A 55,580-nucleotide genomic window follows, 5' to 3' on the forward strand; every position below is an offset into this window, starting at 1 on the left:
GCCGTTCCGATGGCTGCATCTTCGGCCGCGGGCCTTTGCGTATTCGAGCTTCCATCTCGACGCCCAATTGGGGGGGGGTGTCGAATTATAGGATTTTGGCAACACCCTCTTTGCGCCAAAGAAAGTCACCCGCGCGCCAGCGCGGAAGCTCTGCTGTTCGCAATGGAATGATCCATGTCGCGGGCTGGAAACCGCCATTCCTCGCGTCCGGTGCGCGAACTCCCTTCGTGACCAGCACAAGAATCGGATAGCGCCCCCGCGGCGCCGGTCGTAGCCTTGCGGGCATGACGAAGACTGCCCGCCCCGACCCGCTCGACCAGGCCCGCGCACTGCTCGACGCCGGCGAACCCACGCTGCAGGCGCTGGCGGAGGCCGTCGGCCTGAGCGCGTCGCACCTCCAGCGCCGGTTCCGCGCGCGCTTCGGCCTGAGCCCCGCTGAATACCTCGCCCAGCGCAAGCTCGGTGCGCTGAAGTCGGCGCTGAAGGCCGGACGCGACGTTAGCGGCGCGCTGTACGACGCCGGCTACGGGTCGCCGTCGCGGGTGTACGAGACCGGCGCGGCGAAGCTGGGCATGACGCCCGCGACCTATCGCGCCGGCGGTGCCGGCGAGGACATCCGCTGGAGCGTGGTCGACACCGTGCTCGGGCCCGCGCTGGTGGCGGCGACGGTGCGCGGCGTCTGCATGATCGAGCTGGGCCTCGATGGCGATGCGCTGGAGCGGCGATTGCGCGACGAATTCCCGGGCGCGCGGTTGCAGCAGGTCGATGCCGGGCGCGACGAATTCCTCGCGCCGCGCGTGCGTGCGGTCGCCGAGGCATTGGCGGGGCGCCGTGCGGACGTGCCGGTGGATCTCGTCGGCACCGCGTTCCAGAAGCGCGTGTGGGATGCGCTGATGAAGATCCCGCCGGGCGAGACGCGCAGCTACGCCGAAGTGGCGGCTGCGCTGGATGCGCCGTCGGCGTCGCGCGCGGTCGCCGGCGCATGCGCGCGCAACCGCGTGGCGATCGTGGTGCCCTGCCATCGCGTGATCCGCGGCGATGGTTCGCCCGGCGGCTATCGCTGGGGCCTCGATCTGAAACGCCGCTTGCTGGATCGCGAACGCGCGGCATGACGCCGCCGCGGCGCGTGCATTGCGGCGTGCACGGAACGACGGCGTTCCACCGGGCACGGCAATCGCGGCGGCCGGCGCGCAGGTGCCGCGCGTAGAATGACGCTTCGCCCGCGCTGCGCGGCGATGCGCGTCTTCCCTCTCTCCCCGCTCGTCTTTCGCCCTCGAGGATTGCGATGGCTGCTCCCTCCGCGGCCGCCCCGCGCCCTGCTTCCGCCTTCGCCATCGGCCTCGCGCTGGCGGCGGTGTACGTCATCTGGGGCTCGACCTATCTCGGCATCCGCTTCGCGCTCGAAGGTGGCTGGCCGGCGCTGCTGGCCGTGTCCGGCGGACGCATGCTGGTCGCCGGCGGCCTGCTGTTCGCGGTGCTGCGGCTGCGCGGCGTGGCCGCGCCGACGCGCGCGCAGTGGGGCACGCTCGCCGCGATGGGCCTGCTGCTGATGCTGCTGGGCAACGGCATGGTGGTGCTGGCCGAGAAGGAGGTCTCTTCGGGCCTGGCCGCGATCGCGATCGCGTCGATGCCGCTGTGGATGGGCCTGTTCGGCCTGCTGTTCGGGCAGCGGCCGCGCCGCGCCGAATGGCTGGGCATTGGCATCGGCTTCCTCGGCGTGCTGTGGCTCAATGCCGGCAGCGCGCTGGCGTCGACGCCGCGCGGGCTGGCGCTGCTGCTGATCGCGCCGATCGCGTGGGCGTTCGGTTCGGTGTGGTCGCGCGGCCGCGACCTGCCGTCGCCGTTCATGGCCGCGGCGGGCCAGATGCTGTGCGGCGGCGTGATGCTGATCGTGCTGGGCCTCGCATTCGGCGAACGCCTGCCGGCGGCACCGACGCTGCAGGGCACGTCGGCGCTCGTGTACCTCGCGCTGGCCGGCTCCATCGGCGGCTTCGGCGCCTACATCTGGCTGCTGCACCACGTGCGGCCGGCGCTCGCGTCGAGCTACGCCTACGTCAACCCGCCGATCGCGGTGCTGCTGGGCGCGTGGCTGGGCGGCGAGCGCTTCACCCTGCACGACCTCGGCGCGATGGCGGTGATCCTCGCCGGCGTGGTGGTCATCACCCGTGCGAAGACGCGCGCGCCGGCGCTGCCCGCGGGGCCACGGGAATGATGGCCGAGGTGTCGCCGGCCGAGGCGCGGCGCGGGCTGTGGGTGGCGCTCGCGGCGTTCGTGGTCTGGGGCCTGATGCCGCTGTACTGGCATCTGCTGAAGGCGGTGCCGTCGCTGCAGATCGTGGCCCATCGCGTGGTCTGGAGCGCGCTGCTGGTCGCGGCGTGGCTGGGCTGGACGCAGGGCCGCGGCTGGTTCGCGAAGGTGCTGGCGCAGCCGCGGCTGGCGCGGCTGCTCGCGCTCAGCGGGCTGTGCATCGGCGTGAACTGGGGCCTCTACATCTGGGCGGTGAACGCCGGCCACGTGGTCGAGACCAGCCTGGGCTACTTCATCAATCCGCTGCTCAACGTGGTGATCGGCACGCTGTTTCTGCGCGAGCGCCTGCGGCCGGTGCAGTGGGTGTCGGTGGCGATCGCCGGTGCCGGCGTGCTGTGGCTGACGTTCAACTACGGCAGCTTCCCGTGGATCGCGCTGACGCTGGCGCTGTCGTTCGGTATCTACGGACTGATCCGCAAGCTTGCGGCGGTCGATCCCATCGTCGGCCTCGGCGTGGAGAACGCGGTGCTGCTGCTGCCGGCGCTGGGCTATGTCGCCTTCGCCGAAGCCACGGGGCAGGGCGGCTTCTTCGGCGACTGGGGCGCGGCGATCGACGCGCTGCTGCTGGTCGGCGGCGCGCTGACCGCGCTGCCGCTGATCGGCTTCGCGTTCGCGGTGCGGCGCGTGCCGCTGTCGACGATCGGGCTGATGCAGTACCTGGCCCCGACGATGCAGTTCCTGATCGGCGTGCTGCTGTTCCGCGAACCCTTCGACGTCGACCGCGCGATCGGCTTCGCGCTGATCTGGTCGGCGCTGGCGGTGTTCATGGCCGACAGCCTGCGCCGCGCACGCGCGGCGCGGGCAGCCTGAGGGCGCCGGCCTGCCCGGAAAGCGAACGCCCGGCCGGAGCCGGGCGTTCGTGCGCAGGACGCGAGGAGCAGGTGCGTCAGGCGGCGCGCAGCGCCGTGGTCACCGGCATCCGCGCGGCGCGGATCGACGGCAGCAGCCCGCCGATGAAGCCGACCGACACCGCGATCACCAGGCCCATGCCGACCAGCGCCGGGGTGACCTTGAACGCGAACACCACCTGGGTGAAGTTGGCGCCGAGCGTCGACACCGACACGTTGTTGAACAGCACGTAGGCGATGATCGCGCCGATCAGGCCGCCCAGCAGCGACAGCACCACCGCTTCCAGCATCACCGACACCAGCACCGGCAGCCCGCCGAAGCCCAGCGCGCGCAGGGTGGCGATTTCCTTCGAGCGGGTGGCGACCGCCGCGTACATCGTGTTGAGCGCGGCGAAGATGGCGCCGAGGGCCATGATCGCGGTCACCACCACCGCCAGCGTGCCGATGGTCTTGCGGAACTGCTCGGTCTGGGCGCTGAAGTACGCCTGCTGCGTGGTCACGTCGACGTTGAGGCGCGGATCGGCCTTGAGCGCCGATTCCAGCGTCTTGATCGACTTCGGGCTTTCCAGCCCGGCGAGGATCGAGCTGTAGCCGTTGCGGCCGAAGCTGGACTGCGCGACCTCGGCGTCCACCCACAGCTCGCTCTCGTGGGCGTCGCCGGATTCGAACACGCCGACCACCGTCCACTGCGAGCCGCGCATGCGGATCGTCTTGCCCACTTCGACGCCGTCGAACTGGCGGGTCACGCCGCGGCCGACCAGCATCTCGCGCAGGCCGGGCTTGAACATGCGGCCTTCGACGATGCGCAGGTTCGGGCGCAGCGGGAACGCCGCCGGCTCCACGCCGCGCACGGTGATGTTCGAGCCGTTCTGGGTCTCGCCCTTCTTGAACAGTTCGGCGATCACCAGGATCTCGCCCGACGCCAGCGGCCGGCCGTCGCTGCCCTTGCGGACGCCGGGGGCGAGCTTGATCAGGTTGGCCTCGTCGCGCGACAGGCCGGAGTTGAGTTCAGCCTGCGAGCCGCCGCGCATCACCAGCGCCACGTCGTCGCGGCCGGTGGCCGCGAGCGTGGAGCTGAAGCCCTCGCCCATGGCGAGCAGCGCGGTGAACACCGCGACCACGCCGGCCAGGCCGATGACGATGACCAGCGACGGGCCCCAGCGTTCGGGGATGCTTTTCAGGTTGACGCCGGTGATGGCGAAGATCTGCGAGAACATCATGCTTCTCCGAGTGTGCGGTCAGCGGCCGGCGAGGGCGTCGACGATCTTGAGCCGCTTCGCGCGCAGCGCCGGCGGCAGACCGACCACCAGGCTCAGCAGGATGATGGCGGCCAGGCCCGCGCTCCACACGCGCCAGTCCACGTTCAGCGGCAGCTGCGCGCCGATGGTCTTCTGCACCCCGATGCCGACCGCGGTGGCCAGCGCCAGGCCGAGCGCGCCGCCGATGGCGCACAGGGCCACCGTCTCGGCCATGACGAAGCCGAGCACGCTGGCGTCGGAGAAGCCCAGCGTCTTCAGCACCGCCATCTCCGGGATGCGCTCGCGCACGCTCTGCGCCATGGTGTTGCCGACCACGAGCAGCAGGGTGAAGAACACCGCGAACAGGATCCAGCGCACGATCAGGCCGATGTCGCCGATCTGCTTGGCGAAGCCGAGGTTCCAGTCCTTCTCGGTCTGGGTCTTGGTCTCGTCGGACGAGTTCTCGAACTTCGCGTCGATGATGCGCGACACCTTCTGCGCGTCGTCCGGATTCTTCAGCAGGACCAGGTAGATGCCCGCCGAACCCTGGCCGAACTGGTTCTCCTCGTCGAAGTAGGCGTGGTTGATCCAGACCTGGTTGGCCCGGCGCTTCCACTCGTCGTCCTTGCCGTCGACGATGCCCACGAGGTCGAACGTCCAGTCCTTGCTGCCGTTCTTCATCGGGAAGATGTTGGAGCTGATCGGGATCTTCTGCCCGACCTTCCAGCCGTACTGGTTGGCCAGCATGCGGCCGGCGACCATCGCGGTGCGGGTGTCGGCGAACTGCTTCCACTGCGCCTCGGGCATGTCCCATTCCGGGTAGACCTGGTGGAAGCGCAGCGGATCGACCGCCAGCGCGATCAACTGGTCCTTGCCCTGCCACACGCCGCCGAACCACTGCGACTGGGTGACCGCGGCGACGCCCGGCACGCGCTCGATCTCGGCGCGCATGCGCAGCGGCAGCGGCTGGGTGAACGAGACGCGGGCCTGGGTGATGACGCGGGTGGCGCCGAGGAAGTCGGCACCGGAGCTGAAGAGCACGTTGATCGACTGCAGCAGCCCGAACAGCAGGAAGGCCGTGACGATCGACAGCAGCGTCAGCCACGTCCGCAGTTTCTTGCGGAACAGGTTGGCGACGACGAATCCGGTCTTGGTCATATCCGTCTCCCGGCGATCAGGCCGCGTGCTCGGTCTGTTCGATCAGCAGGCCCTTGTCCAGGTGCAGCGTGTGCTTGGCGTAGCTGGCGGCGAGCGGGTCGTGGGTGACCATGACGATCGTCTTGCCGTGTTCGCGGTTGAGCGTCTGCAGCAGGGTCAGGATCTCGTCCGCGGTCTTGCGGTCGAGGTCGCCGGTGGGTTCGTCGCAGACCAGCAGCGAGGGGTCGGAGACGATGGCGCGGGCGATCGCCACACGCTGCTCCTGGCCACCCGACAGCTCGCGCGGCTTGTGCTTGCCGCGCTCGGCCAGGCCGACGACCTGCAGCGCGATCTCGGCGTTGCGCTTGCGCTGGGCGGCGTTGAGGCCGGTCAGCAGCAGCGGCAGCTCGACGTTGGCCTGCGCGGTGAGTACCGGCATCAGGTTGTAGAACTGGAACACGAAGCCGACGTTGGACGCGCGCCAGCGGGTCAGTTCGCCGGCGCCGAGGCTGTCGATGCGCTTGCCGTCGATGCTGATCTCGCCCTTCGTGGGCTGGTCGAGGCCGCCGATGAGGTTCAGCAGTGTGGTCTTGCCCGAGCCGGACGGCCCCATCAACGCCACGAAATCGCCCTTCGGGATCTCGAGGTTGATGCCGTGGAGGACTTCCACCTGCTGCTTGCCGCGGGTGTAGGTCTTGGTGACGTCGCGGATGGTGATCAGTGCGGACATGGCGTTCTCTCGTGCTGGCGCTTCGGTGGAATCGGGGGAGATCGTCGGAGGGGTGTCACTCACGGACGCGGGCGGCCGCGGTGGCCGCCGGCGGTCACTGCGCGGTCTTCTCGCGGACTTCGGCGCCGTCCTGCAGGTCGGCCGGCGGCGCCTGGACCACGCTGTCGCCCGGCGCCAGGCCGGTCTCGATCACGCGCTCGCTGCCGCGGGTCTCGCCGGGCTTCACCGGCGTCAGCACGGCCTTGCCCTGCTCGACGACGAACACCGCGTCGGTGTCCTTGCCGTCGATGGCGCGCTGCACCACGGCATCGGCCGGCACCAGCACGCCGACCGCCTTGGGGGCGGCGTTTGCGGCGGCGGCGTCCTGCGGCTTCTCCAGGAAGCTCACGCGCACGCCCATGTCGGGCACGATGCGCGGGTCCTTCTGCTTCAGCGCGATGCGCACCTTGACCGTGGCCTTGCTGCGGTCGGCGGTGGGGATGATGGCGATGACCTCGGCCGGGATCTTCCAGTCGGGGTAGGCGTTGAGCGTGGCTTCGACCGCCATCTGCGGCTGGACCTTGCCGATGTAGGCCTCGTTGACGTCGACCTCGATCTCCAGCGAGTCCATGTCGACGATGGTGCCGATGCCGGTGCGGGTGAAGCCGCCGCCGGCGGACAGCGGCGAGACGATCTCGCCCGGCTGCGCGGCCTTGGCGATGATCACGCCGGCGAATGGCGCGCGCACCACGGTGTTGTCCACGCCGTTGTCGGCGATGCGCAGCGAATCGGACGCCACCTGGGCGTTGCGCTGGGCGGTGAGCAGCTGGGCACGCAGCGAATCGCGCTGGGCCACGGCCTGGTCGTACTGCTGGCGCGAGACCAGCTTGCGGCCGACCAGCTGGCCGAGACGGCCGGCGTTGGTCTCGGCTTCCTTCAACTGCGCCTGCACGCTGCCGACCTGGCTGCGCGCGGCCTCGAGCTGCGACTGGGCGAGGCTGCGTTCGGAGTCGGCGTCGATCGGGTCGAGCGTGGCCATCACCTGGCCGGCCTCGACGCGCATGCCTTCCTCGATCAGCACCTGGCGGACCTTGCCGGTGATCTTGGCCGAGACCGTGGCGGTGCGCCGGGCCACGATGTAGCCGGTCGCGTCCAGCACCGAGGCGGCGCTGCCGCCGCCGCTGGACAGGGGCGTGGCGGTCGCGGTGCGGACTTCCACGCCGCCCTTCCCGCCGAACAGGGCCCAGCCCGCGACGGACAGGACGGCCACCGCCGCCACGGCGGCCAGGCCGATCCACAGGCCCCGGCGCGAGGGCGGTGGCGAGGCGGCGCTGCGGTCGATGCGGAGTTCCTTCAGCAGATCGGCATTCGTGTTCATGGTCTTCCGGGACGTGCGATGGCCGCGAAGTGTGACCCGAAGCCGGGGATCGGCCAACCGTGAGGCGGGTCGGGAGGGGCGGGTTCGGGGGTGGAGGCGGCCGCGTGGACTGCGCGAGCGATCACAGAGTACCCGGCCGGCCGCCGGTCGTCAGCTGACGGATGTCATGGTCGGTGGCTGACGCTGCAGACTGCACGATGCCGGCGCCGGCGCGGAGGATGGCCCCATCCTCCCGTGGAGTCCCGGCATGACCGATCCGTCCCCCCTCGCGTCCCTGCGCGGCGTCCGCCGCCACTACGGCGCCGTGGTCGCCCTCGATGGCGTCGACCTCGATCTCCGTCCCGGTGAAGTGCTGGCGCTGCTCGGCGCCAACGGCGCCGGCAAGTCGACCGCGGTCGGGCTGATGCTGGGCCTGGGCACGCCCGACGCCGGCACGGCCACGCTGTTCGGCCAGCCGGCCGGCGCGCTGGCGGCCCGGCGCCGCACCGGCGTGATGCTCCAGTCCGCCGGCCTGCCCGAGAACGCCCGCGTCGACGAACTGCTGGCGCTGACCCGCAGCTACTACCCGGCGCCGCGCAGCGTGGCCGAGTGCGTGGCCCTCGCCGGGCTCGATGGCCTGCTCGATCGCCGCTACGGCCGGCTCTCCGGCGGCCAGCAGCGCCGGGTGCAGTTCGCGCTGGCGCTCTGCGGCCGGCCGCAGGCGCTGTTCCTCGACGAACCGACCACCGGCCTCGACATCGAGGCCCGGCAGGCGCTGTGGGCGGCGATCCGCGCCCTCGTCGCCGACGGCACCGGCGTGCTGCTGACCACGCATTACCTGGAGGAAGCCGAGGCGCTGGCCGACCGCGTCGTCGTGCTCGACCGCGGCCGCGTCGCCGCCGCCGGGCGCCTCGCCGAGGTGCGCGCGCTGGTGTCGCAGCGGCGGATCGGCGGCTTCTCCGCGCTGGACGTGGCGCAGGTCGCGACCTGGCCCGGCGTGCGCAGCGCCGTGCGCGGCGCGGGCGGCGATCCGGCGCGCATCGAGATCGTGGCCGACGACGCCGAGGCCGTGGCCATCGTCCGCCGGCTGCTGGCCGAGGACGCCGCGCTGAGCGATCTGGAAGTCCGCCGCGCCGGCCTGGCCGACGCGTTCCTCGAAATCACCCGCGACGACGCCGCGCGCGCCGCCCTGCAGGAGGCCGCATGAACACCGCCGTCACCGATCGCATCCCCGCCGCCGCCGAAGCCGCCGCCTCGCACGGCGTCTGGCGCAGCTACCTGCTCGAAGCCCGCTGCGAATTCCTGCGCCTGCTGCGCACGCCGTCGTACGCGATCCCGACGCTGCTGTTCCCGTCGATGTTCTACCTGCTGTTCGGCGTGCTGCTGAACCACGGCAAGGGCGACGCCGCGCGCTACCTGCTGGCGACCTACGGCAGCTTCGGCGTGATGGGCGTGGGCCTGTTCGCGTTCGGCGTGACCGTGGCGATCGAGCGCGACAAGGGCCTGCTGGTCTACAAGCGCGCGCTGCCCATGCCGCCGGGCGCCTACCTGTTCGCCAAGGCCGCGATGGCGGTGCTGTTCGCGGCGATGGTGGCGCTGCTGCTGTCGCTGCTGGCGGCGACCGCCGGCGGGGTGTCGCTGGCGGCCTGGCAGTGGGCGCTGCTGTGGCTGGTCGACGTGGTCGGCGTGCTGCCGTTCGCCGCGCTGGGGCTGCTGGTCGGGTCGCTGGTCGGCGGGCAGGGCGCGCCGGCGCTGGTGAACATCCTGTACCTGCCGATGGCGTTCCTGTCCGGGCTGTGGCTGCCGCTGAAGCTGCTGCCGGCGTGGATCGCGCAGCTCGCGCCGCTGCTGCCGGCGTATCACCATGCCCAGCTCGCGCTGCGGGTGGTCGGTCTGGCCGACGGCGGCTTGTCGCCCGCGGTGCACCTCGCCGTGCTGGTCGCGTTCTCCGTCGCCTGCTTCGCCATCGCGCGGCGCCGGCTGGCGCGCGCGTGAGCCGCGGGCGACGATACCGAGCCGTGCCATGACCTCCTCTCCGACCGGAGTGCCCGCCGTGATCGCCCGCCTGATCGCCCACCTGTTCCGCCCCGGCGAGACCGCGCTGCTGCACGAACGCAGCCCGGGCGGCCGCGCCCGGCCGCAGTGGCTGCCGCTGCTGATGCTGGTGTGGTCGATCTGGATCTTCCTCACGCCGAAGTACGCCGGGCTGTCGTCGCTGACCTGGCTGCCGCCGACGCTGGCCGCCTACGCGGTGTTCCTGGTCCTGTACTGGCGCGCGTACTTCCGCGATCGCGGCCATCTGTACGCGCTGGCGCTGGGCATGGGCGGACTGGCGTTCGCGCTGACGCCGTGGAATCCCGGCGCGCAGGGGTTCCTGATCTACGCCTGCGCCTTCCTCGGCTTCACGCTGCCGGGCCGGCGCGCGGTGATCACGATGGTCGCGCTGCATGCGCTGTACGCCGTGGAATGGCTGTGGCTGGGCATTCCGGTGGTGTTCCTGATCAGCAGCAGCGTGGTCGGCCTGGCGGTGGGGCTGATGAACCTCAGCTTCGCCCGCCGCATGCAGGCCGACGCCGCGTTGCGCCTGAGCCACGACGAAGTCCGTCGGCTCGCCGCGCTGGCCGAGCGCGAACGCATCGGCCGCGACCTGCACGATCTGCTCGGCCACACGCTGTCGCTGGTGGCGCTGAAGAGCGAGCTCGCCGGCAAGCTGCTGCAGCGCGGCGATGCGCCGCAGGCGCGCGAGGCCGCGCGGCGCGAGATCGACGAGGTCAGCCGGGTCGCGCGCGAGGCGCTGGCGCAGGTGCGCGCCGCGGTCACCGGCATCCGCGCGGCGGGCATCGCCGCCGAGCTGGCGTCGGCCAAGCTGCTGCTGGAAAGCGACGGCGTGGCGTTCGACGGCCACATCGCCGCCGAATGCCTCGACGGCGGCGCGCTGCCGCCCGCGGCCGAGGCGCCGCTGGCGCTCACGCTGCGCGAAGCGGTGACCAACATCCAGCGCCACGCCCGCGCCCGCAGCGCCCGCGCCGTGCTGGCGATCGAAAGCGACGCGGCGGTGCTGCGCGTGTCCGACGACGGCCGCGGCGGCGCCGACGCGCCGGGCAACGGCCTGACCGGCATGCGCGAGCGGCTGGAAGCGGTTGGCGGTCGCCTGGTCGTCGAATCGCCGCGCGGCGGCGGCACCCGGATCGAGGCGCGGGTGCCGCTGCACGCGTTCGCGGCATCGCCCGCGCCCGACACACCCGCGACCGGCGCGGAGGTGGCCGCATGATCCGCATCCTGCTGGCCGAGGACCAGGCGATGGTGCGCGGCGCGCTCACCGCGCTGCTGTCGCTGGAGACCGACATCGAAGTGCTGGGCGCCGCCGCCGACGGCGAGGCCGCGTGGCGCGAGCTGCAGCGGCTGAAGCCCGACGTGCTGGTCACCGACATCGAGATGCCCGGCCTGACCGGGCTGGAACTCGCGCAGCGCGTGCAGCGCCACGAGTTGCCGACGAAGGTGGTGATCGTGACCACGTTCGCTCGCGCCGGCTTCCTGCGCCGCGCGCTGGACGCCGGCGTCTGCGGCTACCTGCTGAAGGACGCGCCGGCCGAGGAACTGGCCGAAGCGCTGCGCAAGGTGCATCGCGGCGGCCGCGCGATCGATCCGCAGCTCGCGCTGGAAGCGTGGTCCGAGCAAGACCCGCTGACCGATCGCGAACGCCGCGTGCTGCGCCTCGCCGGCGAAGGGCTGTCGGCGAACGAGATCGCCGCGCAGCTCAATCTCTCTCACGGCACCGTGCGCAACTACCTGTCCGAGGCCATCGGCAAGCTCGGCGTCGGCAACCGCATCGAGGCCTACCGCCTCGCCCGCCAGAAGGGCTGGCTGTGAACCCGACACCCACCCGCACCGGACCGCCCGCCGGCTGATCGCCGGCCCCGGCCTTTCCTTTCCGCAGCGTTCGACCCTTGCCGGTCGCGGTCACATCCGCGGCCCCGGGTCGTCCTGTGCCCTTGTCCCTGCCTTCCACCCCGAGGAACCCGTCATGCGCACTCCGACCACGCTTCCGACCACGACATCGCGCCGCCCGGCGCGCAGCGCCGCCTCTTTCGCCATCGCCGTCGCCATCGCGACCGCGGTGCTCTCCGGCCACGGCCACGCCGCTGCGCCTGCCGCGCGCGATGCCGACCCGGCGAACGACGTCCTGATCCGCGACGCCCGCGTGTTCGACGGCACGCGCCTGCGGCCCGCCGCCGACGTGCTGGTGCTGGACGGCCGCATCGCCGCGGTCGGCGCGCAGCTCGCCGCGCCGGCCGGCGTCGCGGTGCTCGACGGCCGCGGCAAGACGCTGCTGCCCGGCCTGATCGACAGCCACACCCACAGCTGGGGCGATGCCCGCCGCGACGCGCTGCGCTTCGGCGTGACCAGCGAGCTCGACATGATGGGCGACTGGAACCGCCTGCCCGAGCTGAAGACGCAGCGCGCATCGCTGGCGCGCACCGACGAGGCCGACCTGTGGAGCGCCGGCGCCGCGGTCACCGCGCCCGGCGGCCACGGCACCGAATACGGCATCAAGGTGCCGACGCTGGCGCCCGGCGAGCGCGCCGACGCCTTCGTCGCCGCGCGCGTCGCGGAAGGGTCCGACTACGTGAAGATCATCCTTGAGGACTTCAGCGCCTACAGCGATACGCATCGCCTGCCCACGCTCGATGCGACGCAGACGCGCGACGCGATCGCCGCCGCGCACGCCCGCGGCAAGCTCGCGGTGGTGCACGTCTCGCGCCTGCGCGACGCCCGCACCGCGATCGACGCCGGCGCCGACGGCCTGGTGCACATCGTCGGCGAACCGGTCGACGCCGCGTTCGTCGACGCGGCGAAACGCCATCGCGCGTTCGTGGTGCCGACGCTGTCGGTGCTCGGCACGATCGCCCGCGCCGGCGAAGGCGCGCGCCTCGCCGACGACGCGGCGCTGAAGCCGTGGCTCGCCGACGCCCAGCGCGACGCGCTGCGTGCGGGCTTCGGCAGCGGTACGCCGCATCCGAAGGTGCTGGCCGACGCCATCGCCGACGTGCGCGCGCTGCACGCTGCGGGCGTCGACATCCTCGCCGGCACCGACGCCGGCAATCCCGGCACCACGCACGGCGCCAGCCTGCACGGCGAACTCGATCTGCTGGTGCGCGCGGGCCTGACGCCGGTGCAGGCGCTGGCCGCGGCCACGTCGGTGCCCGCGCGGCGCTTCCATCTCGACGACCGCGGCCGCATCGCGCCCGGCCTGCGCGCCGACCTCGTGCTGGTCGACGGCGATCCCGCCACCGACATCCTCGCGACGCGCCGCATCGTCACGGTGTGGAAGAACGGCTACGCCGTCGCCCGCGTCGAACCGAAGGCGGTGACGGCGCCGGCCGGCGCGGCAATCCCCGCCGACGGCCGCATCGACGATTTCGAGGGCAGCGCGACCGCGACCGGCGGCACCACGCCGGCGAAGTTCGGCGCCGGCTGGACCGCGACCACCGACCAGATGGCCGGCGGCCATTCCGAGGTGACGCTGGCGCGCGACCACGGCGTGCTGTCGCTGCGCGGCGAACTGAAGCAAGGTTTCGCGATGCCGTGGGCCGGCGCGATGTTCTTCCCCGGCCCGCAGCCGATGACACCGGCCGACTTCAGCAGCCGCAAGACGCTGGTGTTCCGCGTGCGCGGCGACGGCCGCACCTACGCGGCGATGCTGTTCTCCGGCGCGCAGCTGTCGGGCATGCCGGCGATCCAGCCGTTCGTCGCTGGCCGGGACTGGGTCGAGGTGCGCCTGCCGCTGGCCGGTTTCGCCGGCGCCGACCTCGCCCGCGTCCGCGGCCTCGCCTTCACCGCCAGCCAGGCCGAAGGCGCGTTCGCGTTCGAGATCGACGACGTGCGCGTGGAGTGACGCGGCGCCGGCGGCGGCCCGCCGCGACGCGGGCCGTTCGTCGCCCGGGCCTATGCCGGCCCGTGGCGGGGGGCGGATACTCGGCCGGCGGGATGGACCTCGCCGGCTGTCCCGCCTGCCTCCGGTGCCCGGGGGCCAGCCCCCGCGACGCACCGGAAGCCAGTCCCTGCCCGGCGAGATCATTCGCAACGAGTGAGGACACGTCATGAAGCAAGGAATCACGAAGGGAATCACCAAGGGCGTTGCGGTCGCGCTGTTCGCCGCGGCCATGTCGATCGCCGGCACCGCCAGCGCGGCCGGCCCCAACATCGCCTGCACCCCCAGCCTCAACGGCACGGTCGTCTACGTCGTCTCCGGTGCCTATCGCTACTACTACCAGTGCCGGACCCCCACGTGGGTGTTCCTGCGCGCCTGCCCGATCGCGGGCGGTCCCTGCATTTCCTGACCGATCGCATTCGTTCGATCACGGCAAGCCCGGGCCTGACCCGGGCTTGCTCGTTGTGGGGCTGTCGTCGCGTCACCCTGCCATCCGTTGGGACCGCCGTGGCCGCATCCGCCTTGCTTCAGCCGCCGTATGGCCCCATGACCCCCGTTCGTCCCCCACGGCGCCCCCGCATGCCTTCGATCACGATCGCCCCCGCTCCTGCCGCAGCGGCAGCCGCTTCCGCGCCGCCCGCGCTCGCCGTCGAGGGCCTCGGCAAGCGGGTCAAGCTGCCGGGCAGCGAGCTGACCATCCTCGACGGCGTCGACTTCCGCATCGCCGCGGGCGAGCGCATCGCGGTCGTCGGTGCGTCGGGTTCGGGCAAGAGCACGCTGCTGGCGCTGATGGCGGGACTGGACACGCCGACCTCGGGCCGGGTGCTGCTGGACGGCGCGCCGCTGTCGTCGCTGGACGAGGACGGCCGCGCGAAGGTGCGCGGCGAGAAGGTCGGCTTCGTGTTCCAGAGCTTCCAGCTGCTGCCGTCGTTGACCGCGCTGGAGAACGTGATGCTGCCGCTGGAGCTGCGCGGCGACGCCGACCCGGAGACGCCGGCGCGGGCGATCCTCGAACGCGTGGGCCTGGGCGAACGCCTCGGCCACTATCCGCGGCAGCTGTCCGGCGGCGAGCAGCAGCGCGTGGCGCTGGCGCGGGCGTTCGTGACCCGGCCGGCGCTGCTGTTCGCGGACGAGCCCACCGGCAACCTCGACACGCGCACCGGCGCGGCCATCGTCGACCTGCTGTTCGGGCTGAACGCCGAGGCCGGCACCACGCTGGTGCTCGTCACCCACGATGCACGGCTGGCCGAACGCTGCGATCGCGCGCTGCGCCTCGACGGCGGCCGCCTGGTGTCGGCATGAGGACGCTGGCGCTCGCGTGGCGCCAGCTGCGCCGCGACCTCGCCGCCGGCGACATCCGCATCCTGATCGCCGCGCTGGTGCTGGCGGTCACCGCGGTGACGTCGGTCGGTTTCGTCACCGATCGCGCCGAACGCGCGCTGGCGATCGAGGCCAACCGCCTGCTCGGCGGCGACGCGGTGGTGCGCGGCGACGCGCCGATCGCCGGGAAGATCCGCGCCGCGTCGGCCGCGCCGGGGCTCAAGCGCACCGACCTTGCCGAACTGCCGACGATGATCCGCCTCGGCCGTGGCGACGCCGCGAAACTGAAGCTCGGCGAACTACGCGCGCTCGGCGCCGGCTTCCCGCTGCGCGGCAGTTTTCGCATCCGTGACGCCGCGGGTGAGCGCACCGTCGAACACGGCCCCGGGCCGGGTGCGCTGTGGCTGAGCCGCGCCGGTGCCGATGCGCTGGGCGCGAACCTCGGCGACGTCGTCGCGCTGGGCAAGACGGAATTCACGCTGGCCGCGCTGGTGCTGCAGGAACCCGACGGCGGCATCGACTACTTCAACGTCGCGCCGAAGGTGTTCGTGGCGATGGACGATCTTGCCGCGACTGGGCTGGTGCAGCCGGGCAGCCGCATCGACTACCGGCTGGTGGTCGCCGGCGACGCCGCCGCGGTCGAAGGCTTCACCCGCGCCGCGCGCGCTGCGCTCGGGCGCGGGCAACGGCTCGAGACCATCGCCGATGCACGGCCGGAAATCCGCTCCGCGCTGGATCGCGCCGGCCGCTTCCTCGGCCTCGCCGCGCTGGTGTCGGTGGTGCTGGCCGCGGTCGCGGTGGCGATGGCCGCGCGTCGGCACAGCGAACGGCATCTCTCCGGCGCGGCGGTGATGCGCTGCCTCGGCGCCAGCCAGCGCACGCTGGTGGCGATCCACGTCGGCGAACTCGCGATCCTCGGCGTCATCGCCAGCCTCGTCGGCGTCGCGATCGCGTTCGCGCTGCAGTGGGCCGTCGGCGCGTGGCTGGCCGATGCGCTGAAGGTCGCGATCCCGCCGGCCGGGTTCGCGCCGGCGCTGCAGGGCCTGGGCGTCGGCCTGGTGGTGCTGCTCGCGTTCGGCGCGCCGCCGGTGCTGGCGCTGCGTCGCGTGCCGGCGCTGCGCGTGCTGCGCCGCGACCTCGACGCCGCCGAACCCGCGGCGTGGGCAGTCGCGCTGGCCGGGTTCGCCGGTCTCGCCGCGCTGCTGTGGTGGCAGGCAGGCTCGGCCGTGCTGGGCCTGACCATGCTCGCCGGCATCGCGCTGACGCTGGGCGCGCTGGCGGGCATCGCGTTCGCGCTGATCCTGCTGGTGCGCCGCCTGCGCTCGCGCCTGCGCGGCAGCCTGCGCTACGGGCTGGCGAACGTCAGCCGCCGCGCCGGCGCCAGCATCGCGCAGGTGTCGGCGCTGGGCCTCGGGCTGATGGCGCTGCTGCTGCTGACCTTCGTGCGCACCGACCTGCTCGATCGCTGGCGCGTGTCGCTGTCGGCGGACGCGCCCAACCGCTTCGTCATCAACGTGCAGCCGGACCAGATCGCCGACCTGCGCGCGTACGTGGCGGGGCAGGGCATGGCGCCGCCGACGCTGTACCCGATGATCCGTGCGCGCTTCGTCGGCTACAACGGCCGCGCGGTGACCGGCGCCGATTTCGCCGCGCGCGGCGAGCAGGCGAAGCGCATGGCCGAACGCGAGTTCAACCTGTCGATGGCCGACGGCCTCGGCAAGGACAACGCCATCGTCGCCGGCAAGCTGTGGCCGCCGCGCAAACTCGCGAAGCCGGAGATCTCGGTCGAGGAGCGGTTCGCCGAATCGCTGGGCTGGAAGCTCGGCGACAAGGTCGCCTTCGACATCGCCGGGCAGCGCTTCGAGGCCACGCTCACCAGCCTGCGCAAGGTCGAGTGGGAAAGCTTCCGCCCGAACTTCTTCGTCGTCGCCTCGCCCGGCGCGCTGGACGGCTACGCCGCCAGCTACATCACCGCGGTGAAGGTGCCGGCGACCGTGCCGCACTTCACCGCCGGCCTGGTCGAACGCTTCCCGAACCTCACCGTGATCGACGTCGACGCGATCCTGGCGCAGGTGCGCAGCATCGGCGACCAGGTGGCGACGGTGGTGCAGGTGGTGTTCTGGTTCTCGCTCGCCGCCGGCGTGCTGGTGCTGATGGCGGCGGTGAGCGCCAGCCAGGACGAGCGCCTGCGCGAAGGCGGGGTGATGCGCGCGCTGGGCGGCAGTCGCCGGCAATTGCGGCTGGCGCAGGCGTCGGAGTTCGCGGCGATCGGGCTGCTGTCCGGGCTCGTGGCCGCGGTCGCGGCCAGCGTGCTGGCCGGCGTCGTCGCGACCCGCGTGTTCGACCTGCCGTGGAAGATCGACTGGGCGATGGCCGCGACCGGCGCCGGCCTCGGCCTGCTCGCGGCGCTGGTTGCCGGCCTGTTCGCCACGCGCCGCGTGCTGGACGTGGCGCCGTCGGTGACGCTGCGCGAACTCGACGCCTGATCGGCACCTCGTTCTTCCTTGCCTGGTAGAGCGGCCTGACCCGCCAGTCGGCGGTTGAACACCAGGCCGCTGCTTTTTCTTTCGAAATTCCAGCGCAAAAGCGAAAACCAGCGGCCTGAAGGCCGCTCTACCAAAGCATCGCCGCGCGCCTCACTCCTCCGCGAAGCGTGCCAGCTCGTCGAGTTCGGCCTGCGCGCGGCGCAGGCTGCCGCCGGCGGCGCCGTCGTCCAGCTTGCGACGCAGCGCGGCGCGGCGCGGGTCCAGCGTCCAGCGATGGAAGGCCCAGGTCGCGAGCAAGCCCAGTACGCCCACGCCGAGGCTGATGGTCAGCCAGTTCATCGCGCCGGAGGACGCGACGGCCACGGCATAGACATCGACGCCGGTCGCCGACTTCGCCAGCACCATCACGAACGGCACCCACATCACCCACCACGGCAGGCCGACCCACATGCCGGCGAGCAGGTGCGCCCGGCGCAGCTGCGCCAACCTGCGCTGCAGCGCGAGGACCGGCGCCGCGGGATCGAGGCGCTGGATACCGCCGCAGATCACGCCGCCGCCGATCAGCATGCCCAGGCCCAGCGCGTGGATCGACAGGCCGGCCAGCAGCAGGTGCAGGACGTCGCGGCCGTGCGTCCACACGTCGACGCCGATCGCGATGAACCACACGCCGAACAGCATCTGCACGATCTGTCCCCAGAACAGCGGGCGCAGTCGCGCGCGGATGCGGCCGACCTTGCGTTCGCGCAGGGCTTCCAGCTGCAGCTGGTTCTGCAGGGCGAGGCGGGCGTCGAGGGTCTTCCACGCCTGCTTGAGTTCGTCGAGTTCCATGAGGGTATCCATCGTGGGTGTCTGCCTTGGAAAGTGTCCGGGCGAGGCCGGCGGGGTCATGACCGGCGCGGTCAGGCGGCGTCGTCCGCGAGCTGCTCGCGGATGCGCTGCTTCAGTCGGTTGAGCTTGGTCGAGACGTTGCTCTCGGTGATGCCGAGCACGTCGGCGATCTCGCGCTGGCTGCGTTCGTCCAGCCACAGCAGCAACAGGGCGCGGTCCAGCGGCGGCTGACGGTCGATCACCGCGTACAGTGCGCGCACGCGTTCGTCCTCGGGCTCGCTGTCTTCCACCGCAAGCGCCGGATGGCCGTCGTGGTCGTCGATCGACTCCTGCGGCGCACGGCGCGCGTCGCTGCGGACGTGCGAGATCGCCACGTTCAGCGCGATCCGGTACATCCAGGTGGTGAACGATCGCGCCGGGTCGTAGCCGGGGAACGCGCGCCACAGCTGCGCCGCGATCTCCTGCACCAGGTCCTGGCGATCGTCGGGATGGCGGCAGTAGGTGTTCGCGACCTTGAACACGATGCCGCGATGCGTGTCGAGCAGGTCGGCGAAGCGGGTCCGGGTCACGTCCATGGGGGCATCGGCGGCGATCACGGCGGGCATCGGAAGCGGAGGATGCTCACATGATTCGCGGCGGCGGGGGAAACCTCACACCCCGCCGCCGCCGTTCGCCCGCTCAGGCGCCGTGGCGATCGCGCCACGCGTTCATCGAAGCGACCGCATGCCCGATGTCGTCCATGGTGTTGTAGACGTGCGGACAGAGCCGGAAGGTCTGCCTGTCCGGCGCTTCCGATCCGCCCGAGCCTCCGAAACGGTGCCGCCGCTGGTCCGCGTACATCCACTCGTAGAGCGATGGCGTGCCGGGCGTGGTCTTCCGCGGCGCTTCCACGCGCACGACGCCCAGGTGATAGCCCGGCCGATCGGGCGTGACCGGCGTCCATCGGGGTTTCAGTGCCTCCAGCAGCCGTTCCGCGAGCTGCAGCACGCGGCCAGGCGGATCGCGGAAGGCCATGGCATCCCACACGGCCTGGGTCAGGTCGAGCGTGAACAGGTTGACGTCGTCGCGCTGGCCCAGCAGTTCGAAGCGAAGCGCATTCTTCGGCATCTGGTCCCAGGGGTCGATCCTGATCCGGTAGTCGTAGGCGAAGATGCCCGGCGCGAAATTGGCGGCCTTGTCGCTGCGCATGTGGAAGATGGCCGTCTCCTTCGGGCCGAGGAACCACTTGTGCGCGCTGGAGACGAAGCTGTGGCAATGGGCGTTGCCGAGGTCGACGCGGCGCGCGCCCCAGCTCATGGTGCCGTCGATGTGCACGTGGCATTCCGCGAACTGTCGCGCCTTCTCCCAGATGAGCGCGACCGTCCGTTCCGGGATGCGCATGCCGCTGTCGTTGCTGACGTCGCTGTAGGCGACGAAACGCGTGTCCGCGTCGATGTGGTCGGTGAAGGCCTTCGCGATGTCCTCCGGGTCCGCGCGCCTCGGGAAATCGACCACGATCAACTGGAAGGGATCGCCCTTCCGCGGCGCGTCGTCCGGTGCGCGTGTGCCGCGATGCCAGTCCCTGCGCAGGCGCCACGATTCGAGGTTGGTGGGATGGTTCTCGCGCCACACCACCACCTTGTCGCGCGGCATCGCAGCGTCGTCCTGCCGCCATCCGCGATATCCGGCGCTGATCGCGTTGTTGCCTTCGGAACTGTTGCGGATCAGCGCGAGGTCATGCGGCGCGCCCAGCCCGAGCGATCTCGCGATGCGGGCGCGCAGGGCCTCCATCTGCACGACGCGCGCACCGCCCGCGGTGCGCACCTGCTGCGCCACGTTGATGTTGTACCAGTTGCGCAGCCGGTTCGACGCGTTGATCAGCGCGTCGGGCTCCGGGCAGAGGTTGGCCGCGTTCATCGGCACGATCTTCGGCGTGGCGCGCGCGAAGCCGAACTGCTGCTGGAACGCCTCCCAGAACGGCTCGTCCCGCAGCGGGCCGCGGATCACGCCCAGCAATGGTTCGAGCTGGCGGGCGATGTCGCGGGCTTCCTCCGACGGGATCACGCCGGCGTTCACGTAGCCGTCGAGGATGTCCTGCAGGTAGTCGGGCGTGATGCGATCGGAAATGGCCTGTGCCGCGGCCGGATCGAACGGTGCGTACATGGAGCGCTCCTTGGTCCCTGTGCGATGGGTGGCCTCGCGTCGATCGCCGCGTCCATTCGCTGACGTCGCGGCGGGGCATGCTTGCGGAGGGATGCGCCGGTGGGGGCGCGCGGGCGTCCTGTCCACCCGCCGGAGCATGCGAGCGGCCACGGGGAGCGTCAAGCGCGCGGAGCACGTGCCCGCACGGCGCCGGAGGCCGTGCCGAGCACTTACAATCCGCGCATGTCCATCCCGTTTCGCCGCTATGGCCGCTGACCATGGCGATCCCGCGCTCGAAGTCCTGATGCTGCCGTTCGCCGCGGGCGATCTCGCGTGGCCGGCGACCGGCGGCGCGCTGTTCCTGCGCGCCCGCGACGGCTGGCCGCTGCGCGCCGTCGCGCGCGACGGTCTCGTCTGCGAACAGGGTTTCCGGCCGCAGGCCGATGCGCTGGAACGTTCGGGCTGGACGGTGCGCGATCCCGGCGACGATGACATCACGACCTTCCCGCTGGTGCTCGCGCTGCCGCCGCGCCAGCGCGAGGAGGCGCGCGCCTTGCTCGCCCGCGCGATGCGCGCCTGCGCACCCGGCGGCATCGTGGTGGTCTGCGCGACCAACGACGAAGGCGCGAAAACGCTGGAAGGCGATCTGAAGCGATTGGCCGGACTGTCCGGCATGCTGTCCAAGCATCATTGCCGCGTGGCGTGGTCGCAGATTGATGTCGAGACGATCGATCGCGCCTTGCTCGATGCGTGGTCCGCGCTCGATGCGCCGCGCGCGATCGCCGACGGCCGCTTCGTCAGTCGCCCGGGCGTGTTCGCGTGGGATCGCATCGATGCCGCGTCGGCATTGCTCGTGGCGCACCTGCCGGCCGATCTCGCCGGACGCGCCGCCGATCTCGGCTGCGGCTACGGCTATCTCGCGGCCGAACTGCTGGCGCGCTGTCCCGGCATCGTGTCACTGGACCTGTACGAGGCCGAGGCGCGTGCGCTCGAACTCGCCCGCCGCAATCTCGCCTACGCGCGCGTGCCGGTGGCGTTCCACTGGCACGACGTCACTGCCGGCCTGCCCGCGCGCTACGACGTCATCGTCACCAATCCGCCGTTCCACGCGCAGGGCCGCGCCGATCGTCCCGACATCGGCCGCGCGTTCATCGCCGCCGCGGCCGATGCGCTGCAGGCCGGCGGACGATTGTGGCTGGTGGCGAACCGCCATCTGCCGTATGAGGACGCGCTCGGCGCGCGTTTCGCCAGCGTGCGCACGGTGGCGCAGGCGCAGGGCTTCAAAGTGATCGAGGCGATCAAACGATGAAGACAAGACGTTGAGGGCGCGACCTTGAGGATGATCCGATGAAACTCCTGCGCCGCATCGCCAATCTCGGCTACGGCACCCGCAAGCAGGTCACGGCGCTGTTCCGCGAAGGCCGCGTGACCGATGCGAACGGCGACGTGCTGTACGCCGACGACGAACTCGACGTGCACGCGCGGCACGAGGACGTGCGCATCGACGGCGAGCCGCTGGATCCCGCGCCGGGCCTGCTGCTGATGCTGCACAAGCCCGTGGGCGTGACCTGTTCGACCAAGGACCAGGGCCGGCTGGTGTACGACCTGCTGCCGCCGCGCTTCCGCCTGCGCGATCCGCTGCTGTCGACGGTGGGCCGGCTCGATCGCGAGACCAGCGGCCTGCTGCTGCTCACCGACGACGGCGCGCTGCTGCACCGGATCATCTCGCCGAAGGCGGAGCTGCCGAAGGTCTACGAAGCGACGCTGGCGCACCCGCTGCGCGGCGACGAGGCCGCGCTGTTCGCCAGCGGCACGCTGATGCTCGAATCCGAAACGAAGCCGCTGCTGCCGGCGGAACTCACCGTGCTCGACGACGGCCGCGCGCGGCTGGTGCTGCACGAAGGCCGCTACCACCAGGTGCGGCGCATGTTCGCCGCGGTCGGCAACCACGTCGAAGCGCTGCATCGCAGTGCCATCGGCGGTCTCGCGCTGGGCGACCTCGCGCCCGCGCAGTGGCGTCCCGTCGACGCCTGCGAATGCGAACGGTTGCTGATGCGCTGATCGCGATCGACCGACGAACGGTCGAATTCTGCCGCCGAAAAGCCCACGGGCCGCAGGTTTTTCCCGGTGTCGATTGTTTTCTTCAATGAGCCGGCGCGCGTGCTTGACTTGCGGCGAGCCGCGATGGTGTGATCCCGCCCGAGTCGCGATCCATGCAGGGGGCATGGGGTCTGCCGGTACCGCGAACGTGCGGCCCGGACGACGCTGTGGTGCGCATCGCCGTACCGACATCGAACCATCGCCCCGACAGGAATCGTCCGACAGGAGTCCACCATGCATGCCACGGATCGGAATCGCACGACGGCGGGCTTCCGCCGCCACGCCAGGAAGGCGACCGCGACGGCCTTGCTCTGCACCCTCTTCGTCTGCGGCGACGCGGCCGCGATCTTCGGCGTCGGCGACATCGTGTTCGATCCGACCGCGGTGGCCAAGCAGATCGCCGAATTCGCCGAGCAGGCGAAGCGCTGGCAGGCGACCGCCGAGCAGTACCGCATGCAGCTGATCAATCTCTCGCAGATGAACTTCAGCGCGAGCAAGCTGACCTCGCAGAACGGCACCCTGCCCACCGTCGATCCCGATTACGGCGTGGACGACGCCTGCCGCAAGAAGAACACCGGCCCCGTCGACGAGCTGCTGGCGCTGATGCGCCCGGATCCCAACCAGGAGATCCTCGACCAGCAGGTCGACATCTGCCGGCGCATCGTCCGCGCCGAGAACACCCGGTACAACGAGACCGTCCGCTACCTCAATCTGCTCAACCGCCGGCAGCAGGATATCCAGGCGCTCGACGCGCGCCGCGCGTCCGTCGGCAAGGAGCCCGGCAAGCTGCAGGCGCTGAGCTACGACATCGAGCGCTACCAGCAGTCGGCGAAGATGGACCTCGACAACTGGCAGGCGACGATCGTCGCCTACAACAACTACATCGAGCAGTTGAACAAGTACCAGCAGCGGCTGGCGACGCGGGCCCTGCGCGGCAAGCAGCCGGACCTGATCACGGGGGCGGTCCAGGGCGTGCTGCTGCACGAGGCGCTCGAAGCGCGGAAGAACGACGACTGACCGTCCACGACGCCTGCCCGCACGCTTCCCCACGGATCCACGCCCCATGGACATGCTCCACACGATCGACGCAGCGCTCGCCGCCCTGCTCGCTGCACTCACGTCCGTCAGCCACGGCATGGGCAAGGGCCTGGTGTCGGGCGTGCTGGGCGACGTCACCAACCTGTTCTTCTTCCACGAGATCAAGGAATTCATCATCTACCGGATCGACCGGTTCACCGACCGGCTGCTGGGCCGCACGATGTCCGTCGTCAGCCTGTCGGCGCTGGTGCTGACGACGATCTGGGTACTGATGAAGGGCTTCCGCATCGTCACCGGGCGCAGCCAGGATTCGATGACGGCGCTGGTGATGAGCGCCCTGCGCATCACGCTGATCCTGTCGGTCGCGACCGGCGTTGCCGCCGGCGGCACGCCCATCGTCAAGGTGATGGCCGATTCGACCATGGAAGCCATCTATGGCGTCGTGGCGGGCAAGGACATGGGCGACGATCCCTATGCCGCGATCGACAAGAACCTCGGCTACATGCAGTTGGCGATGATGAGCATCGACCTGCTGGACGCCAGCGACAACGAAGGTCTGGAGTCGGCCAAGACCCGCGCGCAGTTGTTCAATGGCGTCGGCATCGGCGGCCCGGCGCTGATCGGCGGCACGCTGCTGCTGCTCAACCGCATCGCGATGTCGCTGGTGGTCGGCTTCGGCCCGATCTTCATCATGTGCCTGATGTTCGACCAGACCAAGTTCCTGTTCGGAAAATGGCTGATGTTCGGGATCGGCACGATGTTCTCGCTGGCGGTGCTCAGCGTGATGGTCAGCCTCTCGCTCGACATCGTCGGTGCGGTCGCGATGCAGTTCTGGATCGGCTCGTTCGTCGGCACGAACACCGAGGGCGTCAGCAGCATGGCGCTGCAGCAGGGCGGGCTGGGCCTGGTCATGACGATGCTGATGGTGACGGTGCCGCCGATGGCGGCCTCGTTCTTCCAGGGCACGCTCGGGCAGTTCAGCCAGGTCAATGCATTCGGCGGATTCGGCCACGCCCACGGGCACGGTGTGCGGGCCCCGGGGGCGACGGGGTATGCGCCGCACTACGCGCCCGGCGCGATGCCCGCGCCGCCCGGCGGCATGTCGCAGGGCCGCGGCGCGCAGGAAGGCCACGGCCGCCCTTCCGGCGGTGAGAACCTTCCGCATGTCTTCAACCGCCAAGCCTCGATGACCCGTGGCGAGACGCTCGCCGGCGACAGCATCAAGACGTCCGCCGGTGCCGATCCCGCCGGCGCTTCGAAGGTCGGACTCGCGGCAAGTCGCAGCGAGTCCGGCGAGCCGCCCAAGTCAGGAGGCGCATGATCGTGATGCCCCCACGCGTTGCCCGCACGTACACGTCTGCGCGCCGTCGCTTCTTCGCGTTCGCGGCCTGCCTGCTCGTCGCCGGCGCTGCGCACGCGCAATGCCGGATCGGTTCCGGCCCGGATCTGGGCGACGGCATTCCGTACTGCGCCGATCTGCCGCCCGAGGACTATGCCGTGCCGTCCGGGCCGGTCTGGGAAACGCGTTGGGGCGCGATCGCGATCGACCCACAGGTGTCGGCGGGCGGGATCGGCGTGGCCAGCGACATGAAGAGCCGTTCCGCCGCCGAGAAGACCGCGCTGAAGGCGTGCCGCCGCAACGGCGGTGGCAGGACCTGCCGCATCGAGGTGTCCTACGACAACCAGTGCGGCGTGATTGCCTGGGGCGACGACTACTACAACACCGCGAATTCGGAAGACCTCGAGGACGCCTCGCAGCTGGCGCTGAGCGCCTGCGCCGAGCACACCCAGCACTGCAAGGTGTTCTACGCGAACTGCAGCTATCCGGTCCGCACCCGCTGAGCGGGCGCCACCGCAGGGCAGGGCGGGGGCGCTTGCTATCATCGCGGGATGACGCCCGCCTCCTGCCCGCATGGCCTGCCGTTCGCGCCCGCGGCGCTGCTGTTCGACATGGACGGGCTGATGATCGACAGCGAACGCGCGATCCTCGCCTGCTGGCGCGAGGCCGCGGCCGAGCTCGGGCTGTCGGTCGAAGGCGATCTGTGGATGCGCATGATCGGCCTGCACGACACCGACTGCGTCGCGCTGATGCGGCAGACGCTGCAAGCGGACGAGGTTCGCGCGCTGCAGCAGGGCTGCTATGTCCGCTACCACGCACGCGTGGATGCCGGCCTGCCGCTGATGCCCGGCGTGCGCGACGTGCTCGACGACGTGGCGCGTCGTGCGTTGCCGCGCGCGGTGGTCACCTCCACGCGGCGCGAACGCGCGACGCAGAAGCTCGCGACCTGCGGGATCGCACATTACTTCGAGATCGTGGTCACCGGCAGCGACGTCGAACGCCCGAAGCCGGCGCCCGAAGGCTATCTCAAGGCCGCGGCCGCGCTCGGCGTCGACCCCGCGCGCTGCGTGGTGTTCGAGGATTCGTCGGTCGGCGTGCGCGCTGCGCTCGCGGCGGGGATGACGCCGATCCAGGTGCCCGACCTCGTGCCACCGGACGACACGACGCGCGCGCTGGGGCATCGCATCGCCGCGTCGCTGGCCGAGGCCTACGCGCTGGTCGCGTTAGCGTAGCGCACGCCGCGCGCCGCGTCGCGCATCACTCCGCGTCGAGCAGCCGTTGCAGGCCGTCGAGGCCGAGGCGCGCCATCGTCTCCAGATTGCGCTGCACGATCGCGTCCGGGTCGGGATACGCCGCGACCGCGCGATCGAGGCTGGCCTCGCGGATCAGGTGCAGGGTCGGGTACGGCGCGCGGTTGGTGCCGTTGCCCGGATCGTCGGGCTCGGTGTCCGCGAACTGGTACTGCGGATGGAAGCTGGCGACTTGCAGCACGCCTTCGAGGTCCAGCGCCTCGACCACCATGTCGACGCGGTCGAGGAAGTCGTTGTAGTCGAGGAAGTCGGTCAGCACGCGCGGATGCACCAGCAGCGTGGTGTCGATCTCGTCCGCCGGCGTGTCGCGCAGGCGCAGCAGTTCCTCGGCCAGTTCCTCCAGCAGATCGTCTTCGAGTTCGGCGTCGCTGAGCACGAACCGCACCTGCTGCTTGACGTGCACCGACTTGGCGAACGGGCACAGGTTCAGCCCGATCACCGCGCGTTCCAGCCAGCGGCGGGTGGCGGCGATTTCGGGGGCGTCGCCGGTCGCTGCGGAGTCCACGCTCAATCCCGGAAGTTGTCGAACTGCAGCGGTCGCTCGAAGGTCTGGCCGCGCAGCAGCGCGATCGCGGCCTGCAGGTCGTCGCGCTTCTTGCCGGTGACGCGCAGCTTGTCGCCGTTGATCTGCGAGTCGACCTTGAGCTTGGCGTCCTTGATCGCGGTCTGGATCTTCTTCGCGAGGTCGCGCTCGATGCCCTGCTTGACCGTGATCTTCTGGCGCGCGCCGGCGAGGTTGGTCTCGATGTCGGCGAATTCGAGGCAGCGCGCGTCGATGCTGCGCGCGATCAGCCGGGCGCGCAGGATCTCGGTCATCTGCTGCAGCTGGAATTCGCTGGGCGCGGACTGCGTGATCAGCTTGTCGTCGAGCACGAACTTGGCGTCGACGTTCTTGAAATCGAAGCGATTGGCCAGTTCGCGGTTGGCCTGGTCGACGGCGTTGGTCAGTTCGTGGACGTCGACTTCGGAAATGATGTCGAAGGAGGGCATGGCGATGTGCGCAGGTCGTGGGGCGCACAGGTTAGCCGATGTAGGGCGGGCCTTGGCCCGCCATCGCGGCGTATCGGATTGTCTCGAACGATGATCGAAGCGGTTCCAATCACCTTGCGCGGCGATTGGAAAAGCTGCAACGGCGGGCCAGGGCCCGCCCTACGGATCGTCCGGGCCGCAACGGCGAGCCAAGGCCCGCCCGACGGTCAGCGCTTCACCAGCTCCACCCGCCGGTTCTGCGCGCGGCCGTCCTCGGTGCCGTTGTCGGCGACCGGCTTGTCCTGGCCGAAGCCCTGCGACGCCAGCCGCGCCGGGTCCACGCCCAGCCCGACCAGTGCGCCCAGCACGCTGCGGGCGCGGGCGGCGGAGAGGTCCTTGTTGTGCGCCGGCGTGCCGGTGTTGTCGGTGTGGCCTTCGATCGACAGCTTCAGCGCCGGATCGGCGGCCAGCAGCTTGTTGATCTCTTCGACGATCGGCTGCGCATCCGGGCGCAGGGTCGCCTTGTCGGTGTCGAAGTTGATGTGCAGCGCGACGTGGCCGTCCTTGTCGATCGCCTGCTTCATCGCCGCGGCGTCGAGGAAGCCCAGCGACTGCTTCATGCCTTCCTTCTCCAGCACGACGACGAAGCCGTGGACCGGGAACACGCCGGTGCTGACGTCGATCCACCATTCCTTGCCGCCCTGGCGCAGCAGGTAGGTGTCGTGGTGGTAGTCCGGCACCTGCGGCGCGGCATAGTTGACCTTCTCCAGCGCGTCGCGGCCGCCGGCGGCGTCCATCACCGGGTAGGTGTACTGGGTGTCGTTGATCTTCTTCGCGCCCAGCGCCAGCGCGGCGTTCTCGTAATTGCGCAGGAATTCGGTCTCGGTGTACGTGCGCTTGCCGCCGGCGAGATTGAAACGGTCGTGGAAGATCTTTCCCTCCACCGGCACGGCCTTGCCGCCGGCGAGGAAGAACTGGCGGTCGAAGTTCACCAGTTTGTCCTTCTCGTCGTAGGTGCTTTCCATGCCCTCGGGGATCGCGAAGAACGGGAACGGCGGCAGGGTGGCGGTGCTCTCGGGGACGCTGGCCGGGTCGAAGTCGGCGGCCGGGGCGGGTGCGGCGGGGGCCGGCGCGGGTTCGGCGGCGGGGGCGGTCATCGGGGCTGCGGCGGGCGCGGCGGCCTCGGGCGCCGGGGCCTCGCGCTTGCAGGCGGGCAACGCGAGCAGGCAGGACAGCAGGCAGGACAGCGACAGCGCGCGCGCGGCATTCGGCGACATGGGGCGGGGCTCCGGCAGGAAACGGATCGGGACGGGCAGGTCGGGCGGACCGGCGGAGTGTAGAACGGCGAACCGGCCGCCGGCAGGCCGGGCGGATACGGTGTTCCATCGTGGCGGGGTGGTGCGGGGTGTCGGCGGCGGGCATCCTGTGCGGATGTCCTCTCCCCCTGTTCCCGCCCGTCATCCCTGGGCGGCGGCCCTGCGCATGCTGGCCGCCGTCGGCGCGTTCGCGCTGATGGACGCCGGCCTGAAGCTGTTGTCGGCGCGGTATCCGCCGTTCCAGGTGGCCTCGCTGCGCGGCGCGTCGTCGCTGCCGTTCGTGCTGGTCTGGGCGCTGGCGACGGTGGGGCCCGGGCGGCTGCTGCGCATCCGCTGGCCGCTGCACCTGCTGCGCGGCGCGCTGGGCGTGCTGATGATGGTCGCCTTCGTCTACGCGCTGCGCACGCTGCCGCTGTCGACCGCCTACACCTTGTTCTTCGTGGCGCCGATGATGATCACCGCGCTGTCGGTGCCGGTGCTGGGCGAACACGTCGGGCCGCGGCGCTGGGCGGCGATCGCGGTCGGCTTCCTCGGCGTGATGGTGGTGCTGCGGCCCACCGGCGAGGGCGTGCTGACCCTGGCCGGCCTGGCGGTGCTGGTGTCGGCGCTGGGCTACGCGGTGTCGGCGATCACCGTGCGGGTGCTGACCCGCACCGACAGCAGCCAGGCGATGGTGGTGTGGCTGCTGGTCAGCATCGCCGCCGGGTCGGGCGCGCTGGCGCTCCCGCACTGGGTGCCGGTGGCGGCGTCGGACCTGTGGATCATCGCCGGCGTCGGCCTGGCCGGGGCGCTGGGCCAGTACTTCGTGACCGAGGCCTTCCGCCTCGGCGAGGCGTCGTCGATCGCGCCGCTGGAGTACACCGCGCTGCTGTGGGGCGTGCTGCTCGACTTCGGCCTGTGGCACGTGCTGCCGGACGGCATCACCTGGGTGGGGGCGGGGATCATCGTCGCCAGCGGCCTGTACCTGCTGCACCGCGAGCGGGTGCACCTGGAGGCCGAACACCCCTGAGCGGCTGTCCGCCCCGCCGCCCGTCCTGCGTATTGCTCCGGTTGTCACGCCATCCCACCGACCTCCGGAGTTCCGCCGATGTCCCGCAAGCTTCCGTTCGCCAAGTCCGCCCTCGTCCTCGGCCTGGCCGCCGCCGGCACCATTGCCGTGGCTTATGCCGCCCAGTCCCGGGCCCCGTTGCGTGCCGATCCGCCGCGCGGCGTGGCCGCCGACCTGCAGAACTACGCCCAGCAGCGCCTGCTGGCCAAGCGCGCCGCCCAGGGCAAGATCGCGCCGGCCGGGCGTACCGCTGTCGCCACCAAGCTGGCCCCGCCGCTGTACCCGGTGACCACGGACGAGGTCTACGACGTCGATTCCTTCGGCCGCAACGTCCGCTGGCTGGGCCTGGCCAGCGCCTTCATCAACGTGCAGAGCGGCTGCCCCAAGCCGACCACGCCGGACGAGTACTGCCAGGAACTCAACACCACGCCGGGCGCCACCACCAGCTTCGCCTTCAACGACGCCGCCCGCATCAAGCTGCCGAAGTACGCCAGCAACTCGATCCTGTGCTACTGGTTCTCGCCGGTGCTGACCTACACCTGGAGCAACCCGACCGCGAGCCGCGTGATCGGCCAGCTGCGCTTCGTGCCGACGCTGACCATCGAGAACCCGGTGCTGGCCGATCCTTCGCTGATCGATCCGACCACCGGCGTGCCGTTCGGCGGCGTGCTGCAGACCTCGATGACCTCCAGCGAGACCGTGCAGCAGGCGCTGGAAGCCGGCGTGACCCTCAACGAGCGCGAGCGCGATTCCAACGTCTGCATGGCCGGCTTCATCAGCTACAAGTCGCTGGTCGAGAACTACGGCCTGACCCCGGCGCAGGCGGACGATTTCATGGCCAACCCGATGACGGTGAAGCTCAACATCACCGGCAGCACGCGCTACATCTCCAACGCGTCGATGGTGTTCGGCCTGCGCGTCGTCGGCGACTGACCCGTGCGCGACGCCGGCCGCCGCCGCCCGCGGCGGCCGGGCCGCGTTCGGTCGATGCGCCCCGGCCGGGCTGTCCGCTCCGGCCGGGGGGCTGCGTTCTCGTCGGTGCCGTCCCACCGTCGGCCCAACCTCCGGAGCGCACCACCATGCAACGCAAGCATCTGATCGGCCTCGCCGTCGTCGCGGCCCTCGCTTCGCTCGGCGCCTACGCGCAGCAGCGGGCGCCGTCGAAGCACGACATCGCCGAGGCCGTCTCCTCCGATCTCCCCCGCTGGCGCGCCCCCGCGCCCGCCACGCTCGGCGCCCGCGCCGCCGCGGCCAAGGTCACCGGCGTCGCCAAGGCCGCGCCCACCGTCGACGACGTGTACGACGTCGATTCCTTCGGCCGCAACGTGGTCTGGCTGGGCCTGACCAGCGCCTTCGTAACCCTCAGCGACACCTGCCCGACGACCGATCCGGCCGATCCGGACGAGCACTGCCAGGTCGTCAATCCGGCGCCGGCCACCACCAGCTTCACCTTCGAGGACACCGCGCACATCTACCTGCCGGCGAAGTCCGCGAACTCGCTGCTGTGCTACTGGTTCTCGCCGGTGCTCACCGTCACCTACAGCAACCCGGGCGCCACCCCGGCGCTGGGTCGCCTGCGCTACAACCCGACGCTGACGATCGAGAACCCGGTGCTCGACAACCCGGCGCTGATCGATCCCACCACCGGCGTGCCGTTCGGCGGCAAGCTGCTGACCTCGATGACCTCCAGCGAGATCCTCGTCATGCCGCTCAACGCCGGCCAGACCGTCACCGAGCGCACCCGCGATTCCACCGTCTGCATGGCCGGCTTCGTGTCCAAGCAGGCGCTGATCGAGAACTACGGCCTGACCGACGCGCAGGCGAAGGAGTTCTTCAAGAAGCCGACGAAGATCCGCCTCAACATCAGCGGGTTCTCGCAGAACGTGGCATTCGCCTCGATGGTGTTCGGCCTGCGCGTGGTCGGCGACGAACGCTGATCGCGTCCGCCACCGTCCCGCATCGCACGAAGCCCGGCCCCGCGCCGGGCTTCGTCGTCTGCGGCGGCGCACCATGCCCGGCGCGCGCCTGCGGTGTAACGTGGCGCGACCTTCCCGCAGGAGCCTACCGATGAACAGCGCGCACGCGAACGGCGCCCCGCACTGGTTCGAACTGGCCACGCCCGATCCTGCGGGCGCCGACGCCTTCTACACCGGCCTGTTCGGCTGGACCGCGGACGCCTCGGCGATCGCCGGCGATTACACCGTCTTCCGGCTGGGCGGGCGCGAGGTGGCGGGCGCCTATGCGCTGCGCGCGCACGGCGTGCCGCCGGGCTGGGGCGTGTACTTCCGCGTGGCCGACGTCGACGCCGCGGCGGCGCGCGTCGTCGCGGGCGGCGGACGTGTGATCGTGCCGCCGTTCGAGGCCGGCGGCCATCTGCGCGCCGCGGCCTGCGCCGATCCCGAAGGCGCGGTGTTCCTGCTCGCCCAGCCGCGCGGCCACGCCGGCGCCGCGGCCCTGCGCGAACCCGGCGCGGTGTGCTGGACCGAACTCGCCACCCGCGATCTCGATCGCGCGCAGGCCTTCTACGGCGACGTGCTCGGCTGGACCGTGCAGCCGCATCACGCGTCGCCGCCGACGGTGTACCGCATCTTCGCGAATGCCGACGGCATGCTCGGCGGTTTCCTGGCGATGACGCCCGAATGGGGCCCGATGCCGTCGCACTGGGCGCTGTACGTGCAGGTCGAGGACGTCGATGCCGTCGCCGTGCGTGCGCAGGCGCTGGGCGGACGCCTCGTGTTCCCGGCGTTCGATGCGCCGCAGGTGGGACGCATCGCGCGCATCGAGGATCCCGCCGGCCTCGGCTTCTACGTCATCCGTTTCGTCGATCCGGCGTGATGCCGCGCGTGGTGCGCTGCACCGTACGCCGGCGCATTGCGGCTGAATACGTTTTCCCGTCCTGCACGCGCCGCGGTCGGCGTTTCGCCGCCCGTTGCGGTTGGCGTGCGCGGCCCGCCCGTCCACAATAGGCCCGTCTCCGCGACGCGCGTGTCCGTCCTGCGCGTCGCCTCCCCCGAGTTCCCGCACAAGGCCACGCCATGACCGCACCGAAGGAAGCCCGCGTTCCCGACATCGGCGATTTCACCGACATCCCGGTGATCGAACTCCTGGTCCAGGTGGGCGACACCGTCGCGAAGGACCAGGGTCTGGCGACGCTGGAATCCGACAAGGCGACGATGGAAGTGCCCGCGCCGTTCGCCGGCGTGGTGCGCGAACTGAAGGTGAAGCTCGGCGACACCGTGTCCGAAGGCAGCGTGGTGGCGATGATCGAACCGAGCGACGCCGGCGAAACCGCCGCAGCGCCTTCGCCTTCGCCTGCGCCGGCTCCCGCGCCCGCGCCCGTGGCGGCACCCGCGCCGGCGCCTGCCGCAGCGCCTGCGCCCGCACCGGTGTCCGCGCCTGCGCCTGCGCCCGCCGCGGCGCCGATGGGCGCCGGCCTGCCGCCGGTGCGTTTCGAGGCCGACGCGGTGCTGCCGGACAAGGTGCCGCACGCCAGCCCCGCGGTGCGCCTGTTCGCCCGCGAACTCGGCGTCGACCTGTCCCGCGTCGCCGGCTCCGCGCGCGGCGGCCGCATCACGAAGGAGGACGTGCAGGGCTTCGTGAAGTCGGTGATGCAGGGCGGCGCGTCCGCCGGTGCCGCACCGGCCGCGGCCGGCGGTGGCGGCGGCCTCAACCTGCTGCCGTGGCCGAAGGTCGACTTCGCGAAGTTCGGCGAGATCGAAGTGCGCGAGCTGTCACGCATCAAGAAACTCTCCGGCGCCAACCTCGCCCGCAACTGGGCGATGATCCCGCACGTCACCCAGCACGACGAGGCCGACATCACCGACCTCGAAGCGCTGCGCGTGCAGCTCAACAAGGAGCACGAGAAGGCCGGCGTGAAGCTGACCATGCTCGCGTTCCTGATGAAGGCCGTGGTGTCGCTGCTGAAGCAGTACCCGGACTTCAACGCCTCGCTCGACGAGACCGGCGAGAAGCTGGTGCTCAAGAAGTATTTCCACATCGGCTTCGCTGCCGACACGCCGAACGGCCTGGTGGTGCCGGTGATCCGCGACGTCGACCGCAAGGGCGTGATCGAGATCGCCCGCGAGACCTCCGAACTGGCGAAGAAGGCGCGCGACGGCAAGCTCGGCCCGGCCGACATGAGCGGCGGCTGCTTCTCGATCAGCTCGCTGGGCGGCATCGGCGGCACCGGCTTCACGCCGATCGTGAACGCGCCGGAAGTCGCGATCCTCGGCGTGTCGAAGTCGTCGATCAAGCCGGTGTGGGACGGCCAGCAGTTCCAGCCGAAGCTGATGCTGCCGTTGTCGCTGAGCTACGACCACCGCGTCATCGACGGTGCCGCCGCGGCGCGTTTCGCCGCCCACCTCGCGCAGCTGCTCGGCGACATGCGCCGCGTGCTGCTCTGACCGAAGGCGCGCACACATGGCGAACACGATCGAAGCGAAGGTTCCGGACATCGGCGATTTCGATGCCATCCCGGTGATCGAACTCCTGGTGAAGGTCGGCGATACCGTCGCGAAGGACCAGGGGCTGGTGACGCTGGAATCCGACAAGGCGACGATGGAAGTGCCGTCGTCCGCCGCCGGCGTCGTGAAGGAATTGCGCGTGAAGCTCGGCGATGCGGTGTCCGAGGGCAGCGTGATCGCGATCCTCGAAACGGCCGATGCGGCCGCGCCGTCGCAGCCCCCATCCCAACCTTCCCCCGCGAGCGGGGGAAGGGGCGAAAGCGCGGCGCCTGCGCCTGCCGCCGCGCCGGCAGCGGCCACGCCCGCAACTGCAGCTGCTGCACCCGCACCGGCCGCCGCCGCATCCACCGGCCGCAAGGCCGACGTCGAATGCCGGATGCTGGTGCTCGGTGCCGGTCCCGGTGGCTACACCGCCGCGTTCCGCAGCGCCGACCTCGGCCTCGACACCGTGCTGGTCGAGCGCTACCCGTCGCTCGGCGGCGTCTGCCTCAACGTCGGCTGCATCCCGTCGAAGGCGCTGCTGCATGCGGCGAACGTGATCGACGAAGCGGCGCACGCGAAGGACTACGGCATCGACTTCGGTGCGCCGACCATCGCGCTCGACACGCTGCGCGGCTACAAGGACAAGGTCGTCGGCCAGCTCACCAAGGGCCTGGCCGGCATGGCGAAGCAGCGCAAGGTGCGGGTGGTGCAGGGCACCGGCAAGTTCGTGTCGCCGAACGAGATCGAAGTCGTCGGTGATGCCGGCACGCAGCTCGTGCGCTTTGAACAGTGCATCATCGCCGCGGGTTCGCAGCCGGTGAAGCTGCCCGCGTTCCCGTGGGACGACGCACGCGTGATGGATTCCACCGACGCGCTGATGCTGGCCGACGTGCCGAAGTCGCTGCTCGTCGTCGGCGGCGGCATCATCGGCCTGGAGATGGCGACGGTGTACCGCGCGCTGGGCGCGGCGGTCACCGTGGTCGAGTTCATGGACCAGATCATGCCGGGCGCCGACACCGACCTGATCAAGCCGCTCGCCGATCGCCTGAAGAAGCAGGGCGTCGCCGTGCACCTCAAGACCAAGGTCGTCGAGGCGAAGTCGACGAAGGCCGGCATCGTCTGCAGCTTCGACGGCGCAAGCATTCCCGCGAGCGATACCTACGATCGCGTGCTGGTCGCGGTGGGCCGGTCGCCCAACGGCAAGAAGATCGACGCGGAGAAGGCCGGTGTCGCCGTCGGCGAGCGCGGCTTCATCGCCGTCGATCGCCAGATGCGCACCAACGTGCCGCACATCTTCGCGATTGGCGACATCGTCGGCCAGCCGATGCTGGCGCACAAGGCGACGCACGAAGGCAAGCTCGCCGCGGAAGTCGCCGCGGGCGAGAAGAAGGAGTGGGTGGCGCGGGTGATCCCGTCGGTCGCCTACACCGATCCGGAGATCGCGTGGGTCGGCGTCACCGAAACCGAGGCGAAGGCCAAGGGCCTGAAGATCGGCGTCGGCAAGTTCCCGTGGGCCGCGTCGGGCCGCGCGATCGGCATCGGCCGCACCGAAGGCTTCACCAAGCTGATCTTCGACGACGCCAGCCATCGCATCATCGGCGCCGGCATCGTCGGCGTGCATGCAGGCGATCTCATCGCCGAAGCCGCCCTCGCGATCGAGATGGGCTGCGAGGTCGAGGACATCGGCCACACCATCCATCCGCATCCCACGCTCAGCGAATCGGTGGGTATGGCCGCCGAAGTCTTCGACGGCACCATCACCGACCTGTACATCCCGAAGAAGAAGTAGCCATCGCTTTACGGTAGAGCGGCCTTCAGGCCGCTGCTTTTGAACCAGACCAGAGAACAGCGGCCTGAAGGCCGCTCTACCGATCAACGGAAACGTTGCATGAAAACCCTCGGCCTGCTCGGCGGCATGAGCTGGGAATCGACGCTGCCGTACTACCGCATCGTCAACGAGCGCGTGCGCGAACGCCTCGGCGGCCTGCATTCGGCGAAGCTGGTGCTGCACAGCGTCGACTTCGCCGAGATCGAAGCGCTGCAGCATGCCGATCGCTGGGATGACGCGGGCGCGCTGCTCGCACACGCCGCGCGCGGACTGCGCGCCGCGGGCGCGGACGCGATCGTGCTGTGCACCAACACCATGCATCGCGTTGCGCCGGCGATCGAAGCTGCGGTCGACGTGCCGCTGCTGCACATCGCCGATGCCACCGCGCGTCGCCTGCACGATGCGGGACTCGATCGCGTCGCGCTGCTCGGCACGCGCTTCACGATGGAGCAGGCGTTCTACCGCGACCGCATCGAGGCCGCCGGCATCGCTGTGTTCGTGCCCGGTGCCGACGATCGCGAGCGCGTGCACCGCGTGATCTACGACGAACTCTGCCTTGGCCGCCTGCACGAAGCGTCGCGGCAGGATTACCGCCGCATCATCGCCGCGCTGGTCGCGCGCGGCGCGCAGGGCGCGATCCTCGGCTGCACCGAGATCGGCCTGCTGGTGGGCGAGGGCGATGCCGACGTGCCGCTGTTCGACACCGCGCGCATCCACGCCGAGGATACCGCCGACTGGGCGCTTGACGGCTGAGGGCGGACAAGACGAAGCCCCGGCCGGGGAGAGCCGGGGCTTCGAGGGCCTGCTGGGCCGCCGGGGGACGGCCGCATCGCTCGCGCAGGACGCAGGAAGAGACCGGCAGGCGCGGCGGAAGTTCCGCCGATGGCCCGGATCGCCCCCGCGAATGTGACGGCGGCCGGAAAATCCGTCGGAAAGTCCTTTCCCGTCATGGGGTTGCATGCGGAATCCCGGCCTTCGGCCGGCTCTGGCTACGACCATGGCCGCGGTTGCCCCGGAAAATGCCCGGCTGCTATACTTTTTCGGCTTCGCAGGACGGTTTTCGGCTGCCATCGGCGCCGGGGCCGGCCTGTCGTCTCCGCCAATTTCCCGGGTGCCGCGTGCTGAATTCTGTCGCCGCGGGCCGGCGACTGGCGCGACGCACGGTGCTGACCCAGGCCGTGGCCGTCGCGATCGCAGCCGCGGCCTGTCTGACGTTCGGAGGGACGGCCGCGCTCGCCGCGTTGGTCGGAGGCGCCGCGATGACCCTCGGCACGGCGCTGGCTGCCTGGGGCGCGTTCCCGGGCAGCGTGGTCGGCGCGGAAATGGCGTTCGGCCGGCTGCTGCTGGGGCTGGCGGCGAAATGGATCGTGGTGGCCGCGGGGCTCTGGCTCGCGATCGCCGTGTGGAAACTGCCGGCAGTGCCGGCGCTCGTCGGAGCGGCCGCGGCCGCCGCCGGCGTGTTGTTCACCGCGAGGTCCGGGTTGCGCTCCTGAGGGGCGGGCCGGACCGGACGGAACGTGTGACCGAAGCGTCGCGAACTTCCTCGCGGCGAACCTTGCGGGACATCCCGTGGAAACGAGGGCGACGGCGTGAGTGCTGAGAAAAGTGGCGGCGGGCTGACCGAATACATCGTCCATCACCTGACCCACAACAAGATCGACGTGGCCGGCCACAGCCTGCACATCGACTCGTGGGTGATCTCGCTGGCCCTGGGCCTGCTGGCCTGCTTCCTGCTGTGGTCCCAGGCGCGCAAGGCGACCTCGGGCGTGCCGTCGAAGGCCCAGGCCTTCGTCGAGATCGTGGTCGAGTTCGTCGACGGCCAGGTCAAGGACGCCTTCCACGGCGACCGCCGCTTCATCGCCCCGCTGGCGCTGACGATCTTCGTCTGGGTCGTGTTCATGAACACGATGGACCTGCTGCCGCTGGACCTGCCGGGCCGGATCATCGCCTGGACCGCCGGCGAGGAAGCCGCGCACCACACCTACCTGCGCGTGGTTCCGACCGCCGACGTGAACACCACGTTCGGCATGTCGATCACCGTCTTCCTGCTGATCATCTTCTACTCGATCAAGGCCAAGGGCTTCGGCGGCTTCACCAAGGAGCTGTTCACCGCCCCGTTCCACGGCCACGGCGTGATGGCCATCATCCTGGCCCCGTTCAACCTCTTCCTCAATCTCGTCGAATACCTGTCCAAGCCGGTGAGCCTCGGCATGCGACTGTTCGGCAACATGTACGCGGGCGAGCTGCTGTTCATGCTGATCGCCGGCCTCTTCGCCTCGTGGGCCACCTTTGTCCCGGGCGTGCTGATCAACTCGGCTTGGGCGATCTTCCACATCCTGATCATCCTGCTGCAGGCCTTCATCTTCATGGTGCTGACCGTCGTGTACCTGTCGATGGCACACGAGCACCACTGAGTCACGCTTTCCCGATCTTCGCTTCAACCCTCCACGCTTCCCATCCATCTCGTTCAATCCGGAGTTCACCATGGAATTCATCGCCAACGTCCAGGGCTTCACCGCCATCGCCATCGGCCTCATCGTCGGTCTCGGCGCGCTCGGCGCTGCGCTCGGCATCGGCATCATGGGTTCGAAGTTCCTCGAATCCGCCGCGCGCCAGCCGGAACTGGTCCCGATGCTGTCGGGCCGCATGTTCCTGCTCGCCGGCCTGATCGACGCGGCGTTCCTGATCGGCGTCGGCGTCGCGATGATGTTCGCGTTCGCGAACCCGCTGCTGGCCGCGCTGCAGAACGCCGCGGGCTGATCGGCACCAGCGCGGCGCCCGTCGCGGCGCCGCGCCACCGCTTGCGTCCATCGCGGCCCCGGGCCGCGGTGGGCGCCGATTCGCAGGACTCGCTTCCGCAGGGCACGTCATGAATCCGAATATCACCTTGCTGGGCCAGATGATCTCGTTCGCGATCCTCATCTGGTTCACCGTCAAGTTCATCTGGCCGCCGCTGACGAAGGCGATCGAGGAGCGTCAGCAGAAGATCGCCGACGGTCTCGCCGCCGCCGACAACGCGCAGAAGAACCTCGCCCAGGCCGAAGAGAAGGTCAACGAGGAGCTCAAGGTCGCCCGCGCCAAGGCCAACGAGATCATCGAGCAGGCCCACCAGCGCGCCAACCAGATCATCGACCAGGCCAAGAACGACGCCATCGCCGAGGCCAACCGGCAGAAGGCCGTGGCCGAGGCCGAGATCGTCGCCGCCGCCAACCGTGCCAAGGAAGACCTGCGCAAGCAGGTGTCCGCCCTGGCCGTGTCGGGCGCCGAAAAGCTGCTCAAGCGCGAAATCGACGCCAACGCCCACAAGGCGCTGATCGACGAACTCGCCGCCCAGCTCTGACGGCACGGAGACTCCGATGAGCCAGGCCCTCACGCTCGCCCGCCCCTACGCCCGCGCCGCCTATGCGATCGCGCGCGAGAGCGGTACCGCCGCCCCGTGGTCCGACGCGCTCGCCTTCGCGGCGCGCGTCGCCGCGGATCCGCGCGTGCACGCGCTGCTCGGTCATCCCCAGCTCGGCCGCGACGACGCGGTCGCGCTGCTGTCGCCGGACGGTGCTTCCGAACCTTTCCGCAATTTCCTCGCGCTGCTGGCCGACAACCGTCGCCTGCCGCTGCTGACGGAGATCGCCGGACTGTTCGAGGAGCAGCGCACCGAGGCCGAGCGCATCGTCAAGGCGAAGGTGACCTCGGCGACGGCGCTGCCCGCCGCGGAGCTGGACACGATCAAGGCTGCGCTGAAGCGCCGCTTCGGCCGCGACGTCGCGCTCGAGACCGCGGTCGACGAGGCCCTGATCGGCGGCGCGGTGATCGACGCCGGCGACGTGGTGATCGACGGCTCGCTGCGCAGCAAGCTCGCCCGCCTGCAGTCGGCGCTCGCCCACTGACGCGCCCGTCCCACACACGCTTTCATTTCATCGTCGGCGGCGACGCCGGCACAAGGGAACCACCATGGCCAGCACCCAGCTCAACCCGTCCGAAATCAGCGAACTGATCAAGACCCGCATCGAAAAGGTCAAGCTCGCCGCCGAAGCGCGCAACGAAGGCACCGTGACCTCGGTGTCCGACGGCATCGTGCGCATCCACGGCCTGGCCGACGTGATGCAGGGCGAAATGATCGAGCTGCCGGGCAACACCACCGCGCTCGCGCTGAACCTCGAGCGCGATTCGGTCGGCGCCGTGGTCCTCGGCGATTACAAGCACCTGCGCGAAGGCGACACCGCCAAGACCACCGGCCAGATCCTCTCGGTGCCGACCGGTCCGAAGCTGCTCGGCCGCGTCGTGAACGCGCTGGGCGAGGCGATCGACGGCAAGGGTCCGGTCGAATCCGATACCCGCGCGCCGGTCGAATGCATCGCCCCGGGCGTGGTGTGGCGCAAGTCGGTGTCGCAGCCGGTGCAGACCGGTTACAAGTCGGTCGACTCGATGATCCCGATCGGCCGCGGCCAGCGCGAGCTGATCATCGGCGACCGCCAGACCGGCAAGACCGCGCTCGCGATCGACGCGATCATCAATCAGAAGCACTCGGGCATCAAGTGCATCTACGTGGCCATCGGCCAGAAGAACTCGACCATCGCCAACATCGTGCGCAAGCTCGAAGAGAACGGCGCGATGGCGTACACCACGGTCGTCGCCGCCTCGGCGTCCGAATCGGCCGCGATGCAGTACATCGCCGCCTACTCGGGCTGCACCATGGGCGAGTTCTTCCGCGACCGCGGCGAAGACGCGCTGATCATCTACGACGATCTGTCGAAGCAGGCCGTGGCCTACCGCCAGATCTCGCTGCTGCTGCGCCGTCCGCCGGGCCGCGAAGCCTACCCGGGCGACGTGTTCTACCTGCACAGCCGCCTGCTCGAGCGCGCCGCCCGCGTGTCCGAGGAGTACGTCGAGAAGTTCACCAACGGCGCCGTGAAGGGCAAGACCGGTTCGCTGACCGCGCTGCCGATCATCGAAACCCAGGCCGGCGACGTGTCCGCGTTCGTGCCGACCAACGTGATCTCGATCACCGACGGCCAGATCTTCCTCGAGACCGACCTGTTCAACGCCGGCATCCGCCCGGCCGTGAACGCCGGCATCTCGGTGTCGCGCGTCGGTGGCGCCGCCCAGACCAAGATCATGAAGAAGCTGTCGGGCGGCATCCGCATCGCGCTCGCCCAGTACCGCGAGCTCGCCGCGTTCGCCCAGTTCGCCTCGGACCTCGACGAAGCCACCCGCAAGCAGCTCGAGCGCGGCCAGCGCGTCACCGAGCTGATGAAGCAGAAGCAGTACGCGCCGATGTCGGTCGCCCAGCAGGCGCTGTCGATCTACGCGGTCGACAAGGGCTACATGGACGGCGTGCCGGTCAACAAGATCCTCGCGTTCGAAGCCGGCCTGCAGGCGCACTTCGCCAACACCCAGGGCGCGCTGATCGCGAAGATCGACGAGACCGGCGACTGGAACGACGAGATCGAAGCCACCTTCAAGGCCGGCATCGAAGAGTTCGTGAAGACCGGTTCCTGGTGATGTTGCAGGGCGGGCCCCGGCCCGTCATCGCGGCAACGCATCGCCGACGCGGGTTTGCAATCACGACGGTGGGCTGAAGCCCACCCTACGGGAAGAAAGAGATGGCAGGCGGCAGAGAAATCAAGACCAAGATCAAGTCGGTGCAGAACACCCGCAAGGTGACGCGTGCGCTGGAAATGGTCTCGGCCTCCAAGATCCGCAAGGCGCAGGACCGCATGAAGGCCTCGCGTCCGTACGCGCGCGCGATGAAGCAGGTCATCGGCCACCTCGCGCAGGCCAACTCCGAGTTCCACCATCCGTACCTGGTGGAGCGCAAGGAGATCAAGCGCGTCGGCTACGTCATCGTCTCGTCGGACCGCGGCCTCGCCGGCGGCCTGAACAACAACCTGTTCCGCAAGCTGCTCGTCGAGATGCGCCGCTGGCAGGAACAGGGCGTGGGCATCGACGTCGTCACCATCGGCCAGAAGGCGAGCGTCTTCTTCCGCCGCATCAGCAACGTCGGCATGCTCGCCTCGGTCACGCATCTGGGCGACACCCCGCACGTCGACCAGCTGGTCGGCGTGGTGAAGACGATGCTGGACGCCTACAGCGGCGGCCAGGTCGACAAGGTCTTCCTCGTCTACAACGACTTCGTCAACACGATGACCCAGCGCGCGGCGTTCGACCAGCTGCTGCCGCTGCCGGCGTCGGAGACGGCCGTCGCGCACCACGACTGGGATTACATCTACGAACCCGACGCGCAGACCGTGCTGGAGCACGTGCTGACCCGCTACATCGAATCGCTGGTGTACCAGGCGGTGATGGAGAACGTGGCGTCGGAGCACGCGGCGCGCATGGTGGCGATGAAGGCCGCCAGCGACAACGCGACCAAGCTGATCGGCACGCTCAACCTCGTCTACAACAAGGCGCGCCAGGCGGCGATCACCCAGGAAATCTCCGAAATCGTCGGCGGCGCGGCCGCGGTCTGACGACGCGACGATACGGATCGGAACTCATGCAACACGACATTTTCGAATCGGGAACCACCATGAACACCTCCAACACGCAAGGCAAGATCGTCCAGATCATCGGCGCCGTCGTCGACGTCGAATTCCCGCGCGAGAGCGTGCCCAAGGTGTACGACGCGCTGAAGGTGCAGAACACCGAGATCACCCTCGAAGTGCAGCAGCAGCTCGGCGACGGCGTGGTCCGCACGATCGCGCTGGGTTCGACCGACGGCCTGAAGCGCAACCTGATCGCTGACAACACCGGCCGCGCCATCTCGGTGCCGGTCGGCAAGGGCACGCTCGGCCGCATCATGGACGTGCTCGGCAATCCGATCGACGAGTGCGGCGCGGTCAAGGCCGACACCACGTGGGAAATCCACCGCGCGGCCCCGACGTACGAAGAACAGTCCTCGTCGACCGAACTGCTGGAAACCGGCATCAAGGTGATCGACCTGATGTGCCCGTTCGCCAAGGGCGGCAAGGTCGGCCTGTTCGGCGGCGCCGGCGTGGGCAAGACCGTGAACATGATGGAGCTCATCAACAACATCGCGACCGAGCACTCGGGCCTGTCGGTGTTCACCGGCGTGGGCGAGCGCACCCGCGAAGGCAACGACTTTTACCACGAGATGCAGGAGTCGGGCGTCGTCAACGTCGAGGAGCACGAGAAGTCGAAGGTGGCGATGGTGTACGGCCAGATGAACGAGCCGCCGGGCAACCGCCTGCGCGTCGCGCTGACCGGCCTGACCATGGCCGAGTACTTCCGTGACGAAGGCCGCGACGTGCTGCTGTTCGTCGACAACATCTACCGCTACACGCTGGCCGGTACCGAAGTGTCGGCGCTGCTGGGCCGCATGCCGTCGGCGGTGGGTTACCAGCCGACCCTCGCCGAGGAAATGGGCGTCCTGCAGGAGCGCATCACCTCGACCAAGACCGGTTCGATCACCTCGATCCAGGCCGTGTACGTGCCCGCGGACGACCTGACCGACCCGTCGCCGGCGACCACGTTCGCGCACCTTGACGCCACCGTCGTGCTGAGCCGCAACATCGCTTCGCTCGGCATCTACCCGGCGGTCGATCCGCTGGACTCGACCTCGCGCCAGCTCGACCCGAACGTGATCGGCAACGAGCACTACGAGACCGCGCGCCGCGTCCAGTCGACGCTCCAGAAGTACAAGGAGCTGAAGGACATCATCGCGATCCTGGGCATGGACGAGCTGTCGGAAGACGACAAGCTGGCCGTGGCCCGCGCCCGCAAGATCGAGCGCTTCTTCTCGCAGCCGTTCACGGTCGCGGAAGTGTTCACCGGCTCGAAGGGCAAGTACGTGTCGCTGAAGGACACGATCCGCGGCTTCAAGGGCATCGTCGACGGCGAGTACGACCACCTGCCGGAGCAGGCGTTCTACATGGTCGGCGGCATCGAGGAAGCGGTCGAGAAGGCGAAGAAGCTCGCTGCCTGATCTGCACGGTAGGGTGGGCCCTTGGCCCACCATTGCGAGGCATCGGACGTTCACGAACGTTTGATGTTGCGACAAGAGCGGTGGGCCGAGGCCCACCCTATGAGGAACCCGAAAACCCATGGCCACCATCCGTTGCGACATCGTCAGCGCCGAAGCCGAGATCTTCCACGGTGAAGCCACGCTCGTGGTCGCCACCGGCGAGCAGGGCGAACTCGGCATCGCGCCGCGCCACGCGCCGCTGATCACCCGCCTGAAGCCGGGCAAGGTCGTCGTCACCACCGCGGCCGGCGAAATCCTCGACTTCGCGATCTCCGGCGGCATCCTCGAAGTGCAGCCGCAGGTCGTGACCGTGCTGGCCGACACCGCGGTGCGCGCGCAGGACATCGACGAAGCCGCCGTGAAGGCCGCGATGGAAGAAGCCAAGCGCGCGCTGGAGCACAAGGACCCGAAGATGTCGGCCGAGGAAGCCCAGGCGCAGCTGGCGATGAGCCTCGCCCAGCTGAGCGCGCTGGAGCGCCTGCGCAAGAACCTCAAGCACTGAGGTCCCGCGCCTTCGCGATACACGGAAACGCCGGCGAAAGCCGGCGTTTTTCGTTCGCGTCCACGTCGCCGGCGGGCGAGGGCGCGACGGGGCGGCTTGTCCGCCTCGATCGGCGTTGTCGATCGCGGATCGTGACCGACGGCCTCGATCCGGGGCGTTCCTTGAGCGCGCGTTGCCGGGTGTGCTTAACTTCGGCCGTCGCTGCCCGGCCTCGCGCCGTGACCGGAGGCGCGGCGATTCCAGCGACCGGACATGGTCCGGACCGCATCGCCAGGGGCGATCGGACTTCGGCGAACCGCAGGTCGATGCACAGCGCGGAGATCCGCATCCCGCATCGTTTCGTTTCCTCATCGCGCAAGGACATGCCCATGATGACGACGCAGCACGCTGTTCCACAGCCGACGACGGCCGAACTCGGCCCCCGTCTGCTCGCACTCCTCGCAGGCCTGCACGGCCCGGACGATCTCGCGCCGGGCGCCATCGAACGCGTCACCGGCGTCGCCATGCGCCACGATCCCGCGGACGCCGGGCGCTACGGTTTCGGCCTGCCGCTCGAACCCGGCTGGATGTGCCATCTCAGCGCCTTGCCCGCTGCCGAAGGGGCGCCGCCCAAGCGCCTGGTGATCTCATACGACGCCTCCGGCGGGGATGACGCGGCCTTGCCGCCGTCGGTGCCGGCGCTGGACGACGTCGCCCGGGCCCTCGTCGACGCTGGCTACCGGCGCGACCCGGTGTTCGGTCCGCGCAACGTGCTGTGGGGGCAGGTGTTCACCCGGGACGACGTCGAGATCCGCGTCAACGTGGAAGCCGAGGACCCGGCCGCGGATACCGTCCGCCCGCGCGTCACGCGCATCGCGGTCGACGCCGCGCTCGGCACGGGCACCTTCGCGGGAGGCCTGCGCCATGAGTGAACTCTTCAGGGGCGTGCAGAACTTCTTCGATCCGAGCGGCAAGCCCAAGCGCGATCTCGACGACATGATCGACACCTACGCCAAGGGCGGCAAGGAACATGCGAAGGTGGCCGAGGGCATGCGCAACGTGCTGCTGCTGTCGCCGGACCTCAACAAGCGCATGGTGGAAGCGGTGCGCGATGGCTACCTTACCCGGTTGTCCAGCGACAATCCGGGCGACAACGCGGCGGCCGGCTACAACGCCCATTCGAGCACGATGTTCGTCCGGCCCCGTTTCAACGGCAGCGATTCGGCCTACGCGGAGCTGATGTTCACGCTCGGCCACGAGACCGACCATGCGCGCTCGCTGAAGGGCCAGAACCACGCCACGTCGATGCTGGGCCCCGAGGTGCAGCGCATCGCCGCGGCGCCGAGCGTGGGCCCGCGCGACTACACCCCCGCGATCGCGACGTACATCGAACACCAGCGGACGGAAGAAGCCCAGGCGCACATCGGCGGCTTCAACGCGATCTCGTCGTACGTGATGACGCACGGCAAGGCCGGGAAGGGCAAGGAGCTGGAAGCGATCTACGCGGTGGACCCGCTGCGCATGGGCGATTTCATCAGCGTCACCGGCGATCCGGCGAAGTACGCACTGAAGCCGGGACTGGAGGTGGGCAAGGACTTCCAGATGCCCAAGAACGGCGCGAACGTCGAGGCGATGAAGGGCTACTACGCCGACAAGATGATCGACGGCGATTACATGATGTACCGGCAGGAAGCGATCAAGACCGGCATGGAACTGGTGGGCAGGATCGAAAAGATCCACTCCGACAACAACCTCGAGGACCGCAGCTACATCATCGATCCGGACCGTCTGCAGGCGCACCGCACGCTCAACCTGCCCGCGGACGGCCGGCACGAGATCAAGGGCGCCGTGCAGATGGCCAGCCTGAGCGACCTCGGCATCGATCTCGGTTCGCTCGCCCCGCTGGTCGCCGACAAGGACGCACCGAAATCGTCGGTGTCGCTGGTGCCGAAGCAGGAGGACCATCCCTTGTTCGCGCAGGCACTGGAGAAGGTGGTCGAATACGACAAGCGCGACAAGCTCACCGACTCGCCGCAGGAGCTGCGCAACCTGGCGGCCGCGCTCGCGGTGCAGGCGGAATCGCGTGGCCTCAAGCAGATCGACGAGGTCATGCTCAGCGTGGACAAGACCGGCATGATCGCCAGCCAGCATGCCGGCTCCGAGCGCCTCAACGCCGCCGTCGACGGGAAGACGGCGATGGACACGCCCGAAGGCGTGAACCTCGCCAGGCTCGCGCCGGTGCCGTCGCTGGTCGCCTCGCAGTCGCCGTCCGAATCGCAGTCGCAGGTCCGGGACGGCAGCGGCGGCATGAAGTTCTAGCGCGGCGGTGCCGGATCGATCGCACGATCCGGCATCCCCTGCGCGTGTCAGCGCTTGTAGACCCAATGCCGCGAGGCGAGGAAACCGGCGAGCCCCAGCGTCAGTTCGATCGCCGGCTTCGCCAGCCATGCGCCGTGCAGGCCGAAGGCATCGTCGACGCCGCCCATCGCCAGCGTGCTGATCGTGGTGGTGCACAGCCACAGCAGCACGAACCGCCGCAGCTGCGTGCCGCCGAGACGCGTGTCGTCGCCGGCGAACGTGACCTTGCCGTTGAGCCAGAAGCCGAGCATCGCGCCGGCGATGCGGCCGCAGACATTCGCGGTCTCGATCGGCAGCCCGCCGTGGCTGGCGACCACGGTCACGGCCCAGTCCAGCAGCCATTGCAGGCCGCCGATGAGCAGGTAATGGCCGCCCTGACGCGACAGGCTCATGGTGACGTTGCCGATGCAGGCGCGAGATCGAGACGCCACAGCGTCATCGTGCCTTCGTGTGCGACCGCCCGTGCGCCTGCGACGCGCAGGCTCGCCCGCAACGCGGGCGAGGCGACGGCCTCGTCGGTCAGCGTCCAGCGGATGGCGTGCGCGGCGAAGAGGCGTCGCCATGCCGCGCCCGAGGCATCGCCGTCCGCCGCCTGTGCCTCGCGCTGCAGCCACGGCGCATGCGGCGACACCGTGCGCCCGCGGCCACCGAGTTCGGCGATGAAGCCGCGCTGCGGATCGGTCGCCAGCACGCCGCCGTCGTCGCCGGGCGGCAGCCGGCGCAGCAGCAGGCGCTCCGGCAGCCACTCGCGCAGCACGACGGTGTCGTCGAACGGACTGCGCAGCGTGCGCTTGAACACGGACGCGTGGTGCAGCCAGCTCGCGTTCGCCTGAAATGCGAGATCGAGCGTGCACAGCGCGACCAGCGCCCACGCGAACGTGCGGCGGCCCGACGCGGCCTCCATCCCGATCGGCAACAGCACCAGCAGCAGGCCGAGGCCGGGCCACGCATAGCGCGCGTACTGCATCGACAGCAGCGGCAGCAGCATCGCGGCGATGGCGCACAGCAGCAGACCGCGCCGGCGCAGGCGCAGCAGCGCGAGCAGCAGCACGCCGCCGAGCGCGATCGGCGCGAAGCCCAGCGCGCCGTCCCAGCCTTCGAGGTAGCGGTCGGTGTCGAACACCATGCGCCACGGCAGATCAAGCGCGAGACCCGCGTGCCAGCGTGCATCGTCGAGCTGCACGGCCGGCATCGCCGGCGAGCGGAACACCTGGTTGAAGAGCGGCAGCAGCGGATTGCCGGTCGCGCGCCAGGCCATGACTTCGCTCGACAGTGCGAGGACGGCGAACAGCGCGATCGCGATCGGCAGCCGCGACCACGGCAGCGCGCCGCGATGCCGCCACCCCGCGTAGACAATCAGCGGCAAGGCGGCGATCCCGTGCACCGGCTTCAGTGCGAACAGGCCGGCGAACAGCGCTGCGCCTGCCAACAGCCGGCCCGGTGCATCGGTGACGATGACCGCCGCCAGCGCGAGCGTGACCGCGGTGGCGGCAAGTTCGGTCTGCTGCCCGGCGGCCATCCACACCAGCGGCGGCAGACTGGCGAGCAGCGCGAGCGACGCCCAGCGTTCGCGCGGTGCGGCGTGCAGCGATGTGAGCAGCGATGCCGCGGCGCCGGCCATCAGCAGCAGCCACAGCGCATTCATCGCGCCATGCGCCTCGCGTCGCGCGAGCACGCCGACGATGCCATGCAGTACGTCGCCCGCCCACGGCGCGTACGCCCATATCTGCACGCGCGCATCGGGCGCGTAGGCCGCGTGCAGCCGCAGCTGCGCGGGCAGGCCGAGGTGGTAGGTCAGGTCGTCCATCTGCAGCGACGGCAGCCAGCAGGCGGTCGAGGCCAGTCCGAACAGCAGCACGGTCGCCGCCGCCGCGCGCGGCGCTTCGCCGACGGTGGTGCGCCAGCCGGTCGTGATCGCGCGCAGGGCTTCGGCGATGGCGTGGCGTCGCCAGGCGATGACGATCAGCAGCAGCGGCCACCAGACGATCGCGCGATGGATCGGCCAAGTCAGCGTCCAGCCGGTGGTTCCCGCGATCGCGACCAGACCGACGGCGGCGGCGATCGCGGCACGCACCGGCATGCGTGCGGGCACGAGCCACAGGCCGACGCCCATCGCCGCGGCACCCAGCGTCGCCGCCGCGAGCACCGGCAGCGCGCCGGCGTAGATCACGAGGGCGATTGCCCAGAGCGCGGCGAGCATGGTCGCCATGCGGCAGCGGAAGGCTTTGCGCAGCGGCCACGCGAGGAGACAGCTCAGCCCCGCGAGCACCAGCGACAGCGCGAAGCGCTCGGCCGGCAGCACGCGCCAGGTGTCGTGGATGACCAGGCCGGCGACTGTCGCCGCGAAGCCGGCCGCCAGCGCGATGCGCATCGCCCGCGAGGGCAACGGCGGATCGAGGGCGGCAGGCGATGCGGACATGCGCGGGTCGCGGGAGGGAGGCGCCGGCATCGTAGCAGCCGCTCCCGCTAGAATGCCGGCATTCCCGGCCCCGGAGCCCGCATGACCGCCCCTCTCCATGTCGTCGTCCTCGCCGCGGGCGAGGGCAAGCGGATGAAGTCCGCGCTGCCCAAGGTGCTGCAGAAGATCGCCGGCGTGCCGATGCTCGCGCACGTGATCGCCAGCGCGCGTGCGCTCGCGCCGGCCGGCATCCACATCGTCTACGGCCACGGCGGCGACGCCGTGCGCGCCGCGTTTTCCGACCAGCCGGACCTGCGCTGGGCCGAGCAGGCGGAGCAGCTCGGCACCGGCCACGCGGTGCAGCAGGCGATGCCCGGCGTGCCCGATGACGCGCGCGTGCTGGTGCTGTACGGCGACGTGCCGCTGATCCACGCCGAGACCCTGCGCCGGCTGCTCGATGCACCCGGACGCCTCGCGGTGCTGGTCGCCGAAGTCGCCGATCCCACCGGCTACGGCCGCATCGTGCGCGATGCGCAGGGTCGCGTTGCGTCGATCGTCGAGCACAAGGACGCCGACGAGGCCACGCGCCGCATCCGCTCGATCAACACCGGCATCATCGCCGCCGATGCCAATGCCCTCGTGCCGTGGCTGGATCGCCTGTCGAACCAGAACGTGCAGGGCGAGTACTACCTCACCGACGTGTTCGCGATGGCCGCCGACGAATTCGTGCCGGCCGAAATCGTGACGGTGCACGATCCGATGGAAACCGAGGGCGCCAACGATCCGTGGCAGCTCGCGCAGCTCGAACGCGCGATGCAACTGCGCCGCGTGCGCGCGCTGTGCGCCGACGGCGCGCGCTTCGCCGACGTGAACCGCGTCGACGTGCGCGGCACGGTGACGGTCGGCCGCGACGTGGAGATCGACGCGAACGTCGTGTTCGAGGGCGAGGTCGCGCTTGGCGACGGCGTGCGCATCGGCGCGTTCTGCCGGCTGAAGGACGTCGTGCTCGCGGCCGGCACCGAAGTGCGCGCGCACTGTGACCTCGACGGCGCGCGCACCGAAGGCGCGGTACAGATCGGCCCGTTCGCGCGACTGCGCCCGGGCACCGTGCTCGCCGACGGCGTTCACGTCGGCAACTTCGTCGAGACCAAGAACGCGCGGCTCGGCACCGGCAGCAAGGCGAACCACCTGACCTATCTCGGCGATGCCGTGGTCGGCGCGGGCGTGAACGTCGGCGCCGGCACCATCACCTGCAACTACGACGGCGCCAACAAGTCGACGACGACGATCGAGGACGGCGCCTTCATCGGCTCCAACGCCGCGCTCGTGGCACCGGTGACGATCGGCGCGAACGCGACCGTCGGCGCCGGCTCCACCATCGTCGAGGACGTGCCGGCGGGCAAGCTCGCGATCGCGCGCGCGCGGCAGGTCGGGATCGATGGCTGGAAGCGACCGGTGAAGAAACCGAAATGAGGCGGGCGTGGCGCCAGGCGGTGTTCGCGGCCGTGCTGGTCGCCGTGCTCGCCGGCTGCGCCAGAATCCGGATGTACGAGTACGAACCGCTGTTGGTCCCGCTGGACGAAAAGAACGAACTGGAGATCACGACCTACCCGTCGTGGTTTGCGCGGGAAACGTTCGGCATCCCGTTCCTGTACAAATCGGAACGCACGCCGGAATCGGTGTATTTCCAGGTGTACGTGAAGGACCGGCACCAGGCCGCCGGTCCCAACCCCAACGTCTCGTCCATTCGCATCGAATCGTTCTCGTACCGGCAGGCGGGGCGCCCGCCGGTGGTGCTGATCGAGAACTACGATTCCTATTTCTGGATGCAGGACAACCCGAACTACAACAAGCTCGGTTCGACGCCGGTGCCCTGCGTGCCGAACGAGAGGATCACCATCGCGATCTCGCTGGTCCTCAACGGCAGGCGCCATGCGCTGACGAAGCAGCTCGCCGCCGTCGAGCACCGCTACACGGAATCACTGCCGCTCCGGGTGTTGAGCCAATGACGGGGACCCGGTCGTCGTCCCATGCGGGACGTCCGATCACCGTGCCGGCAGCGTGAGCCCCACCCACAGGCCACCGCCCTCGCGGTTCTGCAGCGAGATGCGGCCGCCGTGCGCTTCGATGATGTCGCGGCACAGCGCCAGCCCGAGGCCGGTGCCGTGGCGCTTGGTGGAATAGAACGGCAGCAGCGCCTGCGCGAGCACGGCATCGCTCATGCCGCTGCCGCGGTCGAGGATGTCGATGCGCCAGGCGTCGGGCTGGCGGCGCAGCCGCAGTTGCACGTCCTGCGGCGCCGAGCCGGATTCGTGCGCGTTCTTCACCAGGTTCAGCAGCGTCTGCTCGAACTGCGCGGCGTCGGCCTGGAACACGCCGTCGCCGTGCTGGCCGTCCCACGCGAATTCGACCTGGCTGCGCAGCTGCGCGAGGAAACGTGACCACTCCAGCGACTGCAGCCGCGGCGCCGGCAGTTTCGCGAAGCGCGCGTAGTCGCGGATGAAACCTTCGAGGTGGCGCGCACGTTCCTCGATCGTCGCCAGCGCGTTCGGGATGCGTTCGAGCTGGCCGCGCTTCATCAGTTCGGCGCTGGAGTGCGCGAGCGACGCGATCGGCGCCAGCGAGTTGTTGAGCTCGTGGCTGATCACGCGGATCACCTTTTTCCACGTCTGTACTTCCTGCCGGCGCAGCTCTGCGGTGAGCTGGCGCAGCAGGATCAGTTCGTGCCGGCGGCCGTTGAGCAGGAAGCCGCGGCGCGAGAGATGGAAGATGTCCTCGTTGTCCTCGTCGCCGACCGCGAAGATGCCGTCGCCGCCGCGCTCGAACGCATCGCGCAGCGCCTGTGGCGTGCGCGCGAGGACGGCATCGAAGGTCTGCCCTTCCAGACGACGGCCTTCGCCCAGCAGCTTGCGCGCGGCGAGGTTGCCCAGCACGACGCGGCCGGCGGGTTCCAGCAGCACCATCGCCACCGGCGTGTTCTGCACCATCGTGTCGAGCAGCAGTTCGCGCTGCACCAGCGACACGCGCTGTTCGCGCAGGGCGTCGCCCAGCGCGTTGTGCGCACCGACGAGTTCGACGAGGTCGCTGTACTTGTCCCAGGTGATGCCGAAGCTGAAGTCGCCGTCGCGATAGCTGGCGACGGTGCCGGCGAGCGCGCGGAACAGCGCGCGCATCGGCGACAGCGTGCGCCACAGCAGCGCGGCGAGCAGCGCGCCGGCGACCAGCGCCGACAGCAGCGCCGCGCCCCAGTCCGGCAGCCAGCGCGCCAGTACCGCCGTGCCGGCCGCGGCGAGTGCGACGCACAGCGCGCCCAGCATCATCAGGCGAATGGCCAGCGGCAGCATGCGGAGGATGTGCATGGCGGCGCGTGTCAGTCGCGGGCGATGCCGAGGCGTTCGATGCGGCGATAGAGCGCCTGCCGCGACATGCCCAGTTCCTGCGCGGCCTGTGCGAGCACGCCGCCGGCGCGCGCGAGCGCGGCCTCGATCGTCACGCGATCCGGTTCGATCGTGTCCGTCGCCGCTGCGGACACCGGCGGCGGTGGCGGCAGGCCGAGATCGGCCGCGCCGATGCGCGTGCCGGGCGCGAGCAGCGCGGCGCGCTGGATGGTGTTGCGCAGTTCGCGCACGTTGCCCGGCCAGCGGTGGCCCAGCAATGCACGCTCGGCCGCGGCGTCGAGCGTGCGGCCTTCCGGCAGGAAGTGCCGGGCCAAGGGCAGGATGTCGTCGGGGCGCTGCGCCAGCGGCGGCAGCCGCAGTTCGATCGCGTTGAGCCGGTAAAAGAGATCCTCGCGGAACTGGCCCGAAGCGATCAGCGCCGGCAGGTCGGCGTTCGTGGCGCTGACCACGCGCACCTTCACCTCGCGCTCGCGGTTGCTGCCGAGCCGCTGGAAGCGTCCGGTCTCCAGCACGCGCAGCAGCTTCACCTGGCCGGCCAGCGGCAGCGTGCCGATCTCGTCGAGGAACAGCGTGCCGCCGTCCGCGGCCTCGAACTTGCCTTCGCGGGCGCGATTCGCGCCGGTGTACGCACCGGCCTCGGCGCCGAAGAGTTCGGCTTCGATGAGATCCGCCGGCAGCGCGCCGCAGTTGAGCGCGACGAACGGGCCGTTCCGCACCGACGAATTCGCGTGGACGATCTCGGCCAGCCGCTCCTTGCCACTGCCGTTGGGCCCGGTGACCAGCACCGGCAGATCCGATCGTGCGATCTGCCCGGCGAGCTGCAGCACCGAACCGGTGAGCGGGTCCGCATGCACGAAGCCGCGCAGGTCGAACGCCGACAGCGCCTCGCGCCGACGCCGGTCGCCGGCGTCGCGTCGCGCAAGCTGCTGCCGCGTCTGCGACAGCTCCAGCAGGTTGTTCACCGTCGCGACGAGGCGGCGATCATCCCACGGTTTGGCGAGGTAGTCCGCGGCGCCGGCCTTCACCAGATCCACCGCGGAGCCGAGGTGCGTCCACGCCGTCAGCAGGATCACCGGCAGGTCCGGATGGCGCGCGCGGATCTCGCGGAACAGGGCTTCGCCTTCCGCACCGGACGTGGTGTCGGCCTCGAAGTTCATGTCCTGCACCACGAGGTCCACCGGCGTTTCCTCCAGCGCGGCGAGGCCTTCGGCGGGCGTCGCCGCCGTGCGCGTATCGATGTCGTGCAGCGAGAACAGCGTCTCCAGCGCAGTGGCGACCGCGGGGTTGTCGTCGATGACGAGGATCGTGGGCATGGCGGAAGCCTAGCAGGAGTCGCGATGCGCGGCTTCAGATGCTTCGTGTGGCGACCGCTGGCGGAACCGCGGCGCCGCGCCTCGCCGGCCCCAGCACGGCGAGCTGCCCGAGTGCCCACAGTGTGATCGCGCCGATCGGCAGGAAACTTGCAGGAAGCCTCGGGAGTTCGTAGTGCGCCATCAGCAACTGGTTGAGCGCGAAGGCGCCGAGCATGCCGAGCGCGATACCGGCGGAGACAAGGACGAAATTCTCGACCTGAAAGTAATGCAGGATCTGGCCGCGCGTCGCGCCCAGCGCCCGGCGGACGCCGATCTGCTTCGTCCGCTGCTGGACCCAGAAGCTGACCAGTCCGCCGATGCCGAAGGCGGTGATCGTCAGCAGCGCGATGCACACGATCGTCAGCAGCCACACCACGGAACGGTCGCGCCCGTAGTAGTCCTGGCGCATGTCGGTCAGCAGCTCCTGATTGTTGATCACGCGATTGCGATCGATCCGGTTGAGCGTGTCCACCGCGGCCTTCAGCACTTCGTTGCGCCTCTGCGGGTCCGTGCGCAGGACGTAGAGGCCCACGCTCATCCGCACCGGGAGGAATACCGAATAGCCGCCTTCTCCTGTGTCGCCGGTGTCGTTGGGCCGCAGGACGTGGTCGACGATGCCGACGACGCGCGTGGGCTCTTCGCCCCAGACGAGGAAGGTCTTGCCCAGCGGGTTCTTGCCGGGCCAGAGCTTGTCGGCGAAGGCGCGCGTCACGATCGCCGCGGGGAACGAGAGCGCGCTGCCGGGTTGATTCATCGCCTCCCATTCCAGGTATTCGTCCTTGGTGAAATCCCGGCCGGCCGTGACCCGCAGCCCGTAGGCTTCCAGCATCTCCTCGTCACCCAGGAACGTGCTGGCGTTGAAATCCGAGTTCTGCTGGTCCTTCGTGAGGCGCACGCCGCTGTTCCAGGAGGAGCCGCCGTAGGGGATCTGGTTGATGCTGGAAGCGGATTTGACGCCGGGGATCGCCCTCAGCGCGGCGATGTCGGTCTTCATGCGCGCGGTGGCGTCGGTTTCGCTGTCGAGGCTGCTGACCTGGATCCGCACGAGTTGGTCCTCGGTCAGGCCGCTGTCGCGGTTGATGCGGCCGATACGGTCCGAGATCAGGAACATGGCATTGCAGATGATCGTGCAGCTGAGCGCGATCTCGAGCACGATCAATGCGGCGGCGGTCTTGTGCCGAAGCAGTGTGGAGAGGATCGGACGGAGGTCCATGGCGGTGTTCCGGTTGGGGCGACAGAAGGCCGCGGGGGAATATGCGGAGCGCGACGCGGTGCTGCGTGTGCGCCTACTGCGACTTCAGCTGGATCGCGGGCGCGATCTGGCAGGCTCGCCATGCCGGCAGCAGCCCGGCCAGCAGGCTTGCGACCAGCGCCAGGACGAAGCACAGCGCGAGCATCGCCGGATCCAGGTGGGCAAGTGCCGCGTACTCGGTGGGTTGCTGTCGCACCGCCCACAGTCCGACCCAAGCAAGCCCAAGACCGAGCGCGCCGCCGATCAGCCCGACGGTACCCGCTTCGATGAGGCACTGCGCGAAGATGGCCCGACGCGAGGCGCCGAGTGCGCGGCGCACGCCGATGTCCTGGGCGCGTCGCAGGAACTTCGCCAGCAGCAGGCCCACCGTGTTGAGCAGGCAGACGCCGAGGAACCCGAACGCCAGCCACATCTGCAGGCGGACATCCGCAGGGACCGCGTTCATGACTTCGAGCCAGTCCATCAAGCCGTGCAGGCGCACGTTGGTCGGTCTTTCGAAGCGTCCGGCCTTGCGTTGTTCATCGGAATAGCCTTGGAGGTAGCGGCGGTACTTCGCCACCTTCTCGGGCGAGTCCAGTTCCACCCAGTACTGCAGCCAAGTGCAGGGTGCGTTGAGACCGGTCGAACCTTCGCTGTCGAGGTTCGCATTGCCCCAGCAATTCATGTTCCCCTGCGTCCCGAGCT

General features: G+C 70.1%; 53 protein-coding genes (1 of these 53 running past the window's edge). 37 read left to right on the forward strand and 16 right to left on the reverse strand.

What is annotated here, in order from left to right; translation table 11 throughout:
- Positions 1-284: 284 nt before the first annotated feature.
- The 3 genes from ACT53Q_RS06135 to rarD all read left to right on the forward strand — a co-directional run bounded on the left by ACT53Q_RS06135 (position 285) and on the right by rarD (position 3,117).
- Positions 285-1,112, forward strand: a complete 828-nt coding sequence (locus tag ACT53Q_RS06135) for a bifunctional transcriptional activator/DNA repair enzyme AdaA (protein WP_476185786.1) — start codon at positions 285-287, stop codon at positions 1,110-1,112.
- Between the two features lie 173 nt (positions 1,113-1,285).
- Entirely contained in the window at positions 1,286-2,212 is a 927-nt protein-coding gene (gene yedA / locus ACT53Q_RS06140) for a drug/metabolite exporter YedA (RefSeq protein WP_476185787.1), read from the forward strand.
- A complete protein-coding gene (gene rarD, locus ACT53Q_RS06145; RefSeq protein ID WP_476185788.1) occupies positions 2,212-3,117 on the forward strand; it encodes an EamA family transporter RarD in 906 nt (301 codons plus the stop codon). The genes yedA and rarD overlap by 1 nt, the downstream gene beginning before the upstream one ends.
- Positions 3,118-3,193: 76 nt before the next feature.
- Here rarD and ACT53Q_RS06150 read toward each other — a convergent pair whose 3' ends face one another.
- The 4 genes from ACT53Q_RS06150 to ACT53Q_RS06165 form a co-directional block, all read right to left on the reverse strand.
- Positions 3,194-4,372, reverse strand: a complete 1,179-nt coding sequence (locus ACT53Q_RS06150) for an ABC transporter permease (protein ID WP_476185789.1) — start codon at positions 4,370-4,372, stop codon at positions 3,194-3,196.
- Between the two features lie 21 nt (positions 4,373-4,393).
- Positions 4,394-5,551: an ABC transporter permease gene (locus ACT53Q_RS06155; protein WP_476185790.1), complete on the reverse strand. Its 1,158-nt coding sequence runs from the start codon at positions 5,549-5,551 to the stop codon at positions 4,394-4,396.
- A gap of 16 nt (positions 5,552-5,567) precedes the next feature.
- Positions 5,568-6,260 (reverse strand): ABC transporter ATP-binding protein, encoded by a 693-nt coding sequence (locus tag ACT53Q_RS06160; protein ID WP_476185791.1) that lies wholly within the window; start codon positions 6,258-6,260, stop codon positions 5,568-5,570.
- 94 nt (positions 6,261-6,354) lie between these two features.
- A complete protein-coding gene (locus ACT53Q_RS06165) occupies positions 6,355-7,617 on the reverse strand; it encodes an efflux RND transporter periplasmic adaptor subunit (RefSeq protein WP_476185792.1) in 1,263 nt (420 codons plus the stop codon).
- A 247-nt stretch (positions 7,618-7,864) separates the two neighbouring features.
- Here ACT53Q_RS06165 and ACT53Q_RS06170 point away from each other — a divergent pair, with 247 nt between their 5' ends.
- From ACT53Q_RS06170 to ACT53Q_RS06205, 8 genes are all read left to right on the forward strand, one after another.
- Entirely contained in the window at positions 7,865-8,803 is a 939-nt protein-coding gene (locus tag ACT53Q_RS06170; protein WP_476185793.1) for an ABC transporter ATP-binding protein, read from the forward strand.
- Complete coding sequence (locus tag ACT53Q_RS06175) at positions 8,800-9,591, forward strand: ABC transporter permease (RefSeq protein WP_476185794.1); 792 nt, start codon at positions 8,800-8,802, stop codon at positions 9,589-9,591. Before ACT53Q_RS06170 ends, ACT53Q_RS06175 begins: the two co-directional genes overlap by 4 nt.
- Before the next feature lie 28 nt (positions 9,592-9,619).
- On the forward strand, positions 9,620-10,867 hold the full coding sequence (locus ACT53Q_RS06180; protein ID WP_476185795.1) for a sensor histidine kinase: 1,248 nt from the start codon (positions 9,620-9,622) through the stop codon (positions 10,865-10,867).
- Positions 10,864-11,466: a response regulator transcription factor gene (locus ACT53Q_RS06185; RefSeq protein WP_476172683.1), complete on the forward strand. Its 603-nt coding sequence runs from the start codon at positions 10,864-10,866 to the stop codon at positions 11,464-11,466. Before ACT53Q_RS06180 ends, ACT53Q_RS06185 begins: the two co-directional genes overlap by 4 nt.
- Before the next feature lie 154 nt (positions 11,467-11,620).
- Positions 11,621-13,492, forward strand: coding sequence for a CIA30 family protein (locus tag ACT53Q_RS06190; RefSeq protein ID WP_476185796.1), 1,872 nt, complete (start codon positions 11,621-11,623; stop codon positions 13,490-13,492).
- 205 nt (positions 13,493-13,697) lie between these two features.
- On the forward strand, positions 13,698-13,937 hold the full coding sequence (locus tag ACT53Q_RS06195) for a hypothetical protein (RefSeq protein ID WP_476185797.1): 240 nt from the start codon (positions 13,698-13,700) through the stop codon (positions 13,935-13,937).
- A 170-nt stretch (positions 13,938-14,107) separates the two neighbouring features.
- On the forward strand, positions 14,108-14,830 hold the full coding sequence (locus ACT53Q_RS06200; RefSeq protein WP_476185798.1) for an ABC transporter ATP-binding protein: 723 nt from the start codon (positions 14,108-14,110) through the stop codon (positions 14,828-14,830).
- Positions 14,827-17,334 carry an ABC transporter permease gene (locus ACT53Q_RS06205; protein WP_476185799.1) on the forward strand — a complete coding sequence of 836 codons (2,508 nt, stop codon included), beginning with the start codon at positions 14,827-14,829 and terminating at the stop codon, positions 17,332-17,334. The genes ACT53Q_RS06200 and ACT53Q_RS06205 overlap by 4 nt, the downstream gene beginning before the upstream one ends.
- A 150-nt stretch (positions 17,335-17,484) precedes the next feature.
- On the opposite strand, the gene ACT53Q_RS06210 is transcribed toward ACT53Q_RS06205, so the two are convergent.
- The 3 genes from ACT53Q_RS06210 to ACT53Q_RS06220 all read right to left on the reverse strand — a co-directional run bounded on the left by ACT53Q_RS06210 (position 17,485) and on the right by ACT53Q_RS06220 (position 20,304).
- Positions 17,485-18,174, reverse strand: coding sequence for a hypothetical protein (locus tag ACT53Q_RS06210; protein WP_476185800.1), 690 nt, complete (start codon positions 18,172-18,174; stop codon positions 17,485-17,487).
- Between the two features lie 59 nt (positions 18,175-18,233).
- A complete protein-coding gene (locus ACT53Q_RS06215; RefSeq protein ID WP_476185801.1) occupies positions 18,234-18,737 on the reverse strand; it encodes an RNA polymerase sigma factor in 504 nt (167 codons plus the stop codon).
- Positions 18,738-18,840: 103 nt separating this feature from the next.
- A complete protein-coding gene (locus tag ACT53Q_RS06220) occupies positions 18,841-20,304 on the reverse strand; it encodes an aminotransferase class V-fold PLP-dependent enzyme (protein WP_476185802.1) in 1,464 nt (487 codons plus the stop codon).
- 244 nt (positions 20,305-20,548) lie between these two features.
- On the opposite strand from ACT53Q_RS06220, the gene ACT53Q_RS06225 reads away from it, so the two are divergent.
- The 6 genes from ACT53Q_RS06225 to ACT53Q_RS06250 all read left to right on the forward strand — a co-directional run bounded on the left by ACT53Q_RS06225 (position 20,549) and on the right by ACT53Q_RS06250 (position 25,992).
- The gene (locus tag ACT53Q_RS06225) at positions 20,549-21,592 is read left to right on the forward strand and encodes a class I SAM-dependent methyltransferase (protein WP_476185803.1); all 1,044 of its coding nucleotides are present in this window, start codon (positions 20,549-20,551) and stop codon (positions 21,590-21,592) included.
- Between the two features lie 38 nt (positions 21,593-21,630).
- Positions 21,631-22,344, forward strand: a complete 714-nt coding sequence (locus tag ACT53Q_RS06230; protein WP_476185804.1) for a pseudouridine synthase — start codon at positions 21,631-21,633, stop codon at positions 22,342-22,344.
- Between the two features lie 273 nt (positions 22,345-22,617).
- A complete protein-coding gene (locus ACT53Q_RS06235; RefSeq protein WP_476185805.1) occupies positions 22,618-23,400 on the forward strand; it encodes a hypothetical protein in 783 nt (260 codons plus the stop codon).
- Positions 23,401-23,446: 46 nt separating this feature from the next.
- Positions 23,447-24,742 (forward strand): TrbL/VirB6 family protein, encoded by a 1,296-nt coding sequence (locus ACT53Q_RS06240; RefSeq protein WP_476185806.1) that lies wholly within the window; start codon positions 23,447-23,449, stop codon positions 24,740-24,742.
- A 5-nt stretch (positions 24,743-24,747) separates the two neighbouring features.
- Positions 24,748-25,263, forward strand: coding sequence for a DUF4189 domain-containing protein (locus tag ACT53Q_RS06245; protein ID WP_476185807.1), 516 nt, complete (start codon positions 24,748-24,750; stop codon positions 25,261-25,263).
- Between the two features lie 48 nt (positions 25,264-25,311).
- Entirely contained in the window at positions 25,312-25,992 is a 681-nt protein-coding gene (locus tag ACT53Q_RS06250) for an HAD family hydrolase (protein ID WP_476185808.1), read from the forward strand.
- Positions 25,993-26,017: 25 nt separating this feature from the next.
- Here the strand turns inward: ACT53Q_RS06250 and ACT53Q_RS06255 are convergent, their stop codons facing one another.
- From ACT53Q_RS06255 to ACT53Q_RS06265, 3 genes are all read right to left on the reverse strand, one after another.
- Positions 26,018-26,575 carry a DUF1415 domain-containing protein gene (locus tag ACT53Q_RS06255; RefSeq protein ID WP_476185809.1) on the reverse strand — a complete coding sequence of 186 codons (558 nt, stop codon included), beginning with the start codon at positions 26,573-26,575 and terminating at the stop codon, positions 26,018-26,020.
- 2 nt (positions 26,576-26,577) lie between these two features.
- The gene (locus ACT53Q_RS06260) at positions 26,578-27,060 is read right to left on the reverse strand and encodes a YajQ family cyclic di-GMP-binding protein (RefSeq protein WP_476172674.1); all 483 of its coding nucleotides are present in this window, start codon (positions 27,058-27,060) and stop codon (positions 26,578-26,580) included.
- A 206-nt stretch (positions 27,061-27,266) separates the two neighbouring features.
- Complete coding sequence (locus tag ACT53Q_RS06265) at positions 27,267-28,316, reverse strand: OmpA family protein (RefSeq protein WP_476185810.1); 1,050 nt, start codon at positions 28,314-28,316, stop codon at positions 27,267-27,269.
- 205 nt (positions 28,317-28,521) lie between these two features.
- On the opposite strand from ACT53Q_RS06265, the gene ACT53Q_RS06270 reads away from it, so the two are divergent.
- The 18 genes from ACT53Q_RS06270 (at position 28,522) to ACT53Q_RS06355 (ending at position 46,457) form a co-directional block, all read left to right on the forward strand.
- A complete protein-coding gene (locus tag ACT53Q_RS06270; protein ID WP_476185811.1) occupies positions 28,522-29,364 on the forward strand; it encodes a DMT family transporter in 843 nt (280 codons plus the stop codon).
- 78 nt (positions 29,365-29,442) lie between these two features.
- On the forward strand, positions 29,443-30,336 hold the full coding sequence (locus ACT53Q_RS06275; RefSeq protein WP_476185812.1) for a hypothetical protein: 894 nt from the start codon (positions 29,443-29,445) through the stop codon (positions 30,334-30,336).
- Positions 30,337-30,482: 146 nt separating this feature from the next.
- Positions 30,483-31,340 (forward strand): hypothetical protein, encoded by an 858-nt coding sequence (locus ACT53Q_RS06280; RefSeq protein WP_476185813.1) that lies wholly within the window; start codon positions 30,483-30,485, stop codon positions 31,338-31,340.
- 130 nt (positions 31,341-31,470) lie between these two features.
- On the forward strand, positions 31,471-32,238 hold the full coding sequence (locus ACT53Q_RS06285) for a VOC family protein (RefSeq protein ID WP_476185814.1): 768 nt from the start codon (positions 31,471-31,473) through the stop codon (positions 32,236-32,238).
- A 200-nt stretch (positions 32,239-32,438) separates the two neighbouring features.
- Positions 32,439-33,806: a dihydrolipoyllysine-residue acetyltransferase gene (aceF, locus tag ACT53Q_RS06290; protein WP_476185815.1), complete on the forward strand. Its 1,368-nt coding sequence runs from the start codon at positions 32,439-32,441 to the stop codon at positions 33,804-33,806.
- Between the two features lie 16 nt (positions 33,807-33,822).
- A complete protein-coding gene (lpdA, locus tag ACT53Q_RS06295) occupies positions 33,823-35,637 on the forward strand; it encodes a dihydrolipoyl dehydrogenase (protein ID WP_476185816.1) in 1,815 nt (604 codons plus the stop codon).
- A 99-nt stretch (positions 35,638-35,736) separates the two neighbouring features.
- Entirely contained in the window at positions 35,737-36,429 is a 693-nt protein-coding gene (locus ACT53Q_RS06300) for an aspartate/glutamate racemase family protein (protein WP_476185817.1), read from the forward strand.
- A 410-nt stretch (positions 36,430-36,839) separates the two neighbouring features.
- Positions 36,840-37,169: a hypothetical protein gene (locus ACT53Q_RS06305; RefSeq protein WP_476185818.1), complete on the forward strand. Its 330-nt coding sequence runs from the start codon at positions 36,840-36,842 to the stop codon at positions 37,167-37,169.
- 96 nt (positions 37,170-37,265) lie between these two features.
- Positions 37,266-38,090 carry a F0F1 ATP synthase subunit A gene (gene atpB / locus ACT53Q_RS06310; RefSeq protein ID WP_476185819.1) on the forward strand — a complete coding sequence of 275 codons (825 nt, stop codon included), beginning with the start codon at positions 37,266-37,268 and terminating at the stop codon, positions 38,088-38,090.
- Between the two features lie 70 nt (positions 38,091-38,160).
- Positions 38,161-38,436 carry a F0F1 ATP synthase subunit C gene (gene atpE, locus ACT53Q_RS06315; RefSeq protein ID WP_476172664.1) on the forward strand — a complete coding sequence of 92 codons (276 nt, stop codon included), beginning with the start codon at positions 38,161-38,163 and terminating at the stop codon, positions 38,434-38,436.
- 109 nt (positions 38,437-38,545) lie between these two features.
- Complete coding sequence (locus ACT53Q_RS06320; protein WP_476185820.1) at positions 38,546-39,016, forward strand: F0F1 ATP synthase subunit B; 471 nt, start codon at positions 38,546-38,548, stop codon at positions 39,014-39,016.
- Positions 39,017-39,032: 16 nt separating this feature from the next.
- Positions 39,033-39,560, forward strand: coding sequence for a F0F1 ATP synthase subunit delta (locus ACT53Q_RS06325; RefSeq protein ID WP_476185821.1), 528 nt, complete (start codon positions 39,033-39,035; stop codon positions 39,558-39,560).
- A 64-nt stretch (positions 39,561-39,624) separates the two neighbouring features.
- The gene (gene atpA / locus ACT53Q_RS06330; protein WP_476185822.1) at positions 39,625-41,175 is read left to right on the forward strand and encodes a F0F1 ATP synthase subunit alpha; all 1,551 of its coding nucleotides are present in this window, start codon (positions 39,625-39,627) and stop codon (positions 41,173-41,175) included.
- A 101-nt stretch (positions 41,176-41,276) separates the two neighbouring features.
- On the forward strand, positions 41,277-42,143 hold the full coding sequence (gene atpG, locus ACT53Q_RS06335) for a F0F1 ATP synthase subunit gamma (RefSeq protein WP_476185823.1): 867 nt from the start codon (positions 41,277-41,279) through the stop codon (positions 42,141-42,143).
- 59 nt (positions 42,144-42,202) lie between these two features.
- Entirely contained in the window at positions 42,203-43,618 is a 1,416-nt protein-coding gene (gene atpD, locus ACT53Q_RS06340) for a F0F1 ATP synthase subunit beta (protein ID WP_476185824.1), read from the forward strand.
- A 118-nt stretch (positions 43,619-43,736) separates the two neighbouring features.
- Positions 43,737-44,159 (forward strand): F0F1 ATP synthase subunit epsilon, encoded by a 423-nt coding sequence (locus ACT53Q_RS06345; protein WP_476185825.1) that lies wholly within the window; start codon positions 43,737-43,739, stop codon positions 44,157-44,159.
- 131 nt (positions 44,160-44,290) lie between these two features.
- Positions 44,291-45,070, forward strand: coding sequence for a hypothetical protein (locus ACT53Q_RS06350; RefSeq protein WP_476185826.1), 780 nt, complete (start codon positions 44,291-44,293; stop codon positions 45,068-45,070).
- Entirely contained in the window at positions 45,063-46,457 is a 1,395-nt protein-coding gene (locus ACT53Q_RS06355; RefSeq protein WP_476185827.1) for an XVIPCD domain-containing protein, read from the forward strand. The genes ACT53Q_RS06350 and ACT53Q_RS06355 overlap by 8 nt, the downstream gene beginning before the upstream one ends.
- A 47-nt stretch (positions 46,458-46,504) precedes the next feature.
- Here the strand turns inward: ACT53Q_RS06355 and ACT53Q_RS06360 are convergent, their stop codons facing one another.
- Together ACT53Q_RS06360 and ACT53Q_RS06365 are read right to left on the reverse strand one after the other, a co-directional pair.
- Positions 46,505-46,888 carry a GtrA family protein gene (locus ACT53Q_RS06360; protein ID WP_476185828.1) on the reverse strand — a complete coding sequence of 128 codons (384 nt, stop codon included), beginning with the start codon at positions 46,886-46,888 and terminating at the stop codon, positions 46,505-46,507.
- Complete coding sequence (locus tag ACT53Q_RS06365) at positions 46,885-48,915, reverse strand: hypothetical protein (protein ID WP_476185829.1); 2,031 nt, start codon at positions 48,913-48,915, stop codon at positions 46,885-46,887. The genes ACT53Q_RS06360 and ACT53Q_RS06365 overlap by 4 nt, the downstream gene beginning before the upstream one ends.
- An 81-nt stretch (positions 48,916-48,996) precedes the next feature.
- Here ACT53Q_RS06365 and glmU point away from each other — a divergent pair, with 81 nt between their 5' ends.
- Positions 48,997-50,367, forward strand: a complete 1,371-nt coding sequence (glmU, locus tag ACT53Q_RS06370; protein WP_476185830.1) for a bifunctional UDP-N-acetylglucosamine diphosphorylase/glucosamine-1-phosphate N-acetyltransferase GlmU — start codon at positions 48,997-48,999, stop codon at positions 50,365-50,367.
- Positions 50,364-50,903, forward strand: coding sequence for a hypothetical protein (locus ACT53Q_RS06375; RefSeq protein ID WP_476185831.1), 540 nt, complete (start codon positions 50,364-50,366; stop codon positions 50,901-50,903). Before glmU ends, ACT53Q_RS06375 begins: the two co-directional genes overlap by 4 nt.
- Before the next feature lie 36 nt (positions 50,904-50,939).
- On the opposite strand, the gene ACT53Q_RS06380 is transcribed toward ACT53Q_RS06375, so the two are convergent.
- The 4 genes from ACT53Q_RS06380 to ACT53Q_RS06395 form a co-directional block, all read right to left on the reverse strand.
- Positions 50,940-52,253 carry a sensor histidine kinase gene (locus ACT53Q_RS06380; protein ID WP_476185832.1) on the reverse strand — a complete coding sequence of 438 codons (1,314 nt, stop codon included), beginning with the start codon at positions 52,251-52,253 and terminating at the stop codon, positions 50,940-50,942.
- 11 nt (positions 52,254-52,264) lie between these two features.
- Positions 52,265-53,605, reverse strand: a complete 1,341-nt coding sequence (locus tag ACT53Q_RS06385; protein WP_476185833.1) for a sigma-54-dependent transcriptional regulator — start codon at positions 53,603-53,605, stop codon at positions 52,265-52,267.
- 34 nt (positions 53,606-53,639) lie between these two features.
- Positions 53,640-54,857 carry an ABC transporter permease gene (locus ACT53Q_RS06390; RefSeq protein WP_476185834.1) on the reverse strand — a complete coding sequence of 406 codons (1,218 nt, stop codon included), beginning with the start codon at positions 54,855-54,857 and terminating at the stop codon, positions 53,640-53,642.
- 73 nt (positions 54,858-54,930) lie between these two features.
- A protein-coding gene (locus tag ACT53Q_RS06395; protein ID WP_476185835.1) for an ABC transporter permease crosses the window boundary here: on the reverse strand, positions 54,931-55,580 show its end. Its footprint extends 661 nt past the window's final position; the window shows 650 of its 1,311 coding nt (coding positions 662-1,311); the start codon falls outside the window, past its right edge; it ends in the stop codon at positions 54,931-54,933.

The organism is Lysobacter sp. DMC97 (genome assembly GCF_056313745.1).

Coding starts and splice junctions, on each gene's coding strand:
- ACT53Q_RS06135 (WP_476185786.1), top strand. CDS start 285: ATGACGAAGACTGCCCGCCCCGACCCGCTCGACCAGGCCCGCGCACTG.
- yedA (WP_476185787.1), top strand. CDS start 1,286: ATGGCTGCTCCCTCCGCGGCCGCCCCGCGCCCTGCTTCCGCCTTCGCC.
- rarD (WP_476185788.1), top strand. CDS start 2,212: ATGGCCGAGGTGTCGCCGGCCGAGGCGCGGCGCGGGCTGTGGGTGGCG.
- ACT53Q_RS06150 (WP_476185789.1), bottom strand. CDS start 4,372: ATGTTCTCGCAGATCTTCGCCATCACCGGCGTCAACCTGAAAAGCATC.
- ACT53Q_RS06155 (WP_476185790.1), bottom strand. CDS start 5,551: ATGACCAAGACCGGATTCGTCGTCGCCAACCTGTTCCGCAAGAAACTG.
- ACT53Q_RS06160 (WP_476185791.1), bottom strand. CDS start 6,260: ATGTCCGCACTGATCACCATCCGCGACGTCACCAAGACCTACACCCGC.
- ACT53Q_RS06165 (WP_476185792.1), bottom strand. CDS start 7,617: ATGAACACGAATGCCGATCTGCTGAAGGAACTCCGCATCGACCGCAGC.
- ACT53Q_RS06170 (WP_476185793.1), top strand. CDS start 7,865: ATGACCGATCCGTCCCCCCTCGCGTCCCTGCGCGGCGTCCGCCGCCAC.
- ACT53Q_RS06175 (WP_476185794.1), top strand. CDS start 8,800: ATGAACACCGCCGTCACCGATCGCATCCCCGCCGCCGCCGAAGCCGCC.
- ACT53Q_RS06180 (WP_476185795.1), top strand. CDS start 9,620: ATGACCTCCTCTCCGACCGGAGTGCCCGCCGTGATCGCCCGCCTGATC.
- ACT53Q_RS06185 (WP_476172683.1), top strand. CDS start 10,864: ATGATCCGCATCCTGCTGGCCGAGGACCAGGCGATGGTGCGCGGCGCG.
- ACT53Q_RS06190 (WP_476185796.1), top strand. CDS start 11,621: ATGCGCACTCCGACCACGCTTCCGACCACGACATCGCGCCGCCCGGCG.
- ACT53Q_RS06195 (WP_476185797.1), top strand. CDS start 13,698: ATGAAGCAAGGAATCACGAAGGGAATCACCAAGGGCGTTGCGGTCGCG.
- ACT53Q_RS06200 (WP_476185798.1), top strand. CDS start 14,108: ATGCCTTCGATCACGATCGCCCCCGCTCCTGCCGCAGCGGCAGCCGCT.
- ACT53Q_RS06205 (WP_476185799.1), top strand. CDS start 14,827: ATGAGGACGCTGGCGCTCGCGTGGCGCCAGCTGCGCCGCGACCTCGCC.
- ACT53Q_RS06210 (WP_476185800.1), bottom strand. CDS start 18,174: ATGGATACCCTCATGGAACTCGACGAACTCAAGCAGGCGTGGAAGACC.
- ACT53Q_RS06215 (WP_476185801.1), bottom strand. CDS start 18,737: ATGGACGTGACCCGGACCCGCTTCGCCGACCTGCTCGACACGCATCGC.
- ACT53Q_RS06220 (WP_476185802.1), bottom strand. CDS start 20,304: ATGTACGCACCGTTCGATCCGGCCGCGGCACAGGCCATTTCCGATCGC.
- ACT53Q_RS06225 (WP_476185803.1), top strand. CDS start 20,549: ATGGCCGCTGACCATGGCGATCCCGCGCTCGAAGTCCTGATGCTGCCG.
- ACT53Q_RS06230 (WP_476185804.1), top strand. CDS start 21,631: ATGAAACTCCTGCGCCGCATCGCCAATCTCGGCTACGGCACCCGCAAG.
- ACT53Q_RS06235 (WP_476185805.1), top strand. CDS start 22,618: ATGCATGCCACGGATCGGAATCGCACGACGGCGGGCTTCCGCCGCCAC.
- ACT53Q_RS06240 (WP_476185806.1), top strand. CDS start 23,447: ATGGACATGCTCCACACGATCGACGCAGCGCTCGCCGCCCTGCTCGCT.
- ACT53Q_RS06245 (WP_476185807.1), top strand. CDS start 24,748: ATGCCCCCACGCGTTGCCCGCACGTACACGTCTGCGCGCCGTCGCTTC.
- ACT53Q_RS06250 (WP_476185808.1), top strand. CDS start 25,312: ATGACGCCCGCCTCCTGCCCGCATGGCCTGCCGTTCGCGCCCGCGGCG.
- ACT53Q_RS06260 (WP_476172674.1), bottom strand. CDS start 27,060: ATGCCCTCCTTCGACATCATTTCCGAAGTCGACGTCCACGAACTGACC.
- ACT53Q_RS06265 (WP_476185810.1), bottom strand. CDS start 28,316: ATGTCGCCGAATGCCGCGCGCGCGCTGTCGCTGTCCTGCCTGCTGTCC.
- ACT53Q_RS06270 (WP_476185811.1), top strand. CDS start 28,522: ATGCTGGCCGCCGTCGGCGCGTTCGCGCTGATGGACGCCGGCCTGAAG.
- ACT53Q_RS06275 (WP_476185812.1), top strand. CDS start 29,443: ATGTCCCGCAAGCTTCCGTTCGCCAAGTCCGCCCTCGTCCTCGGCCTG.
- ACT53Q_RS06280 (WP_476185813.1), top strand. CDS start 30,483: ATGCAACGCAAGCATCTGATCGGCCTCGCCGTCGTCGCGGCCCTCGCT.
- ACT53Q_RS06285 (WP_476185814.1), top strand. CDS start 31,471: ATGAACAGCGCGCACGCGAACGGCGCCCCGCACTGGTTCGAACTGGCC.
- aceF (WP_476185815.1), top strand. CDS start 32,439: ATGACCGCACCGAAGGAAGCCCGCGTTCCCGACATCGGCGATTTCACC.
- lpdA (WP_476185816.1), top strand. CDS start 33,823: ATGGCGAACACGATCGAAGCGAAGGTTCCGGACATCGGCGATTTCGAT.
- ACT53Q_RS06300 (WP_476185817.1), top strand. CDS start 35,737: ATGAAAACCCTCGGCCTGCTCGGCGGCATGAGCTGGGAATCGACGCTG.
- atpE (WP_476172664.1), top strand. CDS start 38,161: ATGGAATTCATCGCCAACGTCCAGGGCTTCACCGCCATCGCCATCGGC.
- ACT53Q_RS06320 (WP_476185820.1), top strand. CDS start 38,546: ATGAATCCGAATATCACCTTGCTGGGCCAGATGATCTCGTTCGCGATC.
- ACT53Q_RS06325 (WP_476185821.1), top strand. CDS start 39,033: ATGAGCCAGGCCCTCACGCTCGCCCGCCCCTACGCCCGCGCCGCCTAT.
- atpA (WP_476185822.1), top strand. CDS start 39,625: ATGGCCAGCACCCAGCTCAACCCGTCCGAAATCAGCGAACTGATCAAG.
- atpG (WP_476185823.1), top strand. CDS start 41,277: ATGGCAGGCGGCAGAGAAATCAAGACCAAGATCAAGTCGGTGCAGAAC.
- atpD (WP_476185824.1), top strand. CDS start 42,203: ATGAACACCTCCAACACGCAAGGCAAGATCGTCCAGATCATCGGCGCC.
- ACT53Q_RS06345 (WP_476185825.1), top strand. CDS start 43,737: ATGGCCACCATCCGTTGCGACATCGTCAGCGCCGAAGCCGAGATCTTC.
- ACT53Q_RS06355 (WP_476185827.1), top strand. CDS start 45,063: ATGAGTGAACTCTTCAGGGGCGTGCAGAACTTCTTCGATCCGAGCGGC.
- ACT53Q_RS06360 (WP_476185828.1), bottom strand. CDS start 46,888: ATGAGCCTGTCGCGTCAGGGCGGCCATTACCTGCTCATCGGCGGCCTG.
- ACT53Q_RS06365 (WP_476185829.1), bottom strand. CDS start 48,915: ATGTCCGCATCGCCTGCCGCCCTCGATCCGCCGTTGCCCTCGCGGGCG.
- glmU (WP_476185830.1), top strand. CDS start 48,997: ATGACCGCCCCTCTCCATGTCGTCGTCCTCGCCGCGGGCGAGGGCAAG.
- ACT53Q_RS06375 (WP_476185831.1), top strand. CDS start 50,364: ATGAGGCGGGCGTGGCGCCAGGCGGTGTTCGCGGCCGTGCTGGTCGCC.
- ACT53Q_RS06380 (WP_476185832.1), bottom strand. CDS start 52,253: ATGCACATCCTCCGCATGCTGCCGCTGGCCATTCGCCTGATGATGCTG.
- ACT53Q_RS06385 (WP_476185833.1), bottom strand. CDS start 53,605: ATGCCCACGATCCTCGTCATCGACGACAACCCCGCGGTCGCCACTGCG.
- ACT53Q_RS06390 (WP_476185834.1), bottom strand. CDS start 54,857: ATGGACCTCCGTCCGATCCTCTCCACACTGCTTCGGCACAAGACCGCC.